This is a genomic window from Bradyrhizobium sp. USDA 4341 (genome assembly GCF_054063755.1).
In genome coordinates this window covers 7,228,228-7,284,387 of the sequence record NZ_JBSSGO010000002.1, presented here as the reverse complement: position 1 = coordinate 7,284,387, position 56,160 = coordinate 7,228,228, and the positions used below count along the sequence as shown (strand labels likewise).

56 protein-coding genes and 2 pseudogenes (2 of these 58 cut by a window edge) are annotated in these 56,160 nt (G+C 59.0%); 11 read left to right on the top strand and 47 right to left on the bottom strand.

Translation table 11 applies throughout. The features are described from left to right. Window positions 1-539, top strand: partial view of a peroxiredoxin gene (locus tag ACVIGB_RS40485; protein WP_456718458.1) — the 3' portion only. Its footprint begins 16 nt before the window's first position; only the last 539 of its 555 coding nucleotides appear in the window; the start codon falls outside the window, past its left edge; it ends in the stop codon at window positions 537-539. A gap of 6 nt (window positions 540-545) precedes the next feature. Next, on the top strand, window positions 546-1,094 hold the full coding sequence (locus tag ACVIGB_RS40480; protein WP_456718459.1) for a carboxymuconolactone decarboxylase family protein: 549 nt from the start codon (window positions 546-548) through the stop codon (window positions 1,092-1,094). A gap of 182 nt (window positions 1,095-1,276) precedes the next feature. Here ACVIGB_RS40480 and ACVIGB_RS40475 read toward each other — a convergent pair whose 3' ends face one another. From ACVIGB_RS40475 to ACVIGB_RS40435, 9 genes are all read right to left on the bottom strand, one after another. Further along, a complete protein-coding gene (locus ACVIGB_RS40475; RefSeq protein WP_157348532.1) occupies window positions 1,277-1,573 on the bottom strand; it encodes a ferredoxin family protein in 297 nt (98 codons plus the stop codon). Window positions 1,574-1,612: 39 nt separating this feature from the next. After that, complete coding sequence (locus ACVIGB_RS40470; RefSeq protein WP_456718460.1) at window positions 1,613-2,920, bottom strand: FAD-dependent oxidoreductase; 1,308 nt, start codon at window positions 2,918-2,920, stop codon at window positions 1,613-1,615. Between the two features lie 11 nt (window positions 2,921-2,931). Further along, complete coding sequence (locus tag ACVIGB_RS40465) at window positions 2,932-4,041, bottom strand: electron transfer flavoprotein subunit alpha/FixB family protein (protein ID WP_456718461.1); 1,110 nt, start codon at window positions 4,039-4,041, stop codon at window positions 2,932-2,934. Between the two features lie 547 nt (window positions 4,042-4,588). Continuing rightward, on the bottom strand, window positions 4,589-4,720 hold the full coding sequence (locus ACVIGB_RS40460; RefSeq protein ID WP_456718462.1) for a hypothetical protein: 132 nt from the start codon (window positions 4,718-4,720) through the stop codon (window positions 4,589-4,591). A 294-nt stretch (window positions 4,721-5,014) separates the two neighbouring features. Next, window positions 5,015-5,356 (bottom strand): nitrogenase stabilizing/protective protein NifW, encoded by a 342-nt coding sequence (gene nifW, locus ACVIGB_RS40455; RefSeq protein WP_456718463.1) that lies wholly within the window; start codon window positions 5,354-5,356, stop codon window positions 5,015-5,017. Between the two features lie 485 nt (window positions 5,357-5,841). Beyond that, complete coding sequence (gene nifV / locus ACVIGB_RS40450) at window positions 5,842-7,074, bottom strand: homocitrate synthase (protein WP_456718464.1); 1,233 nt, start codon at window positions 7,072-7,074, stop codon at window positions 5,842-5,844. Between the two features lie 320 nt (window positions 7,075-7,394). Further along, window positions 7,395-8,105: a nitrogen fixation protein NifQ gene (locus tag ACVIGB_RS40445; RefSeq protein ID WP_456718465.1), complete on the bottom strand. Its 711-nt coding sequence runs from the start codon at window positions 8,103-8,105 to the stop codon at window positions 7,395-7,397. Window positions 8,106-8,254: 149 nt separating this feature from the next. After that, window positions 8,255-9,139 carry a nitrogenase iron protein gene (gene nifH / locus ACVIGB_RS40440; RefSeq protein ID WP_050403050.1) on the bottom strand — a complete coding sequence of 295 codons (885 nt, stop codon included), beginning with the start codon at window positions 9,137-9,139 and terminating at the stop codon, window positions 8,255-8,257. Between the two features lie 161 nt (window positions 9,140-9,300). Then, a complete protein-coding gene (locus ACVIGB_RS40435) occupies window positions 9,301-9,666 on the bottom strand; it encodes a hypothetical protein (protein ID WP_456718466.1) in 366 nt (121 codons plus the stop codon). Window positions 9,667-9,699: 33 nt separating this feature from the next. Here ACVIGB_RS40435 and ACVIGB_RS40430 point away from each other — a divergent pair. Together ACVIGB_RS40430 and ACVIGB_RS40425 are read left to right on the top strand one after the other, a co-directional pair. Beyond that, a pseudogene (locus ACVIGB_RS40430) lies at window positions 9,700-10,112 on the top strand (ArsC/Spx/MgsR family protein). A gap of 448 nt (window positions 10,113-10,560) precedes the next feature. Next, a complete protein-coding gene (locus tag ACVIGB_RS40425) occupies window positions 10,561-11,304 on the top strand; it encodes an OmpW/AlkL family protein (protein WP_456718467.1) in 744 nt (247 codons plus the stop codon). A gap of 566 nt (window positions 11,305-11,870) precedes the next feature. Here ACVIGB_RS40425 and ACVIGB_RS40420 read toward each other — a convergent pair. The 14 genes from ACVIGB_RS40420 to ACVIGB_RS40355 form a co-directional block, all read right to left on the bottom strand. Continuing rightward, on the bottom strand, window positions 11,871-12,218 hold the full coding sequence (locus tag ACVIGB_RS40420) for a (2Fe-2S) ferredoxin domain-containing protein (protein ID WP_456718468.1): 348 nt from the start codon (window positions 12,216-12,218) through the stop codon (window positions 11,871-11,873). Window positions 12,219-13,420: 1,202 nt separating this feature from the next. After that, entirely contained in the window at window positions 13,421-13,867 is a 447-nt protein-coding gene (locus tag ACVIGB_RS40415; RefSeq protein ID WP_456718469.1) for a Rieske (2Fe-2S) protein, read from the bottom strand. Between the two features lie 591 nt (window positions 13,868-14,458). Beyond that, window positions 14,459-15,613: a DegT/DnrJ/EryC1/StrS family aminotransferase gene (locus ACVIGB_RS40410; RefSeq protein WP_456724958.1), complete on the bottom strand. Its 1,155-nt coding sequence runs from the start codon at window positions 15,611-15,613 to the stop codon at window positions 14,459-14,461. A gap of 44 nt (window positions 15,614-15,657) precedes the next feature. Then, window positions 15,658-15,927, bottom strand: a complete 270-nt coding sequence (locus ACVIGB_RS40405) for a hypothetical protein (RefSeq protein WP_456718470.1) — start codon at window positions 15,925-15,927, stop codon at window positions 15,658-15,660. 34 nt (window positions 15,928-15,961) lie between these two features. Beyond that, complete coding sequence (locus ACVIGB_RS40400; RefSeq protein ID WP_456718471.1) at window positions 15,962-16,321, bottom strand: DUF3024 domain-containing protein; 360 nt, start codon at window positions 16,319-16,321, stop codon at window positions 15,962-15,964. 15 nt (window positions 16,322-16,336) lie between these two features. Beyond that, window positions 16,337-16,576 (bottom strand): nitrogen fixation protein NifZ, encoded by a 240-nt coding sequence (locus ACVIGB_RS40395; protein ID WP_456718472.1) that lies wholly within the window; start codon window positions 16,574-16,576, stop codon window positions 16,337-16,339. Then, entirely contained in the window at window positions 16,573-16,893 is a 321-nt protein-coding gene (locus ACVIGB_RS40390; RefSeq protein ID WP_456718473.1) for a nitrogen fixation protein NifZ, read from the bottom strand. Before ACVIGB_RS40390 ends, ACVIGB_RS40395 begins: the two co-directional genes overlap by 4 nt. Before the next feature lie 1,334 nt (window positions 16,894-18,227). Next, window positions 18,228-18,452, bottom strand: coding sequence for a 4Fe-4S binding protein (locus ACVIGB_RS40385; RefSeq protein ID WP_456718474.1), 225 nt, complete (start codon window positions 18,450-18,452; stop codon window positions 18,228-18,230). Window positions 18,453-18,461: 9 nt separating this feature from the next. Next, a complete protein-coding gene (gene nifB / locus ACVIGB_RS40380) occupies window positions 18,462-20,021 on the bottom strand; it encodes a nitrogenase cofactor biosynthesis protein NifB (RefSeq protein ID WP_456718475.1) in 1,560 nt (519 codons plus the stop codon). Between the two features lie 341 nt (window positions 20,022-20,362). Continuing rightward, window positions 20,363-21,208 (bottom strand): SIR2 family NAD-dependent protein deacylase, encoded by an 846-nt coding sequence (locus ACVIGB_RS40375; RefSeq protein WP_456724959.1) that lies wholly within the window; start codon window positions 21,206-21,208, stop codon window positions 20,363-20,365. 14 nt (window positions 21,209-21,222) lie between these two features. Continuing rightward, complete coding sequence (nifT, locus tag ACVIGB_RS40370) at window positions 21,223-21,447, bottom strand: putative nitrogen fixation protein NifT (protein ID WP_456718476.1); 225 nt, start codon at window positions 21,445-21,447, stop codon at window positions 21,223-21,225. Next, window positions 21,444-22,649 carry a cysteine desulfurase NifS gene (gene nifS, locus ACVIGB_RS40365; protein WP_456718477.1) on the bottom strand — a complete coding sequence of 402 codons (1,206 nt, stop codon included), beginning with the start codon at window positions 22,647-22,649 and terminating at the stop codon, window positions 21,444-21,446. The genes nifT and nifS overlap by 4 nt, the downstream gene beginning before the upstream one ends. Then, window positions 22,646-22,927: a NifU family protein gene (locus ACVIGB_RS40360; RefSeq protein ID WP_456718478.1), complete on the bottom strand. Its 282-nt coding sequence runs from the start codon at window positions 22,925-22,927 to the stop codon at window positions 22,646-22,648. The genes nifS and ACVIGB_RS40360 overlap by 4 nt, the downstream gene beginning before the upstream one ends. A 20-nt stretch (window positions 22,928-22,947) precedes the next feature. Beyond that, window positions 22,948-23,268 (bottom strand): HesB/IscA family protein, encoded by a 321-nt coding sequence (locus tag ACVIGB_RS40355; RefSeq protein ID WP_456718479.1) that lies wholly within the window; start codon window positions 23,266-23,268, stop codon window positions 22,948-22,950. A gap of 275 nt (window positions 23,269-23,543) precedes the next feature. Between ACVIGB_RS40355 and ACVIGB_RS40350 the strand changes: the two genes are divergently transcribed. Continuing rightward, window positions 23,544-24,134, top strand: a complete 591-nt coding sequence (locus ACVIGB_RS40350) for a hypothetical protein (protein ID WP_456749293.1) — start codon at window positions 23,544-23,546, stop codon at window positions 24,132-24,134. A gap of 9 nt (window positions 24,135-24,143) precedes the next feature. Here ACVIGB_RS40350 and ACVIGB_RS40345 read toward each other — a convergent pair whose 3' ends face one another. The 11 genes from ACVIGB_RS40345 to ACVIGB_RS40295 form a co-directional block, all read right to left on the bottom strand. Further along, a complete protein-coding gene (locus ACVIGB_RS40345) occupies window positions 24,144-24,539 on the bottom strand; it encodes a Rieske (2Fe-2S) protein (protein ID WP_456718480.1) in 396 nt (131 codons plus the stop codon). A gap of 719 nt (window positions 24,540-25,258) precedes the next feature. Then, window positions 25,259-26,116, bottom strand: coding sequence for a host specificity protein (locus ACVIGB_RS40340; RefSeq protein WP_456718481.1), 858 nt, complete (start codon window positions 26,114-26,116; stop codon window positions 25,259-25,261). Between the two features lie 416 nt (window positions 26,117-26,532). Further along, a complete protein-coding gene (gene fdxB / locus ACVIGB_RS40335) occupies window positions 26,533-26,832 on the bottom strand; it encodes a ferredoxin III, nif-specific (protein WP_456718482.1) in 300 nt (99 codons plus the stop codon). Between the two features lie 3 nt (window positions 26,833-26,835). Next, window positions 26,836-27,045, bottom strand: a complete 210-nt coding sequence (locus tag ACVIGB_RS40330; protein WP_456718483.1) for a CCE_0567 family metalloprotein — start codon at window positions 27,043-27,045, stop codon at window positions 26,836-26,838. 8 nt (window positions 27,046-27,053) lie between these two features. Then, on the bottom strand, window positions 27,054-27,518 hold the full coding sequence (locus ACVIGB_RS40325) for a NifX-associated nitrogen fixation protein (protein WP_456718484.1): 465 nt from the start codon (window positions 27,516-27,518) through the stop codon (window positions 27,054-27,056). Window positions 27,519-27,524: 6 nt separating this feature from the next. After that, a complete protein-coding gene (gene nifX, locus ACVIGB_RS40320; protein WP_456718485.1) occupies window positions 27,525-27,920 on the bottom strand; it encodes a nitrogen fixation protein NifX in 396 nt (131 codons plus the stop codon). Then, a complete protein-coding gene (gene nifN, locus ACVIGB_RS40315) occupies window positions 27,917-29,323 on the bottom strand; it encodes a nitrogenase iron-molybdenum cofactor biosynthesis protein NifN (RefSeq protein ID WP_456718486.1) in 1,407 nt (468 codons plus the stop codon). The genes nifX and nifN overlap by 4 nt, the downstream gene beginning before the upstream one ends. Window positions 29,324-29,332: 9 nt before the next feature. Beyond that, window positions 29,333-30,979 carry a nitrogenase iron-molybdenum cofactor biosynthesis protein NifE gene (gene nifE, locus ACVIGB_RS40310; RefSeq protein WP_456718487.1) on the bottom strand — a complete coding sequence of 549 codons (1,647 nt, stop codon included), beginning with the start codon at window positions 30,977-30,979 and terminating at the stop codon, window positions 29,333-29,335. A 91-nt stretch (window positions 30,980-31,070) separates the two neighbouring features. Beyond that, window positions 31,071-32,627 (bottom strand): nitrogenase molybdenum-iron protein subunit beta, encoded by a 1,557-nt coding sequence (gene nifK / locus ACVIGB_RS40305; RefSeq protein ID WP_456718488.1) that lies wholly within the window; start codon window positions 32,625-32,627, stop codon window positions 31,071-31,073. 65 nt (window positions 32,628-32,692) lie between these two features. Continuing rightward, window positions 32,693-34,195, bottom strand: coding sequence for a nitrogenase molybdenum-iron protein alpha chain (gene nifD / locus ACVIGB_RS40300; protein WP_456718489.1), 1,503 nt, complete (start codon window positions 34,193-34,195; stop codon window positions 32,693-32,695). A 390-nt stretch (window positions 34,196-34,585) separates the two neighbouring features. Further along, window positions 34,586-35,467, bottom strand: a complete 882-nt coding sequence (locus ACVIGB_RS40295; protein ID WP_050420793.1) for a LysR substrate-binding domain-containing protein — start codon at window positions 35,465-35,467, stop codon at window positions 34,586-34,588. Window positions 35,468-35,606: 139 nt separating this feature from the next. Here ACVIGB_RS40295 and ACVIGB_RS40290 point away from each other — a divergent pair, with 139 nt between their 5' ends. From ACVIGB_RS40290 to ACVIGB_RS40265, 6 genes and pseudogenes are all read left to right on the top strand, one after another. Next, on the top strand, window positions 35,607-36,356 hold the full coding sequence (locus tag ACVIGB_RS40290) for an SDR family NAD(P)-dependent oxidoreductase (RefSeq protein WP_456718490.1): 750 nt from the start codon (window positions 35,607-35,609) through the stop codon (window positions 36,354-36,356). A 20-nt stretch (window positions 36,357-36,376) separates the two neighbouring features. Further along, window positions 36,377-37,222 (top strand): transketolase, encoded by an 846-nt coding sequence (locus tag ACVIGB_RS40285; RefSeq protein ID WP_456718491.1) that lies wholly within the window; start codon window positions 36,377-36,379, stop codon window positions 37,220-37,222. Then, window positions 37,219-38,229: a transketolase family protein gene (locus tag ACVIGB_RS40280; RefSeq protein WP_456718492.1), complete on the top strand. Its 1,011-nt coding sequence runs from the start codon at window positions 37,219-37,221 to the stop codon at window positions 38,227-38,229. Before ACVIGB_RS40285 ends, ACVIGB_RS40280 begins: the two co-directional genes overlap by 4 nt. A gap of 165 nt (window positions 38,230-38,394) precedes the next feature. Further along, window positions 38,395-39,420 carry a TRAP transporter substrate-binding protein gene (locus ACVIGB_RS40275; protein ID WP_456724960.1) on the top strand — a complete coding sequence of 342 codons (1,026 nt, stop codon included), beginning with the start codon at window positions 38,395-38,397 and terminating at the stop codon, window positions 39,418-39,420. Window positions 39,421-39,423: 3 nt separating this feature from the next. Then, complete coding sequence (locus ACVIGB_RS40270) at window positions 39,424-41,307, top strand: TRAP transporter large permease (protein ID WP_456718493.1); 1,884 nt, start codon at window positions 39,424-39,426, stop codon at window positions 41,305-41,307. A gap of 453 nt (window positions 41,308-41,760) precedes the next feature. Next, a pseudogene (locus ACVIGB_RS40265) lies at window positions 41,761-41,928 on the top strand (transposase); the annotation flags it as partial. Window positions 41,929-42,119: 191 nt separating this feature from the next. On the opposite strand, the gene ACVIGB_RS40260 reads toward ACVIGB_RS40265, so the two are convergent. From ACVIGB_RS40260 to ACVIGB_RS40200, 13 genes are all read right to left on the bottom strand, one after another. Next, a complete protein-coding gene (locus ACVIGB_RS40260) occupies window positions 42,120-43,367 on the bottom strand; it encodes a cysteine desulfurase (protein WP_456718494.1) in 1,248 nt (415 codons plus the stop codon). Then, window positions 43,364-44,680, bottom strand: a complete 1,317-nt coding sequence (gene sufD / locus ACVIGB_RS40255) for a Fe-S cluster assembly protein SufD (RefSeq protein ID WP_456718495.1) — start codon at window positions 44,678-44,680, stop codon at window positions 43,364-43,366. The genes ACVIGB_RS40260 and sufD overlap by 4 nt, the downstream gene beginning before the upstream one ends. Before the next feature lie 19 nt (window positions 44,681-44,699). After that, window positions 44,700-45,452: a Fe-S cluster assembly ATPase SufC gene (gene sufC, locus ACVIGB_RS40250; protein WP_456718496.1), complete on the bottom strand. Its 753-nt coding sequence runs from the start codon at window positions 45,450-45,452 to the stop codon at window positions 44,700-44,702. A 63-nt stretch (window positions 45,453-45,515) separates the two neighbouring features. Further along, window positions 45,516-47,012 (bottom strand): Fe-S cluster assembly protein SufB, encoded by a 1,497-nt coding sequence (sufB, locus tag ACVIGB_RS40245; protein ID WP_456718497.1) that lies wholly within the window; start codon window positions 47,010-47,012, stop codon window positions 45,516-45,518. Window positions 47,013-47,206: 194 nt separating this feature from the next. Beyond that, window positions 47,207-47,401 (bottom strand): 4Fe-4S dicluster domain-containing protein, encoded by a 195-nt coding sequence (locus ACVIGB_RS40240; protein WP_128971097.1) that lies wholly within the window; start codon window positions 47,399-47,401, stop codon window positions 47,207-47,209. A gap of 640 nt (window positions 47,402-48,041) precedes the next feature. Continuing rightward, complete coding sequence (gene ald / locus ACVIGB_RS40235; protein ID WP_456718498.1) at window positions 48,042-49,154, bottom strand: alanine dehydrogenase; 1,113 nt, start codon at window positions 49,152-49,154, stop codon at window positions 48,042-48,044. A 416-nt stretch (window positions 49,155-49,570) separates the two neighbouring features. Beyond that, window positions 49,571-50,617 (bottom strand): hydrogenase expression/formation protein HypE, encoded by a 1,047-nt coding sequence (gene hypE, locus ACVIGB_RS40230; RefSeq protein WP_456718499.1) that lies wholly within the window; start codon window positions 50,615-50,617, stop codon window positions 49,571-49,573. Beyond that, the gene (hypD, locus tag ACVIGB_RS40225; protein WP_456718500.1) at window positions 50,614-51,756 is read right to left on the bottom strand and encodes a hydrogenase formation protein HypD; all 1,143 of its coding nucleotides are present in this window, start codon (window positions 51,754-51,756) and stop codon (window positions 50,614-50,616) included. The genes hypE and hypD overlap by 4 nt, the downstream gene beginning before the upstream one ends. Next, window positions 51,753-51,989, bottom strand: coding sequence for a HypC/HybG/HupF family hydrogenase formation chaperone (locus tag ACVIGB_RS40220; RefSeq protein ID WP_456718501.1), 237 nt, complete (start codon window positions 51,987-51,989; stop codon window positions 51,753-51,755). The genes hypD and ACVIGB_RS40220 overlap by 4 nt, the downstream gene beginning before the upstream one ends. Before the next feature lies 1 nt (window position 51,990). Next, window positions 51,991-54,249: a carbamoyltransferase HypF gene (gene hypF, locus ACVIGB_RS40215; protein WP_456718502.1), complete on the bottom strand. Its 2,259-nt coding sequence runs from the start codon at window positions 54,247-54,249 to the stop codon at window positions 51,991-51,993. Further along, a complete protein-coding gene (gene hypB, locus ACVIGB_RS40210) occupies window positions 54,246-55,193 on the bottom strand; it encodes a hydrogenase nickel incorporation protein HypB (protein ID WP_456718503.1) in 948 nt (315 codons plus the stop codon). Before hypB ends, hypF begins: the two co-directional genes overlap by 4 nt. Next, window positions 55,193-55,534 carry a hydrogenase maturation nickel metallochaperone HypA gene (hypA, locus tag ACVIGB_RS40205; RefSeq protein ID WP_456724961.1) on the bottom strand — a complete coding sequence of 114 codons (342 nt, stop codon included), beginning with the start codon at window positions 55,532-55,534 and terminating at the stop codon, window positions 55,193-55,195. Before hypA ends, hypB begins: the two co-directional genes overlap by 1 nt. Continuing rightward, window positions 55,527-56,160 carry the 3' portion of a hypothetical protein gene (locus tag ACVIGB_RS40200; RefSeq protein ID WP_456749292.1) on the bottom strand. 461 nt of this gene lie beyond the right edge of the window, so 634 of the gene's 1,095 nt are visible here — the last part of the coding sequence; its start codon lies off the right edge, out of view; it ends in the stop codon at window positions 55,527-55,529. Before ACVIGB_RS40200 ends, hypA begins: the two co-directional genes overlap by 8 nt.

Below are 56,160 nucleotides of genomic sequence, written 5' to 3'. Positions count from 1 at the left end.
GTCAGTTGCCGCCGTTCGAGATCACAGGCGTGAAGCCTGGCTTTCAGACGCAGGAAGAAGATGGGCAGAGTGCATTCGAGACATTGACCGAAGCTAGCTTCCCAGAAAAATGGAAGATCATCTTTTTCTATCCCAAGGACTTTACCTTCGTCTGCCCGACCGAAATCGCCGAGTTCGCCCGGCTTTCCAAGGAATTCGTCGACCGCGATGCAGTGGTACTGGGGGGCTCGACTGACAACGAGTTCTGCAAGCTTGCATGGCGACGCTCACATGTCGACTTGCACAAACTGCCAATCTGGCAGTTTGCCGACACAAAGGGGACCCTGGTCGATGGCCTTGGTGTGCGTTCCCCCGAAGGGGTCGCGTATCGCTACACCTATATTGTTGACCCCGACAACACGATCCAGCACGTCTATGCGACCAATCTCAACGTCGGGCGCAGCCCCAAAGACACATTGCGCGTGCTGGACGCTCTCCAAACCGACGAACTCTGTCCCTGCAACCGCGAAATCGGCGGCGAAGTCCTGAAGGTTGCTTGAGGCAGCATGTCGCCGATCGAACAGTTGAACGAAAAGATCCCCGATTTCGCCAAGGACGTCAGGCTCAATCTGACGTCCTTGACGGCCGATGAGACACTCTCGCCGCAGCAGCAATACGGGCTGCTGCTGGCGAGCGCGATTGCCACCCGCAGTGCAGACGTAATTGCCGCAATGGAATCCGCCGCGGTCGCCGTGATGACGCCTGTGGCGATCGCTGCAGCGAAATCTGCGGCCGCTGTGATGGCGATGAACAATGTCTACTACCGCTTCGTTCACCTCGCCTCTAATCCGGAATACAAGACAATGCCGCCACGGCTGCGCATGAACGTGATTGGCAGTCCGGGTGTTGACAAGTCTGATTTCGAGCTATGGTCACTTGCTGTCTCCGCCATGAACGGATGCGGTGCTTGTATCGATGCCCACGAGAAGACACTGAGAGCTGCGGGCGTCAGCTCCGAGGTGATCCTCACTGCCGTGCGCTCTGCTGCTATCGTCCAGTCAGTGGCGATTGCTATCGAAGCCGTTCGGCCGAGCCCATCCCAGGCAACGGGCTGATTCCTCCTCCGCCATCCGATCGACAGGGTGTGGCGCCGTTCCGTATCGCCACACCTGTTACCTTGATACGTGTCTAGCTCAAATTGCTCGCACCGTGCCAGAGGCGGAACGCGCGAATATGCTAATATTCCGACGCTTAGGGGCGGTTCGTACCACGGCTTCGTTCCATCCTCACCTTACCCTCAGCCAAACTTGAACAGCACCCCATATCCGCCGCGCGGGTAACTCCACTGGATATCGCCGGTGGGCTCGGCGATCACCCGGCAGGTACCGCACTCGATACAGCCGTCAACAGTCACCTCGACCCGCCCCTCATCGTTCAGCTCATAGCATCGCGCGGGGCACGCTTTCAAAAGCGCGACTAGCTGCGGCGATGGGGACGTGTGTGCGCGAACCTTGACGTGCGGACGACCAATGTCGACAAGATAGCGGTTGTAATACAGCTTGTCTTCCACGCGCACCGAGGGTTCGGCATCCATGCTTTGTCCTTCCATACTTGGAACTCACACTGTTGATAATTAGCGCCAGGCTCGCGCAAAACGACATGCATCGCCGAACAGCCCCATCCATGAGCGCGCCTTGACAAAGGATTTCAAGGTCGCCTTCTCCTTCTCAACCTTGGGCGTACCATCGACCCGCACAAAGTTTTGCATTGCCTTAGAGATGAGCTGCGGATAGGTGAGAAAGAAGTTTTGTGAGTGAGTATGCATCAGGGGCGGCAAATCCTTGTACTTCTTGAGGTCCTTGATGACGAAGGACTCATCCAACATCTTCTTGTAGAGCGACAGATTTGTCGCTGTCATCGGCTCGCCGCGCGATTTCACCAGGCCGATCGCTTCGGCCGCTATGCGACCTGAGGTCATCGCGAGATTGGACCCCTCGCGATGAACGGCATTGTTGAGTTGCGCCGCATCGCCAACGACCACCCAGCCTTCTCCGTAGAGCTGCGGGATCGATTTGTAGCCTCCTTCAGGGATGAGATGCGCCGAATATTCCTTGACTTCGGAACCTGCTAGCAGAGGCAACACAGAGGGATGCCTTTTGAATTGATCGAGCAAGCCGTAGGGCGTCTGGCCGGTGCGCTGGAAATCGGCGACGAGACAACCGATGCCCAGCGAAATACACTCTTTGTTGGCATAGATGAAACCCATTCCGGTCATACCGCGGGAAATGGTGCCCGCCGCCTCGATCACGACGCCTTCTTCGCCCTTAAGATTGAAACGCGCTTCGATAGTCTCGCGAGGCAAGAAGTGCATTTCCTTGACGGCGAGCGCAACGTTATCGGGTGTCGGCCGCGCGCGCAGGCCCGCGCGCGTCCCAAGCAGACCATTGACCCCTTCAGCGAGCACGACGACATCGGCATGTATTTCGCCGTCGCGGCGATCTGTACGAACGCCGACAATCCTTTCACGCTCGTCCCGTACGAGCTCCGTCACGGTCGTCTCGCAGAGCACGGTCGCGCCGGCTTCGCGCACCTTTGACGAGAACCATTTGTCAAACTGCGCGCGTATGATCGTGTAACGGTTCGGCCGCTCCTCGTTGAAGTCGTCCGAGCGGTAATGCATCCCGACATGCGAGCGGTCGTCCATCATCCAGAACCGTTGTTCAACCAGATGACGTTCGAGCGGCGCCTCTTCGCGAAACTCGGGAATTAGCCTTTCCATCATGTCCGCGTAGAGAATTGCGCCCTGCACATTTTTCGATCCAGGATATTCGCCGCGCTCGAGCTGCAGCACCTTCATGCCTTGCCTGGCCATGCAGAGCGCCGCCGCGTTACCAGCCATACCGGCACCTACCACGATGGAATCGAACCTCTCTTCAATCATCATCATCTCCTCTAGACCGCGATCCGGGCGCGCGAATTCGGCAAGAGCCGAGCGCGAAATGCCGCCGTCAGCGCCGGCAGCAATTGCATGGCATCACTGACGATCGCAACATGGGCGAAGTCGAAGATCGGAGCACGTTTGTCAGTATTGATGGCGACGATCAGATCCGCCCCCTCGACACCCACCCGGTGCTGGATCGCGCCGGAAATACCGGCCGCAATATAGAGCTTTGGCCGGATCGTCTTGCCGGTCTGACCGATCTGCCGATCAGCCGTAACCCACCCCTTCTGCACCAGAGGACGCGAGCAGCCATATTCAGCGCCAAGAAGAGTTGCGAGCTCGCGCACCAGCCGGAAGTTCTCAGGCGATCCCAGTCCCAAGCCACCCGCAACCACGACGTCGGCATAGGCCAGATTTGACGTCTCGGAATCACGATCTGGGAGGAACGACAGAACTTTCGTGACAATATCGTCTTCGACAAGGCCGAGCGGATGGACGATGATACGGGCAGCATCACGTTCGACGCGCTCAGGCATCGGCATGACCCGCGGGCGCACTGTTGCCATCTGCGGACGATAATTCAAGGTATAGATCGTGCAGAGTAACGAGCCGCCAAAGGTCGGACGCGTCGCCGCAAGAGAACCATCGGCGTCGACATCGAGCGCGGTGCAGTCGGCAGTGAGTCCCGTTGACAAAGTCGTCGCCACGGAACCCGCGAGATCGCGCCCCAGCGTGGTCGCGCCCAACAGCAGGATCTCGGGCTTGTAGGTATTGACGAGTTCGGTGAGCGCCTTGGTATAGGATTCATTACGGTAATCCGCCAAAACGGCGTCGCTCACGAGATAGGTCAGATCGGCCCCATAGCAAAAGGATTCAAGTGCGGCGTTACGGGTGGACTGCCCCTCCGGGCCGACAACGACCGCGGCGAGATTCACCTTCAGCTTGTCGGCAAGCCTGCGCCCCGCTCCCATGAGCTCCCAGGAAACCGGATGCACCTGGCCGCGCTCCAGCTCGACGAAAACCCAGACATGCTTGTAGGCCTTAAAGTGTTCCGGCAGTTCCTTCTTGGCTGCTGCCCGGCCGGCCGCCGCAGGCACAGCCGTTTTGGTGACATTGCTCATGCTTTAAAGTCCCCTCAAGAATACGCGCGCCCGCGCCACAGGTTTGTATCTAGATTCAGTTGACTGAGGATCAGTTCTGATCAGTAAGTGGCCGGCTGCTCGGCTGCCCGGCCCGCTTAGTGCAAACCGACCAGGCAGTAAAACTCGTCATCGACGTAGACGCTCCGGGCGGGCCAGAGCCAGAGATGTCCTCGACGGTAGTGCCTCGCGCGCTCGGTTCGACAAGCGCCACGGTGCCGGCGACGCCGCTACGGCATCTGTGCCCGGAAGAGTTGTTGCGTCCGCCTGCTCTGCAGTATCGGCGCATCGCTTTCGGCCCAGCGCTCTGCACCGGGTGCGCCCACCAAAGCGATCGGAGCTGCGCACCTGTCATGCACTGCGTGGTCAGCCTCCAGCCCCGGCACCTTGCATCGGCCGAGCTTGGCGCCTCCGCCGGACGCATGTTGCTATCCGCGTTGCGACGAATGCCACTTTGCGCGCATCCGCGGACTCGCTCGACGCTGACGACTATGTACATGCCCTCTCCAGATGTTGCGCAACGGACGACTTAGCCACTGACCACCATCTCACGGTCGGTGTCGGCTTCGTTCGCATCAAAGGCCATATCGAACGGACGGGGCGCGAGCGTGAGCCGCGCGATCATGCCGCATCGCTCGGTAGGCGGTAGAAGCAGCGTCATAGGTGTTCCTTTTTCATCTCGGACGACCGCCATCTGTCAGCATCGATGACGGGATGGGCACGACAACAGCAAGTGTCGTACCACTTGCAAGAACCATCGAAAGTCAGGGGGAAGCAATGATTTGACAGAAACTTAAATGCTCGCTCAGGGCATTGGACACGATCAGTCCGGACATGGGTCGGGAATGCGACAGCGTCGCTCGGGTCATGGCTGGCGGAGAGATGATCTGGATGAAGGAGCTTTCAGACCGCACGGCAATCGTTAGAGAACACCTCATTACGGGGGAGCGCGAAGTCACTTCAGCTCGCTCAACGGAACAAAAGCTGTCGATTTGCCTGGGCCTGCAACCGCATCCTTCAAAACCTTGAATACTCGCTGATCAATCGGCGGCGATGCCACGAAATCAGCATAAGCCTGCTCCAGCATCGCTTTGCACCGAGCTCTGATTTCCGGCTCTGTGGCGCCAGAAAATTGCTCTTTGGCGAAATATTGTCCCATGCGCTTTAGGATGTGAAGGCGCGCGACATTTACAATCTTCGGATCATAATCGACGCCAAGCAGCGAAAAGAACTCCTCTGCCGACGAGGCGTTGCTAAGCCGGTCCAGGATAGGGGCTGCCGGGGATGAGTTGATCATCGAAAGGTCTCCTTTGGATCAGCTCTCGGACGCCAAATAAGATACTCTTAGCGCCTGATGATATTGCCGCGGTTCTACCTCGCACAGCGGGTGCGCATCGCCAACGCCCGCCCTTGGAACGCCGATGCGCTCAACTTCGCTCACCAGATCTGCTGGTTCGGCGGGCGCCGACGTCGGCCCGGATGAGGAAGGGGCATGAACGGCCAAACCGCAATCGGTGCTGATGCTCGCCCGACCGGTGGTCGGGCGGGACGGCAGCCTCAAGAGAAGACGTCGCTTGGCAGTCCGCGGACCGCTCGCTGCTGGATTGCAGATCACAGCATGTATGCTGGAATGGTCCGCAATAACTGGAGCGGAGATTTGCGGCCGGCGAACTGGCCTGAGGAAGAGGGGCATTTTCGCGCCGGTCACTGGCATCGGAGAGCCTCCTTGCGACACACTTGGTCTCTCGAATAGTCGGCGCAAACGTTGCTAAGCACGGCTCTTCACCCGCTTTGGGTGGCTGGGCATCCGCACACGTCGCGCCAGATAGCCGCCACCGTTTTGCGCTCGACTGGCAGCTTGTGCTCGATCGCGTGCTTGCGAACTTGCGACAGGATCTGTCTGGCTTGATCGGCGCTGGCGGCCAGCTTGAGTTCATCGAGCAACGCCGTAATCGCCGCAAGTCCGGAATGCTTGCCGATCACAAAGCGGTTGCGGCGGCCAAGCAAAGCCGGATCAAGCGACTGATAGGTGCGCTGATCCTTCAAAAGGCCATCGACATGAATGCCGGATTCGTGCGTAAATACGTACTCTCCGACGATGGCCTTATTCAGAGGAATGGCACGCGCGGCCGCCGCAGCCACCAGTGCGGCGACGTTCTCGAGCTCCGGAAGTATGATGCCGGTCTCGCGCCCGTAGAGCTGCTTGAGTGCGACCGCGACTTCCTCGAGCGGCGCATTTCCGGCCCGCTCGCCTAACCCGATGACGGTCACCGAAGCGTGGCTCGCGCCAGCTTTGATGGCTGAGAGTGTATTGGCGGTTGCGAGTCCGAGGTCGTCGTGGCCGTGAAATTCGAGTTCCAAATCGGTGGTCACACGCAATTTCCTGACCAGCGCGTAGGTTGCGTCGGGATCGAGCACACTGAGCGTATCTGCAACGCGAAAACGACACGCGCCCGCGGCTTTTGCGACTGCAATCAGCCGGATCAGAAACTCGACGTTGGCGCGCGAAGCGTCCTCGCCGCCAACAGAGACTTGAAGCCCCTTCTGACGAGCATAGCCGACCAATTGCCTCACCTGTTCCAGTGCCAGGCTACGATGACCACCGAGCTTGGCTGCGATCTGCACATCGGAAGTCGGGATCGACATGTTGATCATGGACACCCGGGCTTCAATCGCCGCATCGACGTCCGCTTTCCTCATCCGGCACCAGCCTATCGTCGTCAGCGGAAGATCTGCTTCGACAATGGCGCGGATTGCTGTGATTTCCTCATTGCCCATCGCGGGCGTTCCCGCCTCGATCTCCGTGACCCCGGCCCGCGCAAGCGCCTGCGCGATCGCCAGCTTTTCCTTCGTGGTGAACGCAACACCCGGCGCCTGCTCCCCGTCCCTTAACGTCGTATCGTTAAGCACGGTCGGCTTCGCGCGTTCTTGATCGAACCATGAGGATTCTTCGCTAGAGGCGATCACGCAGGCTGGCTCCTTATCTTTGACCACATCCCCTTCAGCAACCCGCATGCCACTGCGCTATCCCTGCCAAAGGATTGAAAATCTACGCTTCCTTCCTTAACCTCCTCCCGCCAATGGATTGCCGCAAACGCGACTGGCTCATGAAACGGGCGCTTTTGCCATTCCCAAGTCGAGTTCGAAAGCCAAAGCGGTTGCAGCGCGCCGCGATGTTGGCGATTGATCCCGGAGCAATTCAGGCCGGCATGTCTTGGATTCATGGTCACTTGCTCGCATTAAAGCGGCGTTTATCCGCACGATGACAAGCCGCGGGGATCGCCAGATCCTGGAAGCGTTGTCGCGCTGCAACGCACGAGAGCATTTGTGGCAAGTCAGATGGGCCAATCAGCGGTGACCTGCTGGCGAGCCGCCTCCAGCAACTGGTCGCGCCGGCGCTCGGCCATCCGGCTCTCACCGCTTTCTTCGCCGAAACAAAGGTTGAAGTCGTTACATTGCGTGCACACTGGTGTTGTGCACATCGCGAGGCCTTCATCCTCGCAAAGCATGCGATAGAAGAAACGCTTCCAACGCATGTGGTTGACATTGCGCGCGGCGAGCGGCGCGTAGTGACGGCTGAGCAGCCGAGAGAGCTCGCCACGATTGCGCAATCCGAGATCTTCCCATAGATGGTCTGGTTCGATGGCTCGTCGGGCGATCATGGCAGCCAGCCAACGGCCGAGATCTCCTTCCGTCGAGCGGTGCTTCAGGAGAAGATCGCGCACCATTGCGATTTCGTCGTTCTCGTTGCATTTGTACCTCAGGAGCTCATCGGGAAGTTCGACCTCAAGTGAGGGAAAGTACTGCGCGAGCAAAGCCGCGAGTTCATCGCCCGATAGGCCAGTCTTCTCCGGAAGAGCGCCACCATCCATCGTGGCAGCCGCCAGAATAGACGCCAAAGCGTGGCGGTCGAAATGACTGTCACTGGCAATGTCGGCATCCGCAGGAAGTACGCCGGTGAGGAGGCGGTAGGCTACAATTCCGTTGGAACTGCTCGCATCAGGCTCACAAGCAGCCATAAGCGGAAGGAAGTGCACTTCGGACATGATTTTGTGGGTCTCTATAGCGGCCAGGTTTGCCTCGCCGCGTCCTGGTCCCGGCCGGGAGCGCTGATCAGAATGCCGGCCTCCCCGGATGGGGGGTGAGGGAGGCCGGCATCCGTCGCGCGCCTTCACAAGGCCGCGACTCACGACCTTTACGAGGCCGCGAGTTCGGCGGCAGTTTTGCCGATGATGGATTCGTCGACCGGCTTCATAATGCCATGCTCCATCAGCATGTCCTCGAGCTCGTCCATGGAGATCGGTGTCGGAATGATACCCTTGCCGCCATTGTTGTGAACTTTGGTAGCGAGATTGCGATAGTGATCGGCCTGCTTCGAATCCGGCGCATACTCGAGCACCGTCATACGGCGGAGTTCGGCATGCTGGACCACGTTGTCGCGCGGCACGAAGTAGATCAGCTGAGTGCCTAGCTTCTTGGCCAGCGCCTCCGCCAGTTCCAACTCCTTGTCCGTCTGTCGTTCATTGCAGACCAGGCCGCCCAGCCGCACACCGCCCGAGTTGGCGTATTTCAGGATACCCTTCGAAATGTTGTTGGCGGCATACATGGCCATCATTTCACCGGACATCACGATGTAGATCTCCTGCGCCTTGTTTTCACGGATTGGCATCGCAAAGCCTCCGCAAACGACGTCGCCGAGCACGTCATAGGATACGTAATCAATGTTCTCATAGGCGCCGTTCTCCTCGAGGAAGTTGATCGAAGTGATGACGCCACGACCGGCGCAGCCGACGCCCGGCTCAGGACCACCGGACTCCACGCAACGGATGTCCTTGTAGCCGACCTTCATCACGTCCTCGAGTTCAAGATCCTCCACGCTGCCGGCGCTCGCCGCCAAGCTCAGAATCGTGTCCTGCGCCTTGGCGTGCAAGATCAAGCGGGTCGAGTCCGCTTTAGGATCGCACCCGACAATCAGGATTTTCTGACCCATCTCGGCCAGCGCCGCCAACGTGTTCTGGGAAGTCGTCGACTTGCCGATGCCACCTTTTCCGTAGAACGCGATTTGCCTTAGTGAAGACATGTTGCTCTCCATCAACCGATTTGCGAAAAGTTGCGCGCTTCTGACGCGCGAGCTTGTTTCTCTCTCTCAGAAACGGGGCACACGGGTTCAAGGGAAGGAGCACATCGCTCGTCTTACGCGTCGGCGTGCACTCAGCCCTCACTCAGTGTTGCTGCCCGATATTAGCAACCGCCGTGCCAACGCTCGTAAGCGCTACCCAAGTCTTTGATTACATTTAAAAAGCCACGTGCCCGCGAGTGCGCCTGGCTGTTTTGGAACCTATCGGTCAGCGCGGCTGTCAGAAAACGAACAAGAGCGGCAACCGCTGACGCGAAGCCCATTTGCATCGGCTGTCCCATATCTTCAGCCACGGAATGGGACTTGCTACGCCACACGTGAACCGGCTCTCTGGGACTTGAGCGGTGCGACAATGTCGGTTGCGATCCAGACTGACCGGACAGCGGATGCCAGCGGCGCTTAGCCAACTGACATTGAAGATAATCGGCAAGACCATCGATGGGCGTCGAACGCAGCAGCGACATGGCCATCGTTCAGCTCAGCGCTGCCAACATAGGTATGACATGGCGACAATCACCTTTTATCAAAAGCCCGGCTGCGCGACCAATGCGCGTCAGATTCAAGCGTTCAACGCTGCCGGTCACGACATCATAGCCAAAGATATTTTGATGGAGCCGTGGGCTTCGGAAGAACTGCGCCGCTTCTTCGGCAATACCCCGGTTGCCTCCTGGTTCAACCAAGCGGCCCCCGTATCAAATCAGGCGAAGTCAATCCCGCCATGATTGACGCCCAGCGCGCACTGGCGTTGATGTTAGACGATCCGCTCCTGATACGCAGACCTCTGATCGACGTCGATGGATCACGATGCGCCGGATTCGATCATGAGCTCGTGCTGTCGCTGCTTGGCCGCAAGACCCCAGATGATCTCGAGGGATGTGTGCATGACGCAAACGAGACGCGCTGTCCGCAAACGTGAGGCTAGGACAGAAGGCTTTGACGCGAAGAACCACATTTTTCTGCTTGCGGCTTTGTTCGTGACCGCCGATTCGGACCCTCGCTGAGAAGGCCAAGCTGGCTGTTCCGTAACACGGATCTGCCGATATTGCGCCTCGGGTGAATGCTGCCTCTACCGGGCCTGCAATGTGCGGGGTTGCTGCATTGCCACTTTGATTTTGCATGGCCCAACGGGCATGGATTGGATCGGGGCATCAAGCCAACAAACAATCTCCTGAAGAGATTGGACTCAGCACGGACTATGAATCGAACAGCTATCAAGCAAAGACAACGACGCTTTTAGCCGTGCTTCTTATGCAACTCAGCCGCATAATTCCGGTGAGCCCGCCACTATTTTGATCCGCATCAAATCCTCCGCCGCCTGTCATGTGTGACAGAGATCTCGCGCGCCTTATCGCGCGACTTTTGGAATGGAGAATTCGATGAGAACAAGAACAATTCTGACGACGACGTCGCTCCTCACGCTCGCGATCTCGCTGGCCAGCATCTCGGCACAGGCTGCAGATCTCGGTCCGGCGCCGGTTTATTACAAAGCACCCCCGATCGAACCGTTCAGTCCATGGATGATCCGCCTGCGAGTGCTCGGCGTTTTGCCGGATACTGCAGGCAATTCAGTCCACGTCTCCGGGGTACCTTCGCTGTCTTCTCCCAACTCCGGTCTGTTGATCAGCGATCAAGCCATACCGGAGCTCGACATCACCTATTTCTTTACGAAGAACATCGCGGCCGAACTCATTCTCGGCGTGACCCGCCATCACATCAGCGGCACTGGCACGCTTAATGGACTCGATATCGGCAACGCCTGGCTATTGCCGCCGACGCTGACCCTGCAATATCACTTCAACGATTTCGGCCCACTGAAGCCTTATATCGGCGCAGGCATCAACTACACCGCATTCTTCAATCAGTCGGCGGCCAATACGTCGCTCGCCGGCCTTACTGTGACGGATCTGCACATCAGCAACCAGTTCGGCGCGGCGGTCCAATTTGGCTTCGATTACATGCTTGACCGTCATTGGGGCCTCAACTTCGACGTGAAGAAGCTGTGGCTGCGGCCAGACTATTCTGCGACCGTAAACAATGCGATTCCCGTCTCCGGGCGCGCCAATATCGACCCATGGCTCATCAGTGGCGGCATCGCTTACAAGTTCTGACGTCAGAACAGGATCCAGAGAAGAAGACAAGGTTGATCAATCCGGACGCGGCGAGCCATCGAGCGCGTCCTTCAACCGCACCGCAGTTCATCCGCGAGCGAGATGGCGTGTCAAAGACGCGTCGTCTCGCGAAAAACGTGAGCGCCATCCGCACCTTGCGCTTGCGGCGTGCTGCGTAGGGACAGTATTAAGTGACGCGAACAGATTAATCGAACAGCCATCGAAAGAAACACGTTCTTGCTTTGTCAGGCGTTGCGACCGTGCCAGTTGCCGATCGGGTCTGAAAATTCAAGGCGCCGCGCTGCGCCGTGACAATGATAGTCTGACAAGGGAGTTGACGCTCAAGGTTCAGGGCCCGGGCACGAGCAGCGCTCGAATCTGGGCCCGTCTCACCGAACATCTCAAAGAGCGCCATAACGACAAGCTCCATGACGCGCTGTTCGCACGTCCTGACGCCTGAGGGCCACCCGGTCATCCTGAGCCGACCGACGTACCGAGGGAACAGCTCATCGACGGAGAAGCTGTCCATGCTTGATTGCCCGGCCAAGCGGCGCGAAGCAAGGCGCTTAGCTGCGCTTTACCACCATTACGAGGCGGTCGACACGTTTACCCTGCTTGAGATGGGATTCCAGGATTTCGTCGACGTCTTCCGGCGTAGTCGCGCGGTACCAGATTCCGTCAGGATAGACGACCATCAAGGGACCGGAGTTACAATAGCCGAGGCAGCCAGCCATCGTGAAACCGATATCGTTAAGGCCTTGCGCTTCGATCGCCTTGCCCATTCGATCCCACAATGCTTGCGCGCCAGAGGCGCCGCAACTGCCGTGCGGATGAGTGGGCGGACGCTGCGTGTTGCAGGCAAAGACATGATGCCTATAAATTTGGGGGAGCTCGAATTCGGTTTCTGAGTCCATGCGCTTATCCTGTGATCAATGCGAGCGATCCGAAAGAGACATGGCCCGGGCTCGCATCGCCCTCACAGGGTCTCTTGCTGTCGAACGCCGCATCGATAGATTGATGCTACTGATTTCGATGCGCGCCTGCGAACGCAGGCGAAATGAGCGAACGCAACACTAATTGTAAACGCTGAAGATCAGCCACAGATGACTCACGTCTGGCACAAGCTTCCTGATTCGTTTCAACGTCTTCTCCTACCATCGCAATCTCTTCGCTCCTACATTGCTCAACCATCCGATTGCTGCAAAGCAAGTTCCACACCAAATGCAGAATCCTCGCGTTTTTACGACTATCTCTTGTTCTGCCGAGGCGCTCCTCATCGTTGATGCTGGAGTTCCGACAATGTCGTTTCTCTTCTGTTCTGGACAGGACAATCGTTGGCTTCGCGTTTGACGCCCCCCATTCTGCTTCAGCCGTTCGCACGCATGATGTGCGCTCCGCTGTTTTTGATCTATTGTTTACCTCAACAGGATAGCGCCTGGCGCAAACGCCCCGACAGTCAGAGTGAACGCAGACCCGCGTTCAAGGCTATAGGTTAAGCTGCCCGGACTTGATCGGCCGTCACGAAGCCGGCAACACAGCGGTCCTGGATCGCGCCCACAGCCCTCCACGATACCGTCAAGGCGCGCTTACCGCCTCAATGCCGAACAGCGAACGCGTGTTCATTCATGCATGCGTCCGTAAACCGGCGGCCCCCGAAGATCGCGGCGCCACTCGCTGAGAGGTCGCATTGAGGCGTTTGGCATCGCAATTGCAGCGCAGAAAATAAGCCAGCCGTCGCTGACGGCCAAAAGCTTCTGACACAGGATCGTCATTCTTCCTCCCAAACGATCCTGTCAGTCTGGGTCTCCCCATTTTCGCAGCCCAGACGGTGTCCTCGGCGGACTTCCAGCCGCCGAGGACATTTCTTGAACATGTTCTATCGGCCGGCAGCAAGAAGCACGTCCCGCCTGCGAGATCCATTTGGCGAGTTGACGTAAGAGCAACCTTTTGTTGGTACGGCAGAGCTCGCTGGCGCCCGGCAGCAAGGCGTTGGACTGCCGTTTGCTCTGACAAGCTAAGAAGGCACAATACCCATCTAGACCAACGCTCAGGAGCGACGATTTCGTCCTCCGATAAAATCCCTCAGCAACTTGAACAACAGCCAAATGATAGGCCGTTAATCCGGATGGATCGTGATATCCATTGTTTCTTCGCTGTCCTCGAAGCGCTCGGAAGCCCGATCCTCCTCCAGCAGCTTGACGCCGCATAGGCAAACGTCACCTTCGATCACGGCGAGCGCTACCGGCTCAAGCGCTTGTCCATTGCAGGGACCATCGATGCACACTCCGGTCTCGATCTCGAATCTTGCACCGTGCCGGCCGCATCTGAGATAGGAGTGGTCCGCCGAAAAAAACTCGCCGGAGCCGATGTTGAGCCAGACGTCGTCATGCGGACAACGGTTGACATAGCCAAAATAGTCGTTGCCGAAGGTGCGCACCACAATAATGGAAAACAGCCGGCTCTCGCCGCTATCATCGATACGCGACAGGCTAAAGCCCCTGGCGCCACTCCGCTCGATGGCATTGGCCGGACAGACGGCAAAAACCTCGATCTGATCGCGCATTGGGTTCCCGATCATCGCTTGGCTCATCCCGGCCTCGCAGTTTCCTGCTTGAAGGCATCGACCGTAGTACGGCTCAGTCGAAAAATGCCACGGCCACGAGCGAGCGGTCGATATGCCGAGCTAGCGCGGGCGTTGAGGACTTCAAACCATTGGTTCGGCGTGAGCTTTGCCGGGCGCTCGCTGATCTGGACCACTCTTCCGTTCGGAGCGAAGCGGACGTGAATGATGACTTCTTGTACGTTCATAGTAATCTCTGTTTGACTAAATCGAGACAGCCCAGCCGAAAACCGATGATGGCGTGCTCAGATTCGAGCATCTTGGCGCGCCGGCCTTAAGCCACGGTGTTGGCACGGCACTTTGCGACGATCGAGCAGGTTTTCTGCAAGCGCGAGGCTAGAGGATTTCTCCCGCGGCATCCCGAACAATACATGATGCAGCGGCATGCGGCGTGCTCCGCATTTACGCGGATCGCTATCTACCTGCGGAGCATCGCATGACATGCGCTCGGTCGATTTCTCATCTCGCGCACGCCCAGAGCTACGATTGTGCTCAATCAATCCTCCTCCTTTCATGTGGTGCATAACGATCATCTCAGTAGATCGCCGCACCTGCGCCCACGTTGATCGAGGCATCTTTCACGGTCTCCACGATTAACTCGATCTGCTTGTTCGTGAGATGGGTGTGAAACGGCAGCGCTAAAGCGCGATCGGCGACCTTTTCGGTAACCAGGAAATCGCCACGGCGATAGCCGAGGTCAAAATAGTGGCGTTGCAAATGCAACGGCTGGCTGTAGGCAGCTGACTGAATCTGGGCGGCGCGCAGATCATCGATGATGGCGTCCCGACCGGATCGCGTGAAGCGTGTCCCCAATTGAACGAGATAAAGCATCCAGTTCACATCCGTCACATCGGGACCGACATAAGGCGGCTTGATGCCTTCAAATGACTGGATATGCGCGTTATAGAGCTGCTCGATGAGCCGACGCCGCTCCAGGATTTCATCGAGACGCTTCAGCTGCGCCAGCCCCAAGGCAGCCGTGAGATCGCTCATGCCAGCCTGGTAAGGCGCTGTGCTCGCGACGACAATTGAGAATCGCTCGTCCAGGCGGTGGGCGCGATGGCGGCGCAACCCAAGCGCAATATCGATGTCATCCGTCACCACCATTGCGCCTTCACCGCAGCTTAGGGCTACCGGCTGGGCAAAGTCGAACACGGCCAGGTCGCCAAATCGGCCGACGAGTTCCCCCTTGTAGCTCGACCCGATCGCCTCGGTAGAATCCTCCAAGAGCAGCAGCCGGTGGCGCTGTGCGACCGTCTGCAGTTCTGCCCATGGCGCAGGATGACCGTTGGGATTGCCGGCGACAATCGCCCGCGTGCTGGCCGTAATGCTCTCTTCGACCTTCGCTGGAAGCAATGTTCCCGACCAATAGTCCACGTCGGCAAATACCACACGTGCGCCTGCGAGACTGATGGCATGCACTGTTTCGCGAAAGCCGTAGGGCGAGGCGATGACCTCGTGCCCTGCTCCGATCCCAAGCGCCTTCAGTGCAAGCAGGAGCCCAATCGTACCACTCGAAACCGCAACGGCATGTTTGCGACCCAGATAAACCGCGAAAGCCTGCTCGAACGCCTCAGTGATCCGCCCACTGGAGATCTGCGACGAACACAACAGCGTTTCCACTGCAGAGAGCTCAGCGACGGTAATATCCGGATCCGACAGTGGGATGAAGGATGCATTGCTCTCCACATCTTGCGCGCCATCGCACGGATGCTCTGCGAGCTCAGTGCTGCTCACTGCGCAGCGCTCCTTTTGGCCAATATGATGCCAGTCGCCCGTGCCGGATCGGCCGTAATCTGTACGCAGTGATCCGATCCATCGATCAGATGGAGATCGAAACGCACAAACTGCCGGAATGGCTGATCCGGCATATCCGATGCATCACAGCGCACACAAGCAAGCTGCGGAAAGCGGCGCCGCAGCTCGACAAACGGCCCCTCCTCGGCCCTGTCGGCCGCAAGCAGCTGCTCGATTTCAATCAATTCCTGCGCAGTGAGCGTCATCGTGGCTCCTCTGTGCCCCCTCAAAAGCCGTCCCTCATTGCCAGAACAGACGCTCCGGATCCGCGTTCAATTCGTCGATTGCTGAAGTCAGGCGGTGATACAGGCTGTAAAACTCCCAGATTCCTTGGGCGTGGTTCTTGCAAAACACCTTCCAAATTCCGCTCACGCCATCATAAAGAATCAGCGCGACGTCGATTAGCGCGCCGTCCTTGTCAATATTGCGCGAGCAACAGGGGCTCTCGACGAGGTAGCCGCCTTTCACCGGCGTCACCTTCGGCGAGACGTAGAGATAGCGCTTGCGGGAGCTCAAGCTGCGCTCGATCCGCTTGCGATCAAGCTCGTTGGGGTGCGCCACCAGCCCGGTCTTGACCTTCCTCATCAGCCCGGCATTCATCGAGAAAGCCTCCCTTCAAAGAACTGTGATTTCTTCTTCAAGACAGCCGATGAGCAACCGTTCTCCAAAATCGACAGTATAGATCGGAACGTTCGCTTCGGTATGGATGGCAACTCTGATGATCTCTCCGGCCACTCCGGCGCCGAGCAAGATGCCCTCAGGCTCCACATTGGGAAAAGAGCCGTCGTTGATGAGGTCGACTGCGGTTTTAACCCGCTGGCCCCGCCGATATTTCGGAAAACCGGGTTCACTCACGACACGGCCTCCTCCGGCAGCGGCAGATCATCGATCTCCTCGCTAGCATCCATAGGCTCGAGTTCCTTGCGTTTCATGCCAACGCGGTAGCCGCTTTCCAGAAACTCAACGCCGTAGATGTAGAACTGCTGCAGGAACGTGCCGATCGAGATGACGTAACCGATCTCTCCCTTCTTGACCAAGATGTCGCCGATCTCCCTGCCACGAAAGGTGCCATCATTCCGGATGGTGCGATTGGCTCGTACCTTTTGGCTAAAACTGAAGACAGGCGGCTCGTCGAGCTCGACGACGTCGCTGTCGCGAACAATACCGCTCATGTAGCGCTCCTCATGCATCGCTCGTTGGTAGACCATGCAGGGATGCTGCCCGGCCTGACCAGGAGACACGATTGTGCTCATCCCTCGCCGCACTCAGCCGATTCGCCCACAGCAATTCGGTTCGCCAGTTCATGTCGACCTGCTGATCAGGATGTCGCTGTAGGGCAGTTCGTGCCTTGAGTGACAGCCGTTCAGCGATATCTAGCCGCGCTCTAGCGTATTGGCCCGTAGCTACACCAAGTAGCCCCGCAACGGCAGCGCGACGCGGCACGATGTGACGGAACTGGACGTCCTCAGCGCAAACCGATTGATTGCGGAGCTGCGGGGCGAAGTGGCGCGCGAGGGCGCCGCCAGCTCCTTGTCGGTCAGCATCGGCATCATTTCGCCGTATGAAACGATGTTCCTGCTTGGACGACGAGGCTTCTATGGCCATCAAGCATCGACGATAAGACAATGGCATTACCCTGCGTCGACACGATCGCTCGGACCTCGACGTCTGCGCGCCAAGTGCCGCCGTTGCTGAGCGCGGGATTCCGCTGGAAGAAGTGCTGGAGACGTTGCCGGCACGATCATTTGCGCAAATAGCCGAACACCGGCAGTCGCATGCTTTTCTGCGCGACGGACGAGCGCAGGTACTGTAACTTGAGTGATGGGCGGCCTCGCCAATGTGATCGATCATCGGATTGGCTCCTCCGCTCCAGAACGTCCGCGAACGATTCGGCACCGATCGTGTCAGCCGGTTCGAGTTCGAACAGCTTGGTCGCGGCCTTGCCCCTTCTTCCAGATTGCCGAGCAATATCGGGAGGCCGGTGAAGTCCTTCAACACGTTGGGATGAAACCGCGGCATGATGATATCGGCGGGATCTCGAGCAGCATCAGCTGCGTTCGCCATTCGCCAGCCTTGGCACGGGACTTCGCCGAAAGTACGCGCGATCAGCGCTCCCTGACCGGCAGATGGCGACTTGGCTGCTGCCTCGAAGGTCATCGGCAGCTTCGCTCGTCCGGCGCATTCCGCGATGTTGCGGCTCGGTACGGCTGATCCCGCCGGGCATGCGCCGGTCGGCGTGGCCTCGTCAGTCACATCAACGATACCCGCGCTGCCTAGAAGCCTACGCTCGGAGTTGAGAGGCGTTTTTGGCGCGCCGCGCCAAATCAAATGCCGGCCGACGCTCCGCTGCCGGCGAGCAACAGCACGATCGCAGGGACATCCTGAGCAGCCGCCTTCGCGAACGGAGGTGCGAAGGTCGAGACCTGCGGTGCTGACAACGCGCCGCACGAAGTTTGCAAAGTTCACAGCCCCAGCTCTTGGCATGCCGTTCATGGAAGCTCGCGTCCTAGCCTGGCGCCTGATAGCGGGGCAACGAGGTGTCAATTACGCAGGTATTGTCGACCGGACAGGCCGCGGCGCATTGCGGCTCGTCGAAATGGCCAACACATTCGGTGCATTTCGTCGCTTCGATGACAAAGCTTCCTCCCTTTTCCGAGATGGCAGCGTTCGGGCATAAGGGTTCGCAAGCTGAGCAGCTGGTACACTGAGAGGCGATGATCCTGAATGGCATATACCCCCCTTACGCCGCGGAGATCAGAGCTCCCTGGCGGATCGCCGCGTCGCCGCGCCTCTCGTGCTGGACATCGCCGCTCTTCACCTTGTCGAGATAGGACCTGAACCAGGCGATCGTCGACTTCTCGATGAACTCATGCGCGTATTGATCAACCGGCTCGATCCCGGCCTTGATCAGTTTGCTTTTTGGGCAGCCACCGATCTTGGCCACGAACACCGCATGGCAGTCCTGGATGCCACGAATGATGGTCGAAAGCCTGTCTTCCTCGCCATAACCGTCCTGGCAGTAGACGTCGACGCGACGGTGACCGATGAATTTGGCGCCGGATGTTGAAAGTTCATATACTTGGAATTCCTTTGTATGCCCAAAGTGCTCGTTGATGAGTCCCGCGCCCTTGGTTGCGACCGCCACCAGAACCGTGATCGCGCTCGTCTCGCCGGCGAACTGTGAAAGCTCTTGTTGGTGGGCCACGACGCTGGCGGCACGCTCGTCCTCCACCCTGTCTTGATAAGCCTTCCGCGTCCCAAGGTCATATTTGACGTCCATTTTCATGATCTGATCGGCACTGAACTCTGCGCTGCGATCCTCTCCTATCAGTCCGACAGCATCAGCGCGGCACTGGCGACAATGCCGCATCATGTTCATCTTCCCTTCACAAGCATCCTGCAGCGTCTTCAATTCCTGCGCCGTCGGCCCCCGCTGACCGTTTAGGCCAAACACCGTGCCGTACTCAGGCGCGGAGATCAGCGGCATGATGTTGTGAAGGAAGGCACCGCGCGCCTTCACCGCCTTGTTGACCTCGACCAGGTGCTGATCGTTGATGTGGGGGATCATCACCGAGTTGACCTTGCACAGGATCCCCCGTTCGCTAAGCATCTCCAGTCCTTGCAGCTGACGGTCGGTGAGTATCCTCGCCGCATCGATGCCGGTGTAGCGTTTATGGTTGAAGAAGATCCAGGGATAGATCTTGGCGCCGATTTCGGGATCGATCGTGTTGATAGTGATGGTGACGTGGTCGATTCTGGACCTGACGATCGTGTCAATATGGTCCGGCAGAGCCAGTCCGTTGGTCGACAGACACAGCTTGATGTCGGGCGCCGCCTTGGCGACCAGTTCGAATGTCTTGAACGTCTTTTCTGGATTGGCGAGAGCATCGCCGGGACCAGCGATTCCGAGCACGGTCATCTGCGGAATGGTGGTCGCGACCACGAGCACTTTTCTCACCGCCTGCTCGGGGGTGAGCTTCTCGCTCACCACGCCCGGGCGAGATTCATTGGCGCAGTCGTATTTGCGGTTGCAGTAGTTGCACTGGATGTTACAGGCCGGCGCGACCGCCACATGCATTCGGGCGTAATGATGATGCGCCTCTTCGCTGTAGCAGGGATGGTTCTTCACCTTTTCCCAGATTTCGCTCGGCAGATCGCCTTGGCTTGTCCGTGACCCGCAGCCTGCCTGGGCGGTCTTGGCTGCGGTGCGACAACCCTTTTGCTCAGCGGCAGACTGCATCATCGTGTCGTTATCCAGCGCAGCTTTGGCGTAACCTCCGCCCCCCACGACCGCATTCATTCTCTTTTTCCCCGCAGGCACATTGGCTTCCCAGGACCATCCGTGAGCGAGCCTCTAGACGAGGCGTAGCAACTCACATGCCATGGCGCAGAAGACGAACTTTCGTCGGTTTTTCATAGCGTTAGCGGACCCGGCCGACGTTGAGACATGTAAGAGCCGCAATGATACGCTTGTTAAGAATGCGACAGATGCGTCCTCATCCTCACTCAGAGCTTCGCGGGCTGGCGCGTCAATGATGGCGCCAAAGCGCGCGCAACACCCGGCTCCATCCGAGCGGGCCTTTCGTGCGCCGCCCCCACTCACAGCTGGCGATACCAGTTGGGCTATCCAGCTTCACACATCTAACGGGTGAGCAGTATCTCAACCGCGCAAGGGAGCCGAATCGCAAGCGGCGCCAGACCTTGTTCGAGTAGAAAACGGAACTCGTTGCGCGACAGCGTGTCCGGATCGACGATCGCATAGTGGGCGCCACCCGAGCGCTTGATAATCTGCCGCGCATAGCCGCGCAACAGCTGGTCGTTAAAGCGACAACCGATGAAGAGAAAGGCCCGTCCGCTCCGCCTTTCCTGGATGATGTCCGGAATTGGCGTCTGAATGTCGATCTCGGTCAAGGCCTCGACATAGTCAGCATCGGAGATCAGGAAGTTGTTGGCTGGATGCACGCTGCCATGCGGCTTATAGAGCACCGTCGCCCAGCTACCGGCCACGGCACTGTCGACCTCTTGGCCAGAGAAATCATAGAAGCGGTACCAACGATTCTCGCCAATGCCGGCACGGGTAATGCCCTGAACTTCACCCCAGCCCTCGCGCTTGCCCAGCGCGGCGCGCATTGCGCCATCGTACCATGCATCGACGATGACGGGAAGCGACAGGGACGCGAAATGATGATGTAACGGCGTCGGCTGCGTTAGCCGAGCGAAGGCCTGCACCATCAATGTCGTCAGCGTAGAGCGATGTTTGCTGACCTCGATATGCTGCGCCGATGCCCATGCGTTGCCTTTGGCCCGCCGAGGCAGCGCAACCTTGCGGGCGAAGAAGTCGGCCAGCGCCTCGGGCGAGGTCGGCACATTGGATTTGGACAGTCCGGTGAGGCCAGGACCGAGATAGGGCACCACGCGCGCAGCCCTTAACCCGGCAGCGATGTCGACGAGAATGGTCCTAGCCTCAGCTGCATCGACCAAGTCGATCCGCCGAGGCCCCTTCACTGACCCTCTCCGTCCGCTCCTCGTTTTTTGGCGTCGATTGTGATTGGTAATTTTGTATCGCTCGCCATCTTGGGCAAATCGAGTACCCAACCGTTGGCTATTTTGATCCACCCACCCCAGAGCGTCTCATACTCGGACTCAATGATCGGCTCTTCGAGATCTTTCTTTGGTACGTAGATCGACAGGCCTGCCTCTGGAGACCGGCGGATCATGATTTTCACATTGAACTCCTTGACTGTGAACCATGGCTGGCCAAGCGGGCCGACTCCCGCGAAGCGGCGCGCAGGCGAGCCACGATGTCAGACACGGCGCACACGACCTCGTCGACCTCTGCAAATGAGGTTTCTCGCGATAGCGAGAAGCGCACCGCGCCACGCATGCTCCACGCCGGCACCTGCATGGCCCGCAAGACATGCGATGGCTCCATCGAGCCCGCGTTACAGGCTGATCCGAGCGACACAGCAATGCCGGCTCGATTGAGATGATGGGCGATCGCTTCGCCTTCTAGATGGTCGAAGGCAATATTGGTCGTGTTCGCCAGCCGGTTATTGATATCGCCGAGCGCAGTGCACTGACCAATGTGCAGTATCCCCTGCTCCAGGCGGTCGCGCAACGCAGCAATGCGAACGCGCTCCGGTTCAAGCCGCTCCGCCGCGAGCTCTGCAGCCTTTCCAAGGCCGACGATTGCGGGAATATTCTCCGTTCCGCCGCGGCGCCGTCGTTCCTGGGATCCGCCCCAGATCAGCGGCCGGAAACTTGTCCCTTTGCGCAGATATAGCGCGCCGATGCCTTTGGGACCATGCAGTTTGTGTGCGGATAGCGACAGCATGTCGATCGCACTATCCTTAAGGTCTACGCGCATCTTGCCGACGACCTGGACCGCATCGGTGTGAAACAGCGCGCCCGCCTCATGGGTCAACCCTGCAAGAAACTCTACAGGAAATATCGTGCCGGTCTCGTTATTGGCCCACATAACGGAGGCAATCGCTGTGCGTGGCCCGAGCGCGCTGCGAAACGCCTCGATATCGAGCCGGCCGCGGGCATCTACCGGTACGACATGCGTCTTGACTCCGCTTGCCGCCAATTGCTCGGCTACGGCGAGAACGGCAGAGTGCTCGACAGAGGTGGTGACGATCTCGTCGCGGCCTTCCTGGGTCGCAAGCGCAGAGAGAATCGCGGCATTGTTGGCCTCGGTCCCTCCTGAGGTGAAAACGATCTCACGATCGTATGCGCAGCCTAGCAACGCCCGTAAGCTACCCCGGGCCTGCTTCATGGCGACTGCGACTTCGCCGCCAAAGACATGCGTGGATGAAGCGTTGCCGAATTGCTCTGTGAAGAACGGCAACATGGCTTGCACGACGGATGGATCGGTCCGGGTCGTTGCATTATTGTCGAGGTAAATCAGCACTTGAATCCCGCTCAATCCAGCGCCTCGCCGACAACCGCAATCGGGACGAGACGAACGCATTCGCCTATTTTGTCGACCAGCCTCGTCTGAATGCGGTCCAGCGTCAGTCTAGGACGCTTACAGAACGCGGATGCGCCGTTCAGACTGGCGATGGTCCTGTGGCTATTGGTCCGGATGAGCCGACAGTCGCCACGATTGCCATGCAGATCCGCTCGCATCTGTCCGATTGCGTCGCGAATGCGAAGCGCTCTCGCAGCCGACGATCGCCATACTTCTTCCGGTTCGGCCAGCATGCTGCGATGTTTCCCCTTTATCAGCTGAACGATTTGCCGCAGGAGCAGCTCGCGACGGCGTTCGGGTTTTGAAAGATGAATCCGGAACTATCCGGCGCCAGGACGAAATCAATGGTCGTGCCGATCAGATGCTCATGGCTCTTGCTGTCGACAAATACCTTCAGACCCCCGCATTCGATCACGGTGTCACCAAGCGTCGGCACCTCGGCCAAGCCCATCTTGTATTTGAACCCATTGCAGCCGCCTGCTTCGACCATAATGCGCAGGCCGCCGGTCGGCTGCATTGATGATGCCATCGCGCCTTTGATGGCACTCACTGCGCTATCTGTCAGGTTGATCATGGCTTACCCTCTCATGAGCTTAGGTCTGCCCGACAATGGCAAGTCATGTGCCAGCGTGCACAGCTTGATCCCGCTTACCTTTTTCTGATCGCATCTGTCGGCTTCAGCGCCGGTGTCGAGTTCGTGACAACGCTGCCTGGGACGATCGCCTCTCGTATACGCGTTTTGTTTCGCGGCACGGCTGGAGGTCGTTACAGAGACGGCGGCAAGCAATTTGCATCGCATCTGGCATCGGCCAGCGCGCCGGTGAAAAGCTCAAATCGAGGACGAATTTAATGACTGCAATCGAGAACACCGCACTCGGTCGACTTGAGAAGGAGGGCCGCCTGCTCAATGCTGTACTCAAGGGCGGGACGACCAAGCCGGGCCGGTTTGGCTTTCGCGGCGACATAGCACTAAAATTTCAGACGCAAGTCGCGGACGAGAAGCGGCCGCCGGACTATTCGATCGAACAGGTTCTGACGATCGCGCAGGACGGAGAACGTACTATCCCGGTGCTGGCCGGCTACCTGCACTCCTTGGCTTATCTTGCTGACGTCGCGGCCGTGCTTGACGGTGCGTTAAGCCAAAAGGGCAGTTATTTCTTGTTCTGTAACAACGTCGATTTGCTGGCGAAGTACCACATCAAGCTCGGTGGCATTACCTTCCACGTCCTGCCGTGCGATGAATCCACTGTTTGGAAGGAGATGATGGACCTGGTCGGGCTCAACAAGGACGACCTCAAGAAGCTGGATGCGGGCGGCAAGCTTGATTACCTCCTGGATGCGGCGAAGGCTCTCGACCTACCTTACGACGAGATCTCCTATGAAGACGGGCTGGAGAGGATGGAGCCGGTAAAAAACCGCAACGAGAACCGGCCGGTCTGAGCGCGGACGTCATTCGTTCCGGGACGCACCGTCTTCGACAAGACGCACGCCGGCGACACAGATATCGCCATCCAGCACTGTCAAGGCGATTGGCGTGAGCGTTCCGCCCTTGCACGGACCATCGACGCACAGCCCGGTTCCGAGCTCGAAGGTGGATCCGTGTTTGCCGCACATCAGCCGGACGCCGTCTGGATCGAGGAACTCGTTTCGTTCCCAGTCCAAAGCAACGCCGTTGTGCGGACATCTATTGAGATAGCCAAGCACCTTCTTACCCCAGCGTACCACAACGATGGACCACGGCCGGTGATTGCCGTCATGATCGAGGACCATAAGGTGAAAGCCCATGGCCTTGCGGCTCGGAATGTCGTTAAAACCACAAATCGCGTAAATAGCATCTACTTGCATTCATTGCTCGCCTATCACAAGGGCTCTGCCCTGTTGCTGTGCCTTGTGCTGCAAGAATCGTCGGAGTTCTGCTCGGCGTTCTCTTAGCCCAACGCGCAGCCTTAGCGGTGCCGCACGACTTGATCGGCTAGCAGAACCGCAAGCGCGTGCGCAGCTCGTTGCTCCTGGCGTAGGGGATCCATTCCGGCTTCCCAGCGTACGCGCATTGGTACTCCCAGGGTCTCTATAAAACAGGGTCTCTATAAAACTGATGCTCTATTGTACTGATAATTTGGTCCATTTGCTGGACGAGCCCGACAAGACGCTCGATCGTATGCTGGAACGTTCGTTTGGTCGCACACCCGATGGGGCACCTCGCGCTAGCCGTCGCAGAACGATTTTCACGATCGCCAACTTCGCAACCCGTTCAGTGATACCAGATTCAACGGAAGTACTGACATCGTGAGCACAACCGGTTCCCGCATTTGCCTCAGATTGCCGCTCAAAAGCCGGATTAAAGCAGGTCCTCTCCCAAACCGCACACCAAGGCCCTGCTGGCTCGGCGAAGCAGGCCCCCCGGCTCGTATGACACAAGGCCAGCCCAACTCCACCAACCAACTCGCGAACTGGCATCTGGCAAGCATAAGGGAGCGCGACGTGGCGCGCGCTCCCCTCAAGGCTACGCCTTCTGCTCGTACGCGAGCCAGGGCGAAAAACCCATCAGTTCCGCCTCACTCCCATTATTCCGAATCGCCTTCAACAGCCATTCGTCGAAGTTCACGCTCCAAATAAAACGAAGGATCATCGTCAGATGAGTCCGTCTCAACGCTCTCTCGACGACCGCTGCGGGCTTCTTCGACCTTGGAAAGGTATTTTGTAGGCTTGCCTATTCGCTGCCACTCGTTGTTCTCGTTCTTCGTCCACACTTCGGGATTCTGGTGAGGGTCGAGCACCCAATGATTGCGACCCACGTGAACAAAACCCATTTCAGCTAGACGGGGCTCCATCCCCGGTCGGGCAGGACGCGACAATACCAATGGATGATCGCCGTCCAATCGCAATTGATGCTCGAGCAGGATATCGCCTGCGTTTTCGACAAGCGGGTGGGTAACGCGTAGATTTACTACGGACGTGATATCGTTACGCCCGAACTGTTCTCGAAACCGGTCTCCCTTGATCCGGACCGGGCCACCCACTGCTAGCAGGCCGACACTTTCGTCACCCAGCTGATAGCTGAAAAACTTCGCGGGGTTATTCGGATCACGGTAAGTGTTGGCATAGGATCCAGCAACAGTTGCAGCCCACTCAGCTTTCCTCGAAACGAACTCAGAGTACTCTTGTGGGTTGTCGGCGATGTCCCTGATATCGCGACGCAAGTATCTCTCCACGAGATCCATGAAGTCTTCTTGTTCGTCGATTTTGATAATGGGTGGATCGGAACTCAGAGAGTATGGCGCCGCTTCCCCCGACGACGACCCACCTCGCTCCATGCGCGCAACTGTGTCCGCAAAACGGGGGCTATCTCCCGCCTCGCTCGAATCATCAGCCTGATTCGCGCTCGTGGACTGGCTGGATGAGCCAACGATTCTGCCATACATCCGGATCGCTCTCCTATCGGCGAATTGCACGCAATCGAGCTCGTGCCGCGCAAGCTCTGCAGTGAGGATACAATCTCTAGCTGACCACAAGCTTACCGCGCCACCGGCCCACTACGGGGTCGGCAAGGCATCCGCCGGAAGACAGACAACGACTCGGCCGCCCTAAGGCTCCACTGGATAGGTGAACCGCGTGTCCCTTGTCGCGGACGGGCGATCAACGACGTGCCGCTCGACGTTGTTGCTCTCAACCAGTACTAAAATCCCCGATCAATCATTTCCAAGTCACTTAGTCTCGGAGGTTTGAGCACGATGGCCTGATCAAAGATGCGAGCTCACTGATCACGTGCGCGTCACCCGCCCAGGTAGCACATGTGATTGCAATATCCTCTGCTGCTGCTGGACGAGGCGGTCTTCGCTCACGTGACCTCAGCTCCGACTGAGGTGTGGATCTGGCAATTGGCCGGGCACACCCTTGCGCAGGCGCCGCAGCCGATGCAGGCGCCCTGATCATTTAGAACCATGATCTTCTTTTCGATCTCATCGTCCGCGTCATCGTCTAAATCGACAAGCTCGCCCTCTTCGCTGATTCCCTTCAAAGTCATGACATCTCGACCGCACACCTTGAAACAGCGCCCACAACCGATGCACTTCTTGTCATCGATCGATGTCAAGTATTCCGGTATCCACTCGCGGCCATCGCGCGCTGCAAATGACATAAGTCAGCCCCTCTGGTTATTTTCCAGCGCCCTTAAATCATGGCTCTTGCGCTCGAGTTCGGCATAGGCATCGTACGCCTTCTCCGCCACTGTCATGATCGAGCGCCAGTTGACAGGCAATTCCTCCGACAGGTCGTGCAAATCCATTTTGGCTTGCAGCGCTTTTCCTGACAGCTTCTTCAGTTCTGCTTTCAATGCTTCACGATCACTCATGAGCGCCCTCAATAGTTCGCCACGTCCGGAAATCTGCGAACCATGTCGATTCCGTCGTTGACATATTTGTCGCCTTCCTGTGCAAGCTTTACGAGATTAACGAAGCCAAAACGATGCACATCGCGTAGCTGCTTGTTCACGGCGATCAGGCGCCCTGCGATCAACACCACGCGGCCGAAGCCTTCATGATGCAGCTTCATAATGGGCTGGACCATCACGCCGGTGCCCCTCTCGATCGAGAGCGCGACCGCGTCGAAGAACAACTCAAGCCGCCACAGCGTGTCGGGATCGGGATCGCCGACAATCGGCAGGGCGCGCCGCTTCTCCTTGTCCAAGACATAGGGTTCGAGTAGGTCGAGATCGCTCTTGCTCGTCCAGGCGCCGTTGGCATCCTGAGCGCGCCAAATCTTGATCAGCTCCACGAGGAACGGCGCGTCGATGCCGCTACCCTGCCGCACGATTTCTTCGGTCATCTCACCTCATTCGTCGAACTCAAACGCGCGGCGTTGGTCCTTGGCCATGGCCTTGCGCAGCCAGGGAGGTGGCGTTCCCTTCAGTACGTCCTGAAGCTTTTCAAGCAGCACCAGGATGCTTTCCGGCTTGCTCACCTTGATAGGATGGATCTTGTTGGCCACGACCCTCGCGGCGCCAGCACCGCCGATGGCGGCGACGTAGAGAATTGCACAATCCTTGATTGCATCGATCTTCGGCGCCAACTTATCGTCGTTGCCGTCTTCCTTGAGATCGCCCTCAAACTCAATTGCTTTAAGAAAGACGTGCCCGCCCGGCGTGACATCATAGATTGCGATATTCTTTGCCCATCCGAAATGGGCATCGACCCGTCTGAGATCTTGCGTAGCGAAAGCGACCTTCATGCAATCGATCTCTCAGCTGTGCCAGGCGAGCTGTGGCCGGCTCGTCGTGGCAGTGCAGACGGAGCTCGCCAGCTATCGGGCGTAGGCTGATGGTTCTCCTCGCGGTCAGCAATCACGAGATTGGCGATATCGAAGATCATATCGCGCGTACCACGGTAGCCGACGGATAGTTGGTGTCCTGCACCAAGCCGATCGAACATCGGAAAACCCGCGCGATAGAACGGGATTTTCAGCCGAGCCGCCGCCTGCCTACCATGCGAATGCGTGACCAGTAGGTCGCATTGCTTGGTTCTGGCGAGTTCTTCTAGGTCCTCGAGGTCGCCAATGAGGACCTCCTCGGTCTTAACTCGCTCAAGAACGACCGACTGCGTTGTTGTCACTGCTGCGGTCACCTGCGCACCCATGTCATGCAGCATACTGGACAGGTCGAACAGGAGGTCTGGCTCGGCGGCGATCGCAACTCTGCGACCACCAATATGGAAGTGCGCGTCCAGCATTGCATCGGTGAGCTGGCCACGCTGACGCCGATATTTCACCGGTACGGGGCGGCCGCTGATCTCGCTCAAAAAGGCGATGAATTCGTCGTTAGCATCCAGACCGCAAAGCCGTTCGAACAGACGAAATGGCACGCCGGCCTTGGCCTGCAGGACCTCCGCCGCGCGTCGCATCTGTGCGCCAATTGCGATCGTCCATTGAGCGCGTCCCATGCTCGCAATTTCGTCGATGCCGATGCCGCCTATGGTTGTCGGCGTAAACTCATCGGGGATATGCCCATCAAGCGAGCCTGCCAGATCAGGCAAAAAGGACGGCCGCAACCCGAAATCCTCCAGGATGGCCCGGAGTTCGTCTAGATCACCGGGGGTGAGGTGGCATCCTGGAAGAACATTCACCTTGGACGGGTCGCGCAGTCCACTCACGCCCGGCCCCTCGACCAACGCCTCCACAATGCGCGCCACAGCCTTCTCCCAGCCGTCCTGGAACGCTCCCTTGAAATCTGGTGTCGAGACATAGACCAGCGGCAATTTTGCAAGTTGCGGATGCTTGTCCCGGATCAGCTTGAGGTAGGCATCGACATCGTCGCCATTGGTCTCTGTAACCCCGGTTGAGCAGATCCCCACGATCTTTGGCTTGGCTCGGCTGTGGATATTGAGTATCGCCTGCTCGAGATTGTCGTAGCCACCGAGCACGGTTGCGACCTCGCTCATAGCGGTGGTTTGCAGCGGTACTGCTTCCTTGAAATGGCGCACGAAGAGCGTGAGCCCGAAGGATGTACAGCCTTGCGAGCCGTGCAGAAGCGGCATAGCCCCACGCAACCCCATAAAGGCGAAGGCTCCACCGATCGGCTGGCTCATCTTCAGCGGATTGACCGCACAAGATTTAGTAGACGCTTTGACGAGGGCCATAACAGGTCCTTATTCTGCGGCCTGTGGCTGGGCAGATGGTGAGGCCGCCAAGATTCCCTCGATGCGTCTGTTGCAGCAGCCGCCGACCGCATTGGTGTGCTCTCTGACAGCTTCCACGCTGATCAAGCCATGCGCGGTGATCGCATCCTCGATTGTTCCAAGATCGACCTTGTTGCAGAAGCAGATCTCCTTGGCTCGGCGCGCCGTTTCGCCGAGCACAGGATCGCAAGCGATCTCGGCCAGCGGTGATCGCATCTGCACCATCGCCTTCGCCAAGACCTGCCATGGCGCAGGTCGACGCAGCTGCTCCCACATCGGATTGGAGAGCGACTTGTCGATCTCCTCCACCAGTTTGACCATTCCAAGATAGCCCAGATAGGCATGGCACCGCTCTTGGTTGATATCGATCCAGGGCATCGCCGCCTTCAGTGCGACAAACTGCGATTTGCCGCCCGACAGCATGATGTCCGCTTCCGCTTCTTTCAACATTCTGTACATTTCGCGCGGCGTCATCTCCTCGATCATGTGGGCATCCCGCCCCATCAGCTCCTTGATGCGTTCCTTGTCCTCCCTGGTCGATTTCTTCACGCTGGTTCCGACCAATTCGAGACCGACTTCCTGCAGTGCCGCCACGACCGACCATGACTTGACGCCGCCGGTAATCAACAAGACCTTCTTGCCTTTGAATCGTGGCTTGTACGGTTCGATGGCAGCCCAGGCGCGCGTTTCCTCGCGCGCGATCACCGCATCAGTGCGCCCGAGCAACTCTTGGGGGGCGCCGCGCTCGACCAATAAGCGGGCGATCTGGCGAAGCGAATCACTCGAATCCTGGATACCGTAGAACGACCCCTCGAAGAACGGGATCCCGTAGCGTTCCTTCATTTTGCGTGCGACGTTGATCATAGATTTTGAGCATACCAACATCGCCGCCCGCGCACGATGAGAAGAAGCGACCTCGCGATACTTTCCGTCGCCAGAGATGCAGGAGAGAATCCGGACTCCGAGCTCGTCCAGCAATGGCTTCACTTGCCAGAGCTCTCCTGAAAGGTTGTATTCTCCGATCAGGTTGATGTCGTACGGCGTTGTGTAGTCCGGCTCCTGCGTTCCGATGACATGTTCGAGCAGGGCCTCGCCGGCGAGCTTGTTACCCAGGTTTTTGGAGCCAACGAACCCTGGGGAATTGATCGGTATAACTGGTTTGCCGAACCTTTGAGACGCAGCCTTGCAAACCGCATCGATATCGTCGCCGATCATCGCCGGGATGCAAGTCTGATAGACGAAGATCGCGGGAGGGTCCCACTTATTGATGATTTCTGTGATTGCGTTGCACAGCCGCTGCTCGCCTCCGAATACGATATCGGTTTCGTTCAGGTCGGTTGTGAATGCGGTCCGCCACAGATCTGAGCCAGACGACGCCGAGCCGCGATTGTCCCAGGAGTTGCCTTCGCACGCAATCGGACCGTGCACCAAGTGAGCGACATCGGTAAACGGCTGCAGCGCGATCTTGGCACCGTCGAAGGCGCAGCCGCCCGCAGCACTGCCCGGCTGCAGTTGCCTGGTGCAGCCCTTCCTGCGATCAGCCTTGGACTTACTGCCATTCTTGGCGCAGCCCGGCTCGTCGAAGATATTCTGGACCGTGGCCGCTAGCGAACTCATCCGTTTTCCCCTCAGCAAACTAATTGAGAGATTAACCGCCGTGCATTTGTGCCACCGCCGGGTTTGGCGATGGCACGCGCACCGTTCGTCATCAGCGAATGATGTCGAAGCTGTAGTCGGTTTTGCCAAGAAGGTTGGTCTTCTTGTCGATTTCGTCGAAGATCTTGTCGAGGATCTTGACCAGCACATTCAGGCCACCCTGATAACCCCAAACGGGCGAGCGGTGATGGTGATGCCGATCAAAGACTGGAAAGCCAATTCGGATCAGTGGCGTTCCAGTGTCACGCTCGAGGTACTTGCCGTACGTGTTGCCAATCAGAAAATCGACCGGCTCGGTAAATAGGAGCGAGCGCAAGTGCCAGAGGTCCCGGCCAGGGTAGACTTGGCAGCTCTGCCCAAACGGCGAGCTTGCAAGCAGCGCCGCCATTTTTGTCTGCCATGCCTTGTTGCCGTTGGTGGAAAGCACATGGGTTGGCTCGGCGCCCAGTTCGAGCAGAAAGGCAGCTACCCCGTAGCAGAGATCCGGATCACCATAGATCGCGAACTTCTTGCCATGGATATGCGCACTGGAATCGGCGATGGCATCGACCAAGCGGCCACGCTCTCGTGCGAGTTGCTCCGGAATGTCCTTGCCGCCGATCCGCGATAACGCCACCAGCAAGTCATCCGTTGCGGATATGCCAATCGGGTAGTTGAAGGACACGACATCCTGCCCATGCTCGGCCACGAATTGCAACGTTTTCTCCGTACACCACTCCTGCATGGAGATTGTCGCCTTGGCGTGAACGGCGTTGGCTGCGTCTTCCAGCGTGGTGCCACCGTCATACATCCGGAACTCGCCATCTGTCGGGGTGTCGAAGACTTCGGAGTTGTCGGCGAGTATGGTGTGCTGGATTCCCATCAGTTCCAGGATGCGCCTGATCTCGCGAAGGTTTCCGACGGTATAGCCATCGAAACCGCCGATGATGTTGATGGCCTGGTTCGGCCTGCGCTCCAGCTTCGGCACCGTTCCGGCCTTGCCGTCCCAAAAATGCTCCAAGATGCCCTTGAGCGCGTTGTCGTAGCCGGTGACGTGGCTGCCGACGAAGGCCGGCGTGTGGGCGAACGGCACGTCGAACTCCGCCGGAACCGAGCCCTTCTCTTTGGACGTCTTGATGAAGGCGTTCAGGTCATCGCCGATCACCTCAGCCATGCAGGTCGTGGAGACCGCAATCATCTTGGGTTTGTACATGTTGTAGCTGTTGGCGAGCCCGTCGATCATGTTGTTCAGGCCACCGAATACAGCAGCGTCCTCCGTCATCGACGAAGAGACGCAGGAACACGGCTCCTTGAAGTGTCGCGACAGATGGCTGCGATAATAGGCCACGCAGCCTTGCGAGCCGTGAACGAAAGGCAGCGTGCCTTCAAAGCCGACGGAGGCGAATACGGCGCCAAGCGGCTGGCAGGCCTTGGCCGGGTTTATCGTTAGCGCCTCCCGCGCAAAATTCTTCTCGCGGTACTCCGGCGTTTTCGTCCATTCCTTGATACGCTCGACTTCGGCGGGCTCGCGGGGATCCTCGAACATCTTCTTCTTGTCCAGCATCTGCTGGTATTCTGGACCGCGGAACAGTTCGAGATGATCGAGCACGTGCTCGGCACTTTGCGCCATTATTAAGATCCTTTTACTATCGAAATTGACCGCCCCGCTCTCCGCTGAGAGCGAGACTTGTTGCCCTATTCTGCAGCCAAGAGCTTGGCCCTCGGCGTTTCCTTCCAGGGCGCCTTCGTCTTTTTCCAGACAGGCGAGTTGACAGCCATGTCCATGTCGCGCGCAAAGATCGCAAAGCCGTCATAGCCGTGATATGGACCCGAATAGTCCCAGGAATGCATCTGCCTGAACGGCACACCCATCTTCTGGAACACGTATTTTTCCTTGATGCCCGAGCCGATGAGGTCAGGCTGGAGCTTTTCGACGAAGCGCTCGAACTCGTAGCCATTGACGTCGTCATAGATCAGCGTGCTGTCCTTTACGTAGTTCTGAGCGGTGCGCTGATAATCGTCGTTGTGGCCAAACTCGTATCCGGTGCCCACGACTTCCATCCCGAGGTCTTCGTAGGCGCCAATCACATGACGCGGACGAAGCCCGCCGACATACAGCATGACCGTTCGGCCCTCCAGGCGCGGGCGATACTTCGCAACCACCGCGTTGACCAGCGGCTGGTACTTTTCAATCACCCGCTCGGCCCCTTCCTTGATCTTGTCGTCGAAATAGGCCGCAATCTTCCGCAGCGATTCTGCGATCTTTGAAGGTCCGAAGAAGTTGTATTCGCACCAGGGGATGCCGAATTTCTCTTCCATGTGGCGGGAGATGTAGTTCATTGAACGGTAGCAATGCAGAAGGTTGAGCTTGGCTTTCGGAGTTGCCTCGAGTTCAGCGAGTGAACCGTCCCCGGACCACTGCGCGATCACCCGCAGGCCCATTTCCTCCAGCAGAATTCGCGATGACCAGGCATCGCCGCCGATATTGTAGTCGCCGATGATTGCAACATCGTAAGGCGTCGGCTCGAACTTTGGTGCGCCGTCGGGCTCGAGCTTGTCGAAGATCCAGTCACGCACCGCGTCGTTGGCAATGTGGTGACCTAGTGACTGCGACACGCCACGAAAACCCTCGCAGCGGACCGGCACGATGGTCTTGCCTCCATACTCCTTGGATTTAGTTCTTGAGACAGCCTCGATATCGTCGCCGATCAGTCCGATCGGACATTCCGATTGGATGGTGATGCCGTTGTTGAGGGGAAACAGCTCCTGGATTTCGTCAAGAACCTTGACCAGCTTCTTGTCACCACCGAATACGATATCCTTTTCCTGGAAGTCGGAGGTGAATTGCAGGGTCACGAAGCTATCGATCCCCGTCGTACCAACGTAATAGTTGCGGCGCGATCCCCACGAATACTGGCCGCAGCCAACAGGACCATGGCTGATATGGACCATGTCCTTGATAGGTCCCCAAACCACGCCCTTGGATCCCGCATAGGCGCAGCCCCGGATCGTCATCACGCCGGGTATGGATTTGATGTTGGACTTCACCCCGCAGTCGGACTTGCCGGCCTGGTGAACGTTGAGGTGCTTGGCACGCCTTTTCGCGGTTTTCTCCGGATAGATCTTCAGCACCTCCTCGATCAGCTGTTTGTTGCGAGCCCTGATATCTGCGATACTCTGGGTCGTGGCGAGACTCATCTGATGTCCTCAAGGTTAGCTGTTGCAAGAGCGGCTTCTGACCAGAACTTTTGCAACCAGCATGCCAGCGCTTCGCGAACACAAAACCCATAACGATTAACGGCAGTTAGCGCGTCTCGCGCGGGGGCAACGCCGTTGTTGCGAACGCGACATCACGCTTTGCTCGGAGGCTTCTTGGTTTGACCTGTTCGAAAAGGAACAAGGGGGACCTATGTGCGAAATGGCCCCGCTCAGCTATCAGCGCGTGTTTTCGTTCTAGACGTGAACCCATAAATCTGCCGGGCGAACGGCTTGCCAAAATCCGCTATGGCCCGATAGCGACCAAATTCCGCAGCGCGACGAAATAACGCGAAGGGTGAGGAGCGGACGTCAGCTCCAGTTCACGCTACTCTATAAACTTGGCGCAATCTCAGACCTGATCCATTCCACGAAGGTCTGCAAAGCGCGGCGCTGACGGCCAGCGCGCGGGAACACTAGATGATGACCAACGTAGCGGATGTCGGTGGAGCGGCCAGCCAGGGGCGCTATCAGGCGCCCCGATGCTATCTCACTTTCAGCCAACCGAGTTGATTCCAACGTCACGCCAACCCCGCCGCAAGCCATGGCTATTGCGAGGAAGCTGCGGTCGAATCGCATTCCATGGATCGCTGGAGGTTCGAGCCCGTTCGCGGCGAACCATTGATACCATTGAACCTGCTTCACGTCGGAGCGAATAAGAACTTGGCTCAGCAAATCCTTTGGCTGGCGGATTCTCTTCGCGATCTGAGGAGCACACAGAGGGGTGACGGTTTCTTCACCAAGCGGGATCACTTCGAGGCCCTCACCGCGAGGTGAACCGTAGACGATGTCCAGATCGAAATCGTCGTTCGTGAAGCGGGCGTACTCCGTATTGGCGGCGAGCCGAACCTCCAGTTTCGGTTCGGCCGCGAGAAATTTGGTCAGGCGCGGGGCCAGCCATTGCGCTGCGAAACTTGGGGCACAATGCACCCTCAGGAGCTGCGGCCCGCGACCTGCGACTTCTTCGATCCCGCGCCGCAAATTGTCGAAGGCCGCACCGGCGTGGCGCATCAGGTTCTCGCCAGCGGGCGTTAGACGGACGGAACGAGCACTCCGCTCGAACAGAACGGTGCTCATGGTGCTTTCCAGCTTGCGGATCGCGTGGCTGACGGCGCTCGGCGTCAAATGCAATTCGTCGGCCGCGTCGCTGAAGGAGCCAGTGCGCGCAGCCGCTTCGAAGGCCCGGATAGCGGAGATCGGGATGCTCGACAGCAGCATACCCATAAGTGAACCAGATTCACACATCCAAGACAACTGCGCGTTTGTCCCGGCCGGCCCCTCGGCTCTAGCAATGGGGCAAGAGGACCGGCTGCCACCCGCGGCGTCCAAAACGACAGGGACAGGGAGGATTCGAATGCTGCTTCGCGGCAAAACGGCGATCATCACGGGGGCGGCCTCGCCTCGCGGGATTGGCCTCGCAACCGCCAGGCGATTTGCCGAAGAGGGCGCGCGGGTCGCCATCCTCGACATCGATGGGACCGCCGCACAGGCCGCCGCGCAAGGCCTCGGCGACGCTCATATCGGAATTGCTTGCGACGTCGCCGACCAGGCTTCGTGTCAGAAGGCAGTCGAAGCTGTCGCTGACGCTTTCGGCCAAATCGATATCCTGATCAACAATGCCGGCATCACACAGCCGGTCAAATTCCTCGACATCACGCCGGCCGACTGGGACCATATCCAGGACGTCAACCTCAAGGGCGTTCTGTTCCTGTCCCAGGCAGTGATCCCGCATATGCGGAAGCGCAAGTCGGGATCGATTGCATGCATGTCGTCGGTATCGGCCCAGCGCGGCGGCGGCATTTTCGGTGGTCCGCACTACTCGGCGGCGAAGGCGGGGGTTCTTGGGCTTGCCAAGGCGATGGCTCGGGAATTTGGCGCCGATGGTATCCGCGTCAACTGCGTCACGCCGGGATTGGTTGGCACCGACATCACCTCCGGCAAGCTCAACGACGAGATGAAAGCGAAGATCCTGGAAGGCATTCCGCTCGGGCGGCTCGGGGAGGCCAAGGACGTTGCCGGCATCTACACGTTTCTCGCATCGGACCTCTCGGCATACGTCACCGGCGCCGTGATCGACGTCAACGGCGGGATGCTCATTCACTAAGAGCAGCAATGGAGAGACGGATGTCCACGAGTTCACTTGTCAACGCGCCTAGCCTTTCGCAGCATGCGCGCAACATTCGCCGCAACGCCCTGCGCATGGGCGAAGTTCAAGGCCAGGGCTATATCGCGCAGGCGCTCGATATTTCCGACGTGTTGGCAGTCGCATATTTTCATGCGATGCGCTACCGGCCCGAGGAGCCTACCTGGGAAGATCGCGATCGTTTCCTCCTTTCCAACGGTCACTACGCGATCGCCCTTTATGCCGCACTGATCGAGGCCGGCATTATCCCCGAAGTCGAACTCGAGACGTATGGCTTCGACGAAAGCCGCCTGCCGATGTCGGGCATGGCGTCCTACACGCCCGGCATGGAAATGTCCGGCGGGTCCCTGGGGCTCGGACTGAGCATCGCGGTCGGCATGGGCCTCGGGTTGAAGCGCAAGGGCTCCAAGAGCCGTGTCTTCACGCTGTTCTCGGACGGAGAACTCGACGAGGGTTCGAAGTGGGAAGCGATGATGTCGGCTGCACACCACAAGCTCGACAATTTGATCGCGATCATTGACGTCAACAACCAGCAGGCCGACGGCCCTTCGAAACAGATGATGGGGTTCGAGCCGTTGGTCGACAAGCTCGAGGCCTTCGGCTGGTTCGTGCGCCGAGTCGACGGCAATGACCTGGACGCCGTCGTGGCAGCATTCGACGCAACGATTTCGCACCCCGAGCCGCAACCGAGGATCATCATCGCCGACACTCTCATGGGCAAGGGAGTTCCGTTCCTCGAACAGCGCGAAAAGAACCACTTCATTCGGGTCGAAGCGCACGAATGGAAGTTGGCGCTGGCAGAACTTGACGCGGGAGACAGGTCATGAAGTCGGTTACCTCAGCTACGCCCGGGAAACCGCGGCTCACCACCTCCGCGATGATCGCGTCGATCGCCGCCGAGGGACAAAAGACGAAACCGGCGCCGTTCGGTCACGCGCTCGTCGAATTGGCCCGGAGCCGTCCCGAGGTGGTGGGCCTCACCGCCGATCTGGGCAAGTACACGGACCTGCACATTTTCGCCAAGCAGTTTCCAGACCGCTATTATCAAATGGGTATGGCGGAGCAGCTCCTCTACGGTGCGGCTTCGGGCATGGCGGCTGAAGGATTCTTGCCCTTCGCTACGACTTATGCGGTGTTCGCCTCGCGGCGCGCCTACGATTTCATCCACCAGACGATTGCAGAGGAAGACCGCAACGTGAAGATCGTCTGCGCCTTGCCAGGTCTCACCTCCGGCTACGGCCCAAGCCACCAGGCGGCGGAAGACCTCGCGCTGTTCCGCGCAATGCCGAACATGACCGTGATCGATCCCTGCGACGCTCATGAGATCGAGCAGATCGTTCCGGCCATCGCGGCGCATCATGGGCCCGTATATATGCGGCTCTTGCGTGGTCAGGTGCCCCTCGTCCTGGACGAGTACAACTATCAATTCAGGCTCGGCGAGGCATCCTTGATTCGGGACGGTCGGGACGTCCTGATCATCTCCTCTGGAATCATGACCATGCGGGCGCTGGAAGCCGCAAAGGAACTCGCCAGTGATAGCGTGGACGTGGCCGTGTTGCATGTCCCGACAATCAAGCCGCTCGACCACGGAGCGATACTGCGCGAAGCAGGGAAACCTGGCCGTCTCGTCGTGGTCGCCGAGAACCATACCATCATCGGCGGGCTCGGAGAGGCGATTGCAGCGTTGTTGATGCGCTCCGGCGTCCATCCAGCCTTCCGCCAGATCGCGTTGCCCGATGAGTTCCTTGCCGCTGGGGCGCTTCCCACGCTGCACGATCGTTACGGCATTTCGACTGCCGCAGTTGCAAGGCAGATCAAGGGGTGGCTGCGCTAGGCGCGCACCTCGATACGTCAAGTTCGACTGAGGGAAGAATCGCTTACGCGGCGTCGCCGCGGAGAACGATGGCCACTGCCTGACGGTCGGTGCCCGAGAACCGGCGGGAGCTGCAGAAGCGTGCTGCTGCCGATCAATATACCGACACTCAACAAGGAGGAAGCAATGACCAAACGCAAATCGACTGCCATCACCCGTCGCAAGTTGCTCCTGGCCGGCGCGGCCGTCCCCTTGTGCGCCATCCTCAGCCGCCCGGCCGCCGCCGCAGAGTTCACCTACAAGCTCGCGACCGGGCAGGACCCCGCGCATCCGGTGAATGCTCGGGCCAAGGAGGCCGCCGATCGCATCAAGGAAGCGACTAGCGGTCGCCTAGAAATCAATCTCTTTCCGGCCAACCAGCTTGGCTCGGATACGGATCTGCTGACGCAGGTTCGCAACGGTAGCGTCGAGCTTTTCAACCTCTCCTCTCTGATCCTCGCCACCCTTGTACCCGCCGCTGGCATCGTGAATCTCGGCTTCCTCTTCCCCAACTACGATGCCGTCTGGAAGGCCATGGACGGCGAACTCGGCGCCTACATCCGCGCGCAGATCGCCAAGACGCCCGTCATGGCGGTGTCCAAACCTTGGGACAATGGCTTCCGCCACATCACGTCGTCGGGCCGTGAGATCAAGACACCGGACGACCTCAAGGGCTTTAAGCTCAGGGTACCTGCCGCACCCAATCTGACGTCGCTCTTTCTTGCGCTCGGGGCAGGACCAGCGCCGATCAACTTCAACGAGGTCTATTCCGCGCTCCAGACCAAGGTCGTGGACGGTCAGGAAAATCCCCTTCCGATCATAGCAACGGCGCGCCTGTATGAGGTGCAGAAGACCTGCAGCCTGACGGGTCACGTCTGGGACAATTACTGGATCCTCGGCAACAAGCGCGCGTTCCAGAAGCTTCCGCAGGACGTGCAAGAGATCGTGACGCGCGAATTCGATCGCTCGGCCAACGATGAACGAGCCGACATCGCAAAGCTCAGTGAGTCCCTCCGCACCGATTTGACAGCCAAGGGGATGCAATTCCTCGACGTCGACCGATCCGCCTTTCGGCAGGCGCTGGCAAAGACGAGCTTCTATGCCGACTGGAAATCCAAATTCGGCGAGGAGGCCTGGGTTCAACTTGAGAAAGCCGCGGGCAAGTTGAGGTGAGCCATGGAACATGCGCACATGGACGGGGCGACACTTGCTCTTCCTGAGCCTGCCTCCGGATGGCGCAAGGCTGTTGTGAGCCTGAACAAGGCACTGAAGCCCGTCGTCGCCATTCCTGCCGCACTGCTGGTCATTGCGGAGGTGATCGTCCTTTTCGTCGGCATCGTCTCTCGCTACGTGCTCCACACCCCGATTGTCTGGTCGGATGAGCTCGCCGGCATCCTGTTTCTATGGCTGGCGATGCTGGGATCGGTCGTCGCCTTCCAGCGGGCCGAGCATATGCGGATGACGGCCATCGTTGGCATGATCCGACCGGAAGCCAGGTTGTTCCTTGACGTCTTTGCGACGGCTGCCGCGTTCGCGTTCCTGCTTCTGGTAATTCGCCCCGCCTACGAGTTTGCGGCCGACGAAGTCTTCGTCACAACTCCGGCTCTGGGAATAGTCAACACTTGGCGCGCGGCCGCCCTGCCGGTCGGCGTCGGCTTGATGCTGGTCGTAGCCACCCTGAGGCTGGCAGCCACAGCCAATGCGAAGCACCTTGCGGCTGCGATCGCTGCGGTAGGAACGCTGATCGGGGTTCTCGCGCTGCTCGCACCAATCCTTAAACCCCTCGGCAATCTGAACCTGCTGATCTTCTTCGTGTTTATCGTTGGCGCCATGGTTTTCGCAGCGGTGCCGATCGCATTCGCGTTCGGCCTGGCGACCATCGGCTACATAACACTGACGACCAGCACACCCGACGTGGTCGTTATCGGTCGCATGGACGAAGGCATGAGCCATCTCATCCTGCTCGCGGTGCCGATGTTCGTGTTCCTCGGCTTGTTGATCGAAATGACCGGTATGGCCCGCGCTATGGTCGGTTTCCTCGCCAGCCTGCTCGGCCACGTTCGGGGCGGCCTCCAATATGTGCTGGTCGGTGCGATGTATCTGGTCTCGGGTATTTCGGGATCCAAGGCGGCCGATATGGCAGCAATAGCGCCTGTGCTCTTCCCCGAAATGACCAGACGCGGCGCGAAGCGTGGTGACCTCGTCGCGCTCCTGTCGGCGACCGGTGCTCAGACCGAGACGATCCCCCCATCATTGGTGTTGATCACGATCGGATCGGTGACGGGTGTGTCGATCGCGGCCCTGTTCACGGGCGGGTTATTGCCGGCGATCGTGCTCGCGGTCGGACTGTGCGCGGTGGTGTGGTGGCGGTACCGTCGAGAGGATTTGTCGCACGTTCAGCGGGCGACCAGGCGTGAAATCGGCCGTTCCTTTCTGATCGCGATTCCCGCCATTGCCCTTCCATTTGTGATCCGCGCCGCAGTGGTCGAGGGGATAGCAACAGCCACCGAGGTCTCGACGATAGGCATCGTCTATTCCGTATTGGCCGGGCTTTTTATCTATCGCCGGTTCGACTGGCGTCGCCTCTATCCGATGTTGGTTGAGACCGCGGCTCTTTCCGGCGCGATCCTCTTCATCATCGGTGCGGCGACGGGGATGGCCTGGGCTTTGACCCAATCGGGCTTCTCGGCATCTCTTGCGAAGTTCATGACCTCCTTGCCGGGTGGTGCGCCGATATTTCTGATCGTCACCATCCTTGCGTTCGTCGTCCTGGGAAGCGTGCTCGAAGGCATCCCTGCCATCGTTCTCTTCGGTCCGCTGCTTTTCCCCATTGCCCGTCAGGTGGGGGTGCATGAGGTCCACTATGCCATGGTCGTCGTTCTGGCGATGGGGATTGGACTTTTCGCGCCGCCATTCGGCGTCGGCTACTATGCGGCGTGCGCCATCAGCCGGATTCATCCCGACGAAGGCATGGGTCCGATCCTGGCGTACATGCTGGCCCTGCTCCTCGGCACGGTCATAGTGGCTGCAGTGCCGTGGATTTCCATAGGTTTCCTTTAAAATCCGCGAAACGTCTCAGCTGCGGAGATCGTCCGCAAGGTGAGCTTCTGGCGAGCTAGACAGGTTGTTCGCACAGTTCTTTGCCCCTCGTGGAGGCAACGATCCGGGCGCGAAGCGACACCCGGCGTTCAGGGGCATACCCGACTATGGATCGCGCATCGACCAGATCACCATGCGAGTTTTCGAAAAGGCCTGACGTGAATGCGGGTCGCCCTTCGCTCGAAGCTCCGATTACTTTCACGACAGCGCGACTAGCCTCTGGAAGGCCGATCCTACGTCATGTCCACTTCGATCATGGACGACCGGGTCGAGCCACTAGCAAGCCCGGCCAAGTTCGCTATGCCGCCGAAAGCGGAAGCATATGCAAAGCGTTACCGGTACGGCCGCGCGGCGTTGCCGGTTGATGGCGCGGCCCGAGACATGATTCAAGCTCCGAAACCGGAGCCTCGAATCATGCGCTACGAACTCAGCGATTACGAATGGACCGCCATCAAACCGATGCTGCCGAACAAGCCGCGCGGCGTTCAGCGCGTAAATGTCCGTCGCGTGCTTAATGGCATCTTTTGGGTCCTGCGTTCAGGTGCGCCATGGCGCGACCTGCCGTTAGAACTACGGCCCCCGCGCTCGACGAAGGCGGACGCAAAGGAAAAACGGCTGCAAGGTGCCCTGGCCGACCAGGCTTGCCAATGCGAACTTTGCTTGCCGAGACCTCAGGTGTTGACCTTCTGCGATGACGATGATCAGGCACGACGTCATTCTACTTCGCAGCTCAATGCAGCCTCCCTCTCACCTTGACGCAGCACGCCCGCCGGTCACGCCAATAGCTGGCGTGCCTTGATAAGTGCGCGCGCGAGCACATCAATTTCTTCACGGGTGTTGTAAAGTCCAAGGGACGCACGGCATGTTGCCAGTGTGCCGAAGCGCTTGAGCAGCGGCATCGCGCAGTGCGCCCCCGCCCGCACCGCTACGCCGGCGCGATCGACGACGGTGGCAATATCGTGCGCATGCGCACCTTTCACATCAAACGAGATGATCGGCCCCTTCTCGGCCGGCGTCCCGATCGTGCGCACGAAGTTGATGTCCCCGAGCTTCTCCTGCGTGTAAGCGAGCAGTGCGCTCTCGTGCTTGCGGATCTGCACCTTGCCTATCGAATTGATGTAATCCACGGCTGCGCCCAACCCGATCGCCTCAACGATCGGCGGCGTACCCGCTTCGAACCGGTGCGGCGGATCCCCATAAATGACACCGGAACGCGAGACCTCGCGGATCATCTCGCCGCCGCCATTGAAGGGCGTCATCGATGCCAGATGCTCGGATTTTCCGTAAAGCACGCCGATTCCGGTCGGACCATAGAGTTTGTGGCCGGTCATGACGTAGAAATCGCAATCAATGTCGCAGACGTCGACGCTCAGATGGACGCATCCCTGTGAACCGTCGACCAGCACCGGGATACCACGAGCATGTGCGACCCTCACCAGGTCTTTCACCGGCAAGACCGTGCCGAGCACGTTCGACATCTGTGTGATTGCGACCATCTTGGTGCGCGAGGTCAGCAGTCGTTCAAATTCATCGAGCAATAAGTTACCGGCATCATCCACTGGTGCCCATTTGATCACTGCACCGAGCCGTTCCCTAAGAAAATGCCATGGCACAATATTGGAGTGGTGTTCCAAAATTGACAGAACGATCTCATCACCCGGGCTGATGCGCTCACGACCGAAAGTCTGCGCGACCAGATTGATTGCCTCGGTGGCGCTGCGGGTGAAGATGATCTCTTCGTTCAAATGCGCGTTCACAAACCGCGCCACCTTGGCACGGGCGCCTTCATAGGCCTCGGTCGCCGCATTGGCGAGATAGTGCAAGCCGCGATGAACGTTGGCATATTCGCTGGAGTACACCTGCATCATGCGGTCAAGTACCGCCTTTGGCTTTTGCGCGGACGCAGCGTTATCGAGGTAGACGAGCGGCTTGCCGTACACGGTCATGGCCAGCGCAGGAAAGTCACTACGCAGACGGTCGACCTCGTAACGACCATCGCTGACCGCGGGATGTTCGCTCATCGCCGCAGCCAGTGTTCAGCTTGCGCGGCCACAAAATCGCGCAAGTTATCGGCAGCGATCTCCTCAATCGACCCTCCAATGAACGCTTTAATGAGCAACATCTGCGCATCCTTCTCGGATAGCCCCCGCGCGCGCAGATAGAATACGAGATTGCCATCCAGCGCTCCTGAGGTCGCTCCGTGGCCGCAGGTCACGTCGTCGGCCGAGATTTCAAGTTCTGGCTTATTGTCCGCCTCGGCCTGATCGGATAAGAGCAACGCTCGCGTCGACAGGCTGGCGTCGGTCTTCTGGGCGACGGGACGAACGACGATTCGGCCCTGAAACACCGAGCGGCCCCAATCATCAACGACCGCGCGGAACTTCTGCCGACTGGTGCAATGCGGCACGGCGTGGTCGACCACGATTGTTGTGTCGGCGTGCAGTTTATCTTTGATGAGATTAACCCCGTTCGCAGAGAGCTTGGATCCCTCGCCGCCCAGCGTCACGAATCCCTGATAGCGATTGATGGAGCCGCTGCACGTCATGCTGAAGAGATCGAGCTTAGCTCTGGTGCCGACCGCGATGATCCCCGATGAGATGTTCACCGCATCAGCGGCGTCGGCCGCTACCCGGATGTGCGAAAGGCTCGCCTCGTCCCCAACCAGGGCAATTAGCACATCGTTGGCCTGATAGCCGCTTGAGCCTTCGGCCGAGATGAAACTTTGCATTACGGCCGCATGCGCCCCTTTATCGAGCTGCAGATATGAGCGTGTAAAAGCGGACACCGAGGATCCGGTTGCGACCTGAACGATTTGAACTGGGCGTTTAATCGTGTTGCCTTCGGCAATCGTAATCACCAGACCATCTCTGGCCATTGCCGCATTGAGCGAGATCACCGCATCGTCCGTCGTCGAAAGCACCAGACCGGCCATTGCGCCAGTACCCGAGTTCTCCAACACCTCTCGCAGTGACTGCACATGGAGCTCATTTTGCAGCTCGCCGAGATCCGATAGCTCGGGCGCGAATATGCCGTCCACCAAGACCAATTTGACCGCATGATCGACAGCCACTCGTCTGGCCGACGCCTTTGCGCGCGCCAGCGCCGCCGCATCCGGTCGCGGAGCGAGTGGCAACACCTCGCCGATCATGGCACGCAGATCCGTGTATCTCCAGGCCTCCATGCGCCGATGCGGCAGGCCGGCGCGCTCATAGGCTTCGAATGCCCTCGCACGGATATGGGGGACGAGGCCCGCGCCAGGCAGCCGTCCGAGCGCTGCTGCGAGAACATTGCTCGTTGCGCACCCGGCATCGGCCTTAGCCAATACTTGCTTCATGGGGAAGTCCCTTGAGCCGTCAGGACGCGGTTTCGAACTGGGCGTAGCCACAGGCTTCGAGTTCCAGCGCGAGTTCCTTGCCGCCGCTCTTCACGATGCGGCCCTTCGACATCACGTGCACATAATCGGGCACGATGTAATGAAGGAGCCGCTGATAGTGGGTGATAACGATCATCGCACGTTCCGGCGAACGCAGGCCGTTGAGGCCGCTGGCGACGATACGCAGCGCGTCGATATCGAGACCGGAATCGATCTCGTCCAGGATGCATAGACTCGGCTCGAACAACGCCATCTGCAGGATCTCGTTGCGCTTCTTCTCGCCGCCCGAGAAGCCGACATTGACGCCGCGCTTGAGCATGTCCCGGGTAATGTTGAGCGACTCGGCCACCTCACGGACCTTTTTCAGAAATTCGGGCGTGGAGAATTCGCCTTGGCCGCGCGCCTTGCGCTGGGCGTTCAGTGCCGTGCGCAGGAAGTTCATGGTGGTGACGCCGGGGATCTCGACCGGGTACTGGAACGCCAGGAACACGCCCTTGGCGGCGCGCTCATTGGGCTCCATCTCCAGCAGGTCTTCGGCCTTGAACAGGATTTGGCCGCCGGTGACTTCATAGCCGGGCTTGCCGGCGATGACATGAGACAGCGTTGATTTTCCGGAGCCGTTCGGCCCCATGATCGCGTGCACTTCGCCCGCATTGACCATAAGATCGAGGCCACGGATTATTTCGCGACTGTCGACACCAACATGCAGATCTTGGATTTCGAGCAGTGTCATTTTCGATCTGATCCCTCAAAATGCGTCGTTCGGAACGGTGAGCCGGGTTCGCGGGACGTTTGGTTATCCGACAGCCCCCTCGAGAGAGATCGAGATCAGCTTCTGCGCCTCCGCTGCGAACTCCATCGGAAGCTTTTGCAGGACATCTTTCGCGAAACCGTTGACGACAAGGCCGATGGCCTGTTGCTCGCTCAAGCCTCTTTGCAAGCAGTAGAACAGCACGTCCTCGGAAATCTTCGACGTCGTCGCTTCGTGCTCGAACGTCGCCGAGGAATTCTTGGCCTCGACATAGGGCACGGTGTGCGCGCCGCATTTGTCGCCGATCAGGAGCGAATCGCAGGCGGTGTAGTTGCGCGCGCCGGTGGCTTTGCGATGCGCGCTGACAAGGCCGCGATAGGTGTTCTGCGACTTGCCGGCGGCGATGCCCTTGGAGATGATCCGGCTCGACGTGTTCTTGCCGAGGTGGATCATCTTGGTGCCGCTATCGACCTGCTGGAAGCCGTTCGAGATCGCGATCGAATAGAACTCGCCGCTCGAATTGTCGCCGCGCAGGATGCAGCTCGGGTACTTCCAGGTGATCGCCGAACCGGTTTCGACCTGGGTCCAGGAGATCTTGGAATTCCGGCCGCGGCAGTCGCCACGCTTGGTGACGAAATTGTAGATGCCGCCCTTGCCTTCCGAATTGCCGGGGTACCAGTTCTGCACCGTCGAATACTTGATCTCGGCGTCATCGAGCGTGACGAGCTCGACCACGGCGGCGTGCAGCTGGTTCTCGTCGCGCTGCGGCGCGGTGCAGCCTTCGAGATAGGAGACGTAGGAGCCCTTGTCGGCGATGATCAGCGTACGCTCGAACTGGCCGGTGTTGCGCTCGTTGATGCGGAAATAGGTCGACAGCTCCATCGGGCAGCGCACGCCCGGGGGCACGTAGACGAACGAGCCATCGGAGAACACCGCCGAATTCAGCGTCGCGAAGTAATTGTCCGAGGTCGGCACCACGGTGCCGAGATATTTCTGCACCAGCTCGGGATGCTCGCGGATCGCCTCCGAGATCGGCATGAAGATCACGCCGGCCGCCTTCAGCTCCTTCTGGAAGGTGGTCGCGACCGACACCGAATCGAACACGGCATCGACCGCGATCTTGCGATTGGCCGACGGCGGGCCGCCCGGCGGCGGCTCGACGCCCTCGAGAACGGCGACCTCGCGGAGCGGGATGCCGAGCTTCTCATAGGTCTTGAGAATTTCCGGATCGATCTCGTCGATCGAGGACAGCGTCTTCTTCGGCTTCGGCGCCGAGTAATAATAAAGATCCTGATAGTCGATCTTCGGATAGTTGACGCGCGCCCAGGTCGGCTCGGTCATGGTCAGCCAGCGGCGATACGCCTCCAGACGCCATTCCAGCATCCAGGCCGGTTCATTCTTCTTTGCCGAGATGAAGCGGACGGTGTCTTCCGACAGGCCTTTCGGGGCCTTGTCGGACTCGATCAGCGTCTCAAATCCATAACGATACTGGTCGACGTCGATGCGCCGGACGCGCTCGACCGTCTCTTGTACAGCTACCATTGCTTACTCCATTCGCGCATGGACGATCCCCGATGGCGATGATCGCGTCGCCTCTCCTCCGAGCGGATCGCGCAAGTCACGGCCGACTCGAGGCCAGGGTGTGAAAGAACCAGGAGACGAACCCAAAAGGGAGCCGCCCTCGATAGGGTTTCGATCATGTTTCGCGCCGGAGTGCCGCCCGTCGGCTACTCGATCTATGCCGGCACACAGGTATCAGGCACCGGACAAACGACGGCGCATTGCGGCGCATCAAAATGCCCTTCACATTGAGTGCACTGACTCGGATTGATCACATATATGTCGTTCTTCAGGCTGATCGCGGCGTTAGGGCATTCGTACTCACACGCACCACAGACCGTGCATTGTGACGCGATTATCTTGTAGGCCATCACTACGATTCCATAAGCAAAGGTGCGAGACTACGCCTTGCCTTCAAGTCTCATGCCAAGGAGTCTTGTGCTTGATTTGTCTTGGCTACTTTCGATAGCGCAAGCCGCCGCCTCGACCAGGTGTCGTAAACCCTACAATCGGCATCGCAGCTGCTTGATCTCGTAGCTTGCGCATTGTCGAGATTCGCGATAGCCAGCGATCATGTGAAGGGGTTCGCCAATAAGAAGCAGCTCGGCTCGACCTGACGTGACGGCGGAGCGCTTTTGAAGTGGTATCGATTGTAGCCGTGCCACCGTCTCGGGGGGATCGCAGATCGCCCTCTGGTGATGGTTCTGCTCGCCCAGACAGCGGCAGCGAAGGCACCACGATGTCAATCGGGCGACGTCGTCATCGGCTCAAGCAACGTCTCCATATCGCAACCAGAAAAATCGTCGCGATGGCACTAAATGGAACCGCTCCGGTGATCGAGGGCCTCCTGGCCGAGCCGGCGCACGCAAATGTTCAAATCTCGCAGATTACGGCCGCGATCGGCGTCGCAAATAAATCTCAGCGGACCCCAGCAGATTGATAGAGCCGAAAAAAAGCCACCCCGGAGGGTGGCCCAAGTCAGGGAGGAAACGCCCGTAGGGGCCTCTGGGATCAGGCTGCAGCCTGCTCGATCGGTGAGAACGGGAGCCCGAGACTGTCGGCCACCGCCTTGTAAGTCAGCCGGCCTCGATGGACGTTGAGGCCTGCACGCAAATGCGGATTTTCCACCACGGCGGAAAACCCTTTGTTGGCCAGAGCCAAGCCAAACGGCAGCGTGGCGTTATTTAGTGCCTGGCTCGAGGTGAGCGGCACGGCGCCGGGCATATTGGCCACGCAATAATGAATGATGCCATCCACTTCATAGGTTGGATCGGCGTGAGTGGTTGGGTGCGACGTCTCAAAACAGCCGCCCTGATCGATAGCGACATCCACAAGCACGGCCCTCTTACGCATCGAGCTCAGCATGCTCCGGCGGATTAGCTTCGGCGCACTCGCACCTGGAACGAGCACGGCACCAATCACAACATCGGCCGCAAATACCTCTTCCTCCACAGCTTCGATGGTCGAAAACCTGGTTCGAACGCGCCCTTCGAATAGCTCATCCAACTCGCGCAACCGAGGTATCGAGCGGTCGATGATGCTCACCTCTGCACCCAGACCGACCGCCATCCGTGCCGCGTGCGTACCAACGACGCCACCACCGATCACCACGATGCGGGCCGGCTGAACACCGGGCACGCCACCGATCAACAGCCCTCGTCCGCCTGCACTGCGCTTTAGGGCGCTACCCGCCGCTTCGACCGCGAGCCTACCTGCGACTTCGCTCATCGGAGCCAGCAGCGGAAGACCACCATGCCCATCAGTCACGGTCTCATAGGCGATCGCGGTGCAACCCGATTTTAGAAGCCCCTTGGCCTGCTCCGGGTCCGGCGCCAGATGCAAATATGTGAACAGGATCTGGCCCTCCCGCAGCTGGCTCCATTCGGACGGCTGAGGTTCCTTGACCTTCACGATCATTTCGCTCGATGCGAATACCTCAACTGCAGAATCCAGAATCGCTGCGCCGGCGCTGCGATAATCGTTATCGGTTGCGCCAATGCCGGCGCCGGCATTGGTTTCGATCATTACGCGGTGGCCCGCTGCCGCGTATTCGCGGACGGCTCCAGGGGTCAGGCCCACGCGATATTCGTGTGCCTTGATTTCCTTGGGAACTCCGACCTTCATTTGCAAACTCCCTGCCTAGTGCGCCTTTCTAATTGAAAGAGCGCAGCGATATTGCGACGCAGCAGCCCAAATTGCGCAGGAATTCAGCGATCTTTGACCAGCCGCGCAGGTTTTCGAACAAGCCGATGCCGAGTGGGTTGAGCGACCGTGCTCGCTAAGCTTAACCGTCGTACTCCGCGATGCGATGACTCGTTTAATCAGGCCCTCGGCTCGTGGAAAAGCTAACAACGATTCCAGTCTTGCCGACCTTGTTAAAGAGCGAACGTCGTAGTCTGCCAGTGAGGCAGGATTTGCCCAGAGGCTGGATTGTTTGCCACCGCTGATGGCCAAATGACCATTGATCATCAATCTGGTCCCCAGAACGGCGATGCGCACGCTTGACGCCTTCATGCTTGTCGCAAATGGGCGTGGTTTGTTCAACAAATCCGAGGCAACTGTTCGCCTGACAACCAATCGACGATCCGTCCGCCGCCGAAACTGGTCGCCATCTGCACAAATTTGTGATCGTCAGCTACCGTCTCGCCAATATCAGCAGCATCGCATCCGAGCGGATGCGCCTTCATAGCCGCAAGCACTGCATCGGCCAAATCGGGCGCAACGATCGCAACGAGCTTGCCTTCATTAGCGACATGGATCGGATCAAGCCCAAGGAGTTCGCAGGTCGCCGCAACCGCGGGCTTCACCGGAATGGCTGCTTCCTGTAGACGGAAGCCAAGGCCCGATTGATGCGCAATCTCATTGAGGGTTGCCGCAAGACCCCCGCGCGTTGGGTCGCGCATCACCCGGATGCCGGCGCCGCCAGCCGCAATCATGACCGCGACAAGGTCATGCAACGCCGCGGAATCCGACACGATCTCGGTTTGAAACGCGACGTTCTGGCGTTTTGACATGATTGCAACGCCATGGTCGCCAAGGCTGCCGGACACCAGCACACGGTCCCCGACCATGGCCTTATCGGCGGAGAGATCGAATTCATGGGCCAGAGCCCCGATCCCGGTCGTGGCGATAAACAGACCATCGGCCTTGCCGCGCTCGACGACCTTAGTGTCCCCGGCAATGATGTAAACGCCCGCGCCGCGCGCTGCCGCGCCCATCGAATCCGCAATCGTCTTCAGATCAGACAGCGGGAAACCCTCCTCGATGATGAAGCTGGCCGACAGATAGAGGGGCCGCGCGCCGGACATCACGACGTCGTTAATCGTCCCGTGCACAGCGAGTGAGCCGATATTGCCGCCGGGAAAGAACAGCGGCGAAACCACATAACCGTCGGTGGTCATCACCATCTTACCCGTCGCAACGTCAAAGGCCGACTGATCATTGCAGCGGGCAAGCCATTCATTACCGAAGGCTCGGTGAAAAAGGCAGGAGATCAGCTGTGCCATGGCTCGTCCCCCGGCGCCATGGGAAAGATCAACGCGTCCGTTCTCGAGATCGAGCTTGCGTTGATAGCCCTGTATGCTCATGACGTTCGCCTCACCTGATCATCGCGAACCCGGCCATATGTCCAATACGCCGCACAAGCGCCTTCCGATGAGACCATGCAGGATCCTATGGGAGTTTCCGGCGTGCAGAGGGTTCCAAACAGCTTGCAGTCGACTGGCCGCTTGGCGCCGCGCAGGATGGCGCAGCACTCGCACGCCGGATTGTCGGCGACACGCAGTTCGTGCATCGCAAAACGCGCCTCCGCGTCGAACCGCGCATAGGCCTGCTTCAGCTTCAGTCCACTATTTGGTACGAAACCGAGCCCGCGCCATTCGAACTGCTCACGCGATTCGAATGCCTGCGAGACCTCGTCCTTGGCGCGCCGATTGCCTTCACGCCTTACTGCACGGCTGTATTGGTTCTCCACGTCATAGCGGTCTTCGTTCACCTGCCGCACCAGCATCAGGATCGCCTGCATCACGTCGAGCGGTTCAAATCCGGCGATCACGATCGGCTTGCCGAATTGTTCCGCCAGGAGCTCGTAAGGCTGCGTCCCGATGATCGTGCTGACATGTGCAGGCCCGACGAAACCATCGATTGCGGTCCCTCCGATATTGCGGATCTTCGGGTTCTTAAGAATGCTCTGCATCGCAGAGGGTGTAAGCACGTGGTTGCAGAACACGCTAAGGCGCCTCAGCCGCTTCTGCTCGGCTATCCGGATCATCACGGCCGTCGGCGGAGTGGTGGTCTCAAATCCGATGGCAAAGAACACAACCTCGCGACCCGGCGCCTGTTCGGCGATCCGGATAACGTCGAGCGTCGAGTAGACCATCCGGATGTCTGCGCCGAGCGACTTGGCTCGCAACAGGGACTGTCCTTGCGAGCCAGGCGCCCGCATCAGGTCGCCGTAGACGCAAAGGGTGACCTCCGGCCGCTCGACGAGACGAATCGCCATGTCGATCCGGCTGGCAGGTAGAACACAGACCGGACAACCGGGCCCGTGGATCATGCGCACATTCGCGGGCAGCAGATCCTCAAGGCCATAGCGTGAGATCGCATGAGTGTGTCCGCCGCAGAATTCCATGAACCGATAGGCTTTTTGCCGATCGGCTTCGGCCTTAATCGCAGCGGCGAGCCCCTGCGCAATGGTCTTGTCGCGAAATTCGTCAGCATATTTCATGACCGGAGTTCCTGCCCCGCTCTGCCTAGCTCCTGCAGGAGATTCAGCGTGCGCTTGGCTTCTATCGGATCGATCTTGGCCAGCGCATACCCAACATGAACAAGGACGTGATCGCCGACGTCGAGCTCGTCGATAAGAGCAATCGATATCTCCAGGCTAACACCATCGATGCACACGACGGCCATGTGGTCGGGAAGAATTTTTTCGACCTTTGCTGGAACCGAAAGACACATATCAGGCTCTCCCTTCGCTGGCGGACGACTGTTCAGCAATCTGCAGAGCGGCAATCCAGGCTTGGCCAAGGCTCAAACCACCATCGTTGGGGGGCACCCGCTGTGGCACCAGCGGGGTCAGGCCGGCAGCGCAGCACCCGCGCCAGATTTCATCCATCAGTACCGCGTTCTGAAAGCAGCCCCCGCTCAGAACGACGGTATTGACGCCGGTTGTCCGCGCGGAGCGCATGACCCAGTCAACGCAGGCGGCGGCGAAGGTGCCATGAAACAGGCCGGCTCCACCCGCGGCGTCAATGTCGTCTGCAATCAACCGCGCAAACAGCGGACGAAGCGACAGCACGCCACCATCGATCGCCCATCCGGCCTCTAGAATCGCAGTCCGCCGCACTAGCGCCTCGAGCTTGATCGCGGCTTCCCCTTCATAGCTCTGCCAACTCACAATCCCCAGCAGCGCCGCCACCGCGTCGAATAACCGGCCCGCGCTGGTCGTGGTGGCCCCGCCCGACTGATCGAGCAAGGCCGACATACATCCAGCTTGCCGTTGCCCTGCAAAGCGCGGCGCGATTTCGTTACCCCGTCCGAGCCAGTGTAGTATCGCGCTCGCCATGCGCCACGGCTCGCGGGCTGCGCGATCACCACCAGGTATTTGCAGCGGCGCGAGATGACCGATGCGCCGGCACATCGCGCCTTCGCACAACAATAGCTCGCCACCCCAGTTACCGCCATCCGAGCCAAAACCATGGCCGTCGAGCACCAGAGCAAGCGCCGGTCCCGCATGACCATGTTCAGCGATCACGGCGGCAGCGTGTGCGTGGTGGTGCTGGACCGCAATTAGCGCGCGGCCGCTTGCTTGCGCAAAGCGGGTGGATGCCATGTCGGGATGCAGATCATGGGCGGTGACGACAGGCTCTACGTCAAGGATCGATGCGAGGTGCCGGATCGTCCCCTCGAACACACGGATGCCTTCGGGCGTATTGAGGTCGCCAATATGTTGGGAGACGAACGCTTGGTTGTCGCGCGTGATGGTGACGGTCGATTTCAGCTCGCCGCCGACGGCGAGCACAGGCGGCACAGACTGCGCAAGTCGGATCGGTTCGGGAACATAGCCACGAGCGCGACGAATGAATTTGGAGCGGCCAGCCACCACCGCGACCACGGAGTCATCAGCACGGGTTAAAATATCCCGATCATGGGTCACGACAAGATCGGCGATCGCCTCGAGTCGGCGCAGCGCCTGCGCGTTGTCGATCAGGAGAGGTTCGCTACAAGGATTAGCACTGGTGACGACGATGACCGGGCTTGGTTCTGCAATCCATGCTCTTGTCGGGCGAAGCGCATGAAAGATCAGATGATGCAGCGGGGCTACCGGCAACATGACACCAACGCGAGACAAGCCGGGCGCTATGGCGGGCGCCAGACATTTGCGCGAAGTTAGAAGGACAATGGGCCGCGCTACGGATTCGAGCAGCGCGAGCTCGAGAGCGTTCGCTTCCGCGATCTCGTTGACGCGCTCTATGGAACCGAGCATAACTGCGAACGGCTTCTGACGGCGCTGCTTTCTGCTGCGCAGTCGCTGCACAGCGTCCTGGTTACGGGCATCGCAGAGGAGCTGGTAACCGCCGAGACCCTTTATGGCTACGACTTGACCGCCTGCGATTGCAGCGACAATGGCGTCGATCCCATGGCTAAGCCGAGGGCCGCATTCTGGACACGCGATCGCCTCCGCATGAAACCTGCGGCTCGCCGGATCCGCATATTCGGCCGTGCAGGCGGCGCACAGCCTAAACGCCTTCATCACCGTGTTGTTGCGATCGTATGGGAGCCGTCCGGCAATAGTGTAGCGTGGACCACAATGAGAGCAGCTAATGAAGGGATAAAGGTAATGGCGATTCTCTGGATCGAATAGCTCACTGAGGCATTGCCCGCAGGTCGCGGCGTCGGCGATGATGTGCGTTGACGATTTACCGCCTTCGCTCGCGCCGATCGAAAAGTCTTCTGTCGCGAGCGGCGCCGTCTCCTGAACGCAGATGTGTTCGATGCGTGCCAACGGAGGCGCCTCGAGCGGCAACGTGGCAACAAATTCCGACGCACGGCCACCTTCGACCTCGATTGTGACGCCCTCCGGGCCGTTGACGACAAATCCTGCCAATCCGTACCGCGTAGCGAGGCCATAGACATAGGGACGAAAGCCGACCCCTTGCACCGCCCCTCTCACGCGCACGCGCAGTCGTGTTCGGTCGCAAATGGTTGCGGCGCTCATCGCCTGGCGTCCTCTACGGCGTGCCTTTGGTGGGCCACCTGTCTATCAATCCACGCGTAGAGCGCGCCAAAACCCTCGCCGGTACGGGCCGAAACCGTAAGCACTTCGATCTTTGGATTGGCGCGTTTGGCATATCCAATGGTCTTGTCCAGATCGCACTCAAGCCATGAGGCTAGATCGATCTTGTTGATCACCATGAGTGAAGAAGCCGCGAACATATCAGGATATTTCAGCGGCTTGTCTTCACCTTCGGTCATCGACAACACAACGATCTTGCAGGCCTCGCCAAGATCGAAGGCCGCGGGACAGACCAAGTTACCGACGTTCTCGATGAAGAGAATACCGCGCGTGAGCCGCGGCAAGCGGCGATAAGCCTCGCCAATCATTGCAGCATCGAGATGGCAGCCCTTACCCGTATTGACTTGAATAGCTGGCACGCCGGCCGCTCGAATGCGTTCGGCATCGTTTGAGGTCTGCTGATCGCCCTCGATGACTCCGGTCGGATAGCTGCGCTTGAGCTCGGATACGGCGCGGACGAGCAGCGAGGTTTTGCCTGCTCCGGGACTCGACATAAGATTAAACACCAGCAGCTCATCGGCCGCAAAGAGCGTCCGGTTGTCGGCTGCGATCGCATTATTCTTGCCGAGGATGTCCCGCTCGACCCGAATGATGCGTTCGCTGTTCATGTTCACGACCTTCAATCCAGCCGGGCCCGCGCCGCAGCTCACACGCGCTTGCCGACCATCCGTCTGATACTGTTTGTGATCACGGCTGTGGCGGGCATGGGATGAATGCTGCACGCTCTCGTCGCCGTGACAATGTGCGTCATGGCGCTCGCAATCGTCCTGCCCATGAGGATAGCAACGCCCTTGGCTCTCCAGATCACGCGCTCCGGCAAGTTCGATCGAAGACATCCCTTGGCTGCAACCGCAAACGGTACACATCAATCGATCTCCAGTTCTTTCACTCGCATCTGATCGCCCCCGGTTACCTGCAACTGATAGCTGCCGCAGCGAGGGCAGCGCTCACCGCGGCGAGCAATTTCGACGCTGTTTGAACAGCTGATGCACCAGGCGATGCCCGGGAGTTCGAGGATTTTAAGGGCTGCACCTTCGGTAATCGTTCGTGTCGCAACGACAGCAAAGCAGAACCTGATCGCTTCGGGCGCGACATGGCTCAGCGCCCCGATTTCCAGACAGATGCTCCGCACCCGCGACAACGATCGGTGACGCACCTCCTCCTCGACGATTTGGATGATGCCCAGACAAATCGCCATTTCATGCATCGTCAACCTTGCGAAACCTGAGTGTGAATCCGACACAGGGATCAAGCGATTCAATCACCGCACGAACCGCTTTCCGATACCGTCTCGCCGTCAGCACCGCGCCCTGCAGGTTCCGAACAAGCGGTCCGTTTCTATGGAAATTCCATTCCGTCGGAGCGAGAAATTCGAAGCGGCATATCTGGCCCTGAGGATCAAGCTCAACCGCATGATAGAGCCTGCCCCTGGCGCATTCGACCGCGGTCGCGGCGCGTCCCGGCCCCAACCTGTAGCTTTTGATGATCCCAGGCTCAGCCGAGTCGATATGAGCACCGGACTTGAGCCAATCGCATAGCCGAACGATTTCTGCAATTCTGGCCTTCAGCCGCTCGACCGCACCCGACCGACCCAGCCAGAGCCGATCACGCGTCATTTGGCGTGCCCATGGACCCGTCTCGGGCGCACGCCCCCCAAGGTCGGGACAATGGCAAAATGTCGGGTCATCGCCGAGCAGCCGTTCGATGATGTTGCGGTCGTCGGCAGCGGACAGGAACGAGTGCGCGATCCGGATCGATTTCAGGTCGATCTCGTCCAGCGCGGCTATGCGGATTGCCAGTGGGCTGCCCGGCTTGGGCGCGCCATCTCCGTTC

Excerpts from the sequence above, each read along its gene's own strand:
- nifE (WP_456718487.1), bottom strand. The coding sequence starts at position 30,979 with ATGAGTTCGCTAGCGGCCACGGTCCAGAATATCTTCGACGAGCCGGGC.
- sufD (WP_456718495.1), bottom strand. The coding sequence starts at position 44,680 with ATGAAGCAAGTATTGGCTAAGGCCGATGCCGGGTGCGCAACGAGCAAT.
- sufC (WP_456718496.1), bottom strand. The coding sequence starts at position 45,452 with ATGACACTGCTCGAAATCCAAGATCTGCATGTTGGTGTCGACAGTCGC.
- hypB (WP_456718503.1), bottom strand. The coding sequence starts at position 55,193 with ATGTGTACCGTTTGCGGTTGCAGCCAAGGGATGTCTTCGATCGAACTT.
- ACVIGB_RS40345 (WP_456718480.1), bottom strand. The coding sequence starts at position 24,539 with ATGCAAGTAGATGCTATTTACGCGATTTGTGGTTTTAACGACATTCCG.
- nifX (WP_456718485.1), bottom strand. The coding sequence starts at position 27,920 with ATGAAGGTCGCTTTCGCTACGCAAGATCTCAGACGGGTCGATGCCCAT.
- ACVIGB_RS40360 (WP_456718478.1), bottom strand. The coding sequence starts at position 22,927 with ATGCTGGCCGAACCGGAAGAAGTATGGCGATCGTCGGCTGCGAGAGCG.
- ACVIGB_RS40340 (WP_456718481.1), bottom strand. The coding sequence starts at position 26,116 with ATGTATGGCAGAATCGTTGGCTCATCCAGCCAGTCCACGAGCGCGAAT.
- nifV (WP_456718464.1), bottom strand. The coding sequence starts at position 7,074 with ATGCGGGTTGCTGAAGGGGATGTGGTCAAAGATAAGGAGCCAGCCTGC.
- ACVIGB_RS40420 (WP_456718468.1), bottom strand. The coding sequence starts at position 12,218 with ATGGACTCAGAAACCGAATTCGAGCTCCCCCAAATTTATAGGCATCAT.
- nifW (WP_456718463.1), bottom strand. The coding sequence starts at position 5,356 with ATGATCAACTCATCCCCGGCAGCCCCTATCCTGGACCGGCTTAGCAAC.
- ACVIGB_RS40240 (WP_128971097.1), bottom strand. The coding sequence starts at position 47,401 with ATGGCCTACAAGATAATCGCGTCACAATGCACGGTCTGTGGTGCGTGT.
- ACVIGB_RS40330 (WP_456718483.1), bottom strand. The coding sequence starts at position 27,045 with ATGAGTGATCGTGAAGCATTGAAAGCAGAACTGAAGAAGCTGTCAGGA.
- ACVIGB_RS40285 (WP_456718491.1), top strand. The coding sequence starts at position 36,377 with ATGTCCACGAGTTCACTTGTCAACGCGCCTAGCCTTTCGCAGCATGCG.
- ACVIGB_RS40415 (WP_456718469.1), bottom strand. The coding sequence starts at position 13,867 with ATGCGCGATCAGATCGAGGTTTTTGCCGTCTGTCCGGCCAATGCCATC.
- ACVIGB_RS40280 (WP_456718492.1), top strand. The coding sequence starts at position 37,219 with ATGAAGTCGGTTACCTCAGCTACGCCCGGGAAACCGCGGCTCACCACC.
- ald (WP_456718498.1), bottom strand. The coding sequence starts at position 49,154 with ATGAAGGTCGGAGTTCCCAAGGAAATCAAGGCACACGAATATCGCGTG.
- nifB (WP_456718475.1), bottom strand. The coding sequence starts at position 20,021 with ATGAATGCGGTCGTGGGGGGCGGAGGTTACGCCAAAGCTGCGCTGGAT.
- ACVIGB_RS40435 (WP_456718466.1), bottom strand. The coding sequence starts at position 9,666 with ATGGCCATGTCGCTGCTGCGTTCGACGCCCATCGATGGTCTTGCCGAT.
- ACVIGB_RS40465 (WP_456718461.1), bottom strand. The coding sequence starts at position 4,041 with ATGAGCAATGTCACCAAAACGGCTGTGCCTGCGGCGGCCGGCCGGGCA.
- ACVIGB_RS40460 (WP_456718462.1), bottom strand. The coding sequence starts at position 4,720 with ATGACGCTGCTTCTACCGCCTACCGAGCGATGCGGCATGATCGCGCGG.
- ACVIGB_RS40405 (WP_456718470.1), bottom strand. The coding sequence starts at position 15,927 with ATGACGCTCACTGCGCAGGAATTGATTGAAATCGAGCAGCTGCTTGCG.
- hypA (WP_456724961.1), bottom strand. The coding sequence starts at position 55,534 with ATGCATGAAATGGCGATTTGTCTGGGCATCATCCAAATCGTCGAGGAG.
- ACVIGB_RS40355 (WP_456718479.1), bottom strand. The coding sequence starts at position 23,268 with ATGATCAACCTGACAGATAGCGCAGTGAGTGCCATCAAAGGCGCGATG.
- ACVIGB_RS40260 (WP_456718494.1), bottom strand. The coding sequence starts at position 43,367 with ATGAGCGAACATCCCGCGGTCAGCGATGGTCGTTACGAGGTCGACCGT.
- nifH (WP_050403050.1), bottom strand. The coding sequence starts at position 9,139 with ATGTCTTCACTAAGGCAAATCGCGTTCTACGGAAAAGGTGGCATCGGC.
- ACVIGB_RS40390 (WP_456718473.1), bottom strand. The coding sequence starts at position 16,893 with ATGAGCGGTATTGTTCGCGACAGCGACGTCGTCGAGCTCGACGAGCCG.
- sufB (WP_456718497.1), bottom strand. The coding sequence starts at position 47,012 with ATGGTAGCTGTACAAGAGACGGTCGAGCGCGTCCGGCGCATCGACGTC.
- ACVIGB_RS40325 (WP_456718484.1), bottom strand. The coding sequence starts at position 27,518 with ATGACCGAAGAAATCGTGCGGCAGGGTAGCGGCATCGACGCGCCGTTC.
- ACVIGB_RS40475 (WP_157348532.1), bottom strand. The coding sequence starts at position 1,573 with ATGGATGCCGAACCCTCGGTGCGCGTGGAAGACAAGCTGTATTACAAC.
- fdxB (WP_456718482.1), bottom strand. The coding sequence starts at position 26,832 with ATGTCATTTGCAGCGCGCGATGGCCGCGAGTGGATACCGGAATACTTG.
- hypF (WP_456718502.1), bottom strand. The coding sequence starts at position 54,249 with ATGAGCGCCGCAACCATTTGCGACCGAACACGACTGCGCGTGCGCGTG.
- hypD (WP_456718500.1), bottom strand. The coding sequence starts at position 51,756 with ATGAAATATGCTGACGAATTTCGCGACAAGACCATTGCGCAGGGGCTC.
- ACVIGB_RS40220 (WP_456718501.1), bottom strand. The coding sequence starts at position 51,989 with ATGTGTCTTTCGGTTCCAGCAAAGGTCGAAAAAATTCTTCCCGACCAC.
- nifK (WP_456718488.1), bottom strand. The coding sequence starts at position 32,627 with ATGGCGCAAAGTGCCGAGCACGTGCTCGATCATCTCGAACTGTTCCGC.
- ACVIGB_RS40480 (WP_456718459.1), top strand. The coding sequence starts at position 546 with ATGTCGCCGATCGAACAGTTGAACGAAAAGATCCCCGATTTCGCCAAG.
- ACVIGB_RS40270 (WP_456718493.1), top strand. The coding sequence starts at position 39,424 with ATGGAACATGCGCACATGGACGGGGCGACACTTGCTCTTCCTGAGCCT.
- ACVIGB_RS40400 (WP_456718471.1), bottom strand. The coding sequence starts at position 16,321 with ATGAATGCCGGGCTGATGAGGAAGGTCAAGACCGGGCTGGTGGCGCAC.
- hypE (WP_456718499.1), bottom strand. The coding sequence starts at position 50,617 with ATGAGCATACAGGGCTATCAACGCAAGCTCGATCTCGAGAACGGACGC.
- ACVIGB_RS40425 (WP_456718467.1), top strand. The coding sequence starts at position 10,561 with ATGGAGAATTCGATGAGAACAAGAACAATTCTGACGACGACGTCGCTC.
- ACVIGB_RS40350 (WP_456749293.1), top strand. The coding sequence starts at position 23,544 with ATGACTGCAATCGAGAACACCGCACTCGGTCGACTTGAGAAGGAGGGC.
- ACVIGB_RS40275 (WP_456724960.1), top strand. The coding sequence starts at position 38,395 with ATGACCAAACGCAAATCGACTGCCATCACCCGTCGCAAGTTGCTCCTG.
- ACVIGB_RS40290 (WP_456718490.1), top strand. The coding sequence starts at position 35,607 with ATGCTGCTTCGCGGCAAAACGGCGATCATCACGGGGGCGGCCTCGCCT.
- ACVIGB_RS40470 (WP_456718460.1), bottom strand. The coding sequence starts at position 2,920 with ATGATTGAAGAGAGGTTCGATTCCATCGTGGTAGGTGCCGGTATGGCT.
- ACVIGB_RS40445 (WP_456718465.1), bottom strand. The coding sequence starts at position 8,105 with ATGTCCGAAGTGCACTTCCTTCCGCTTATGGCTGCTTGTGAGCCTGAT.
- ACVIGB_RS40385 (WP_456718474.1), bottom strand. The coding sequence starts at position 18,452 with ATGCCATTCAGGATCATCGCCTCTCAGTGTACCAGCTGCTCAGCTTGC.
- nifD (WP_456718489.1), bottom strand. The coding sequence starts at position 34,195 with ATGAGTCTCGCCACGACCCAGAGTATCGCAGATATCAGGGCTCGCAAC.
- nifN (WP_456718486.1), bottom strand. The coding sequence starts at position 29,323 with ATGGCCCTCGTCAAAGCGTCTACTAAATCTTGTGCGGTCAATCCGCTG.